This window comes from Sphingomonas sp. CBMAI 2297, assembly GCF_029870595.1.
GTDB lineage: Bacteria > Pseudomonadota > Alphaproteobacteria > Sphingomonadales > Sphingomonadaceae > Sphingomonas.
In genome coordinates this window covers 57,423-112,548 of sequence record NZ_JAPDIR010000013.1, presented here as the reverse complement: position 1 = coordinate 112,548, position 55,126 = coordinate 57,423, and the positions used below count along the sequence as shown (strand labels likewise).

The following is a 55,126-nucleotide window of genomic DNA, read 5'->3' as shown; positions in this document are numbered from 1 at the left end:
TTCGACGTCGACTCGCATAGCCTGATGCTCTCTGGCCGCGGGAAGACACAGGATCTGGTCGATTGTTCGGCGGAATATGAGACGGCCCAGATGATCGATCTGGATGCGCTGGCGATCTCAGAAAAGATCGCGGAGCCCTACGGCGTGCGGGTCAATTTGGCGGACGGCGCAGCCCCAGGCCCGAAGGTGCCACAATGGACGCTGGAGTATTCCGAAACCGGCGCCGCGATAGTGCAGCGCGTGGCCCAGAATGCAGGCCTCGTCGCCTATGAGAGCGCGGAAGGCGAGCTGATGCTGGCCAATGTCGGCGAAACACAGTCGGCCAGCGGAATCAAAGCGGGCCCTGGTGGCAATGTCGAGCGCGGCTCGGTCTCGGTCTCGATGCACCAACGGTTCTCGGAAATCGTCTGCTGCCGCTATCGTGCTGCTGTCTACGGTGACATCCCCGGTTCGGATTTCTTCCACACCGAGAAAGACCCCAACGTTCGCCGCCATCGGCGGCTGAACATCATCTTGGAATCGGTCGGTGGCGAGGAGTTGGCCGAGGACTTCACCAAGCGTCGCGCGCGGTGGGAGGCTACACGCCGCATGGGCCAGTCGATCGTCGTCGAAGTGACGGTGGACAGCTGGCGGGACAAGGACGGCGAGCTATGGCTGCCGAACAGGCTTGTGCCTGTCGACGTGCCAGGGTGCAAAGTCAGCCCGCTCCTGATCGCGAGCGCGCGCTTTCGTCGCGACAAGAGCGGAACTCATGCCGACCTGGTGCTCATGCCGAAGGAGGCCTTCGCGATCGAGCCGATCTCGCTGCTCAATGTCGCAGCGTCGGATGTCAAAGGACCGACCGAGCAATGATGGCCAGGCTTCTGGCGCTGGTCGGTGTTGGCCGGGCCACACTCACCGACGACAGCAAGGAGGTGCAGCTCGTTCAGTTGACGGAGGGGTTCGTCGGCACCGGCGGGGCCAACCGTATCACCGACAAGGTGCCGCGCGTCATGGAGTTCGGCTTCACCTCGACCTTGCCCGAGGGATCGGAGATCGTGGTGATTCGTGGGAACGGGGAGCGCTCGCGCAGCATCGCCATCGCCAGCCAGCACCGCGATTCCCGCCCGACTGACCTGAAGGCCGGCGACACCGCAATCTATGACGTGCGCGGCCGGATCATGAAGTTGACCGCGGACGGGATCGAGATCGACGCCGCCGGCGGACCTGTTACCATCAAGAACGCGAGCAAGGTCCGCTGCGAGTGCGATGTCGAGACGACCGGTGACGTGATCAGCCGCGCCGATGGCACGAAGGTCAGCCTGAACAAGCTCTACGACGCCTACAACGCTCACACGCACCCGCCGGCCGCCAAGGGCGGCCAGTGGGGCTCGGGGCCGCCGGACAAGAAGGCATAGCATGGCCGATATCATGACCATCTGGGACGCCTCCCTGGGACGGGGCGACTGGTCCCTGCCATCCCCTGTCTATCCCTTCGCGGTGGACGGCGCGGGCAAGCCGATCATCGGCCCGGACGGCTTCGCAGTGGCGACCGTCGCCAACGGCGCCCTGCCCGGTTCAGGCCTGATGTCCGGCAACGATATCGAGACGGCGGTGCTGCTCAGCCTCCACACCGATGCGCCCGCTGACGACGACGACGTTATCCCCGACGCAAGCGGGGATCCGCGCGGCTGGTGGGGCGACAGTACCATGGGCTCGAAGCTCTGGCTTCTAAGTCGGGCCAAGAAGACGCCCGCCACCCTTCTGCTCGCCAAGGCATATGCCGAGGCGGCGTGCGCCTGGCTCGTGTCGGATGGCGCCGCGGCGAGCGTGAACGTCACTGCCGAATGGGTGTCGCCCGGCGCGATGCTCGGCCTGCTCGTCGTCGTGGCGCAGCCGGATGGCAATGCCGTGCGCGTCGCCACCCAGTTCGCCTGGAAGGATCTCTGATGGCATTCCCGCGTCCGACCCGCGATCAGCTCAAGGCGCAGGCCGAGGCAGATGTAATATCTTCGCTGCCGGCGACCGAGGCCCTCCTGCGTTTCTCCAACCTGCGCACGATGGCCGTGACCCAGGCTGGCCTCGCCAACGGTCAGTACGGCTATCTCGACTATATGGCGAAGCAGGGCGTGCCCTTCACCGCGGAGGAGGAGGCGCTGGAGGGCTGGTCCGCATTCAAGGGGGTCACGCGCAAGCCGGCCACGCGCGCGGCCGGCATCGTTCGCTTCAACGGCACGAATGGCGCCGTGGTGCCGGAGGGCACGCCGGTTCTTCGGAGCGACGGCTTCGCCTTCGCAGCCTCGCAGGACACCACCGTGGTTGGCGGCGTTGCCGCAGTCCCCGTCACCGCAAGCACGCCCGGCAGCGCGGGCAATAGCGGTGCCGGCACGGGCTTCGCGATCGTTGCCGGCGTCAGCGGTGTAGCTTCGGGCGGTATCGCGATCGGCCCCCTGACTGGCGGCGCGAATGTCGAACTCGACGACTCCCTGCGCGCCCGCATGATGTTCGCCTTCGCGAACCCGCCGCAGGGTGGTTCCAAGAGCGACTATGAGCGCTGGGCTCGGGAGGTGCCGGGCGTGACGCGCGCCTGGGCGGTGCCGAATGGCATGGGCCCGTCCACCGTCGTCGTCTATTTCATGATGGACGATGCCCAGGCGGTCCATGGTGGCTATCCGCAGGGCGGGAACGGCGTGGCTGCCGGCGAGCGACGGGATACCCCCGCAACGGGCGACCAGCTCACCGTTGCGAATGCGCTGTTCGTCAAGCAGCCGGCGACGCCTCTCGTCTATGCTGTCGCGCCCCGCGCGAACACCATCAACATGACGATTGCCGGCCTGGGCACCGCCAGCGACAGCCTCAAGGCCGCTATCGTGATCGCGATCAAGAACGCCCTGTTTCTGGGCGGCATCCCGGGCGGAAAGACGAATGTTTCGGCGATCGAGGCGGCGATCGCCGCGGTGAACGGCTCGGCCGGGTTCGTGATCATCGGCATCACCGCCGGCGCCGGCACCGTCAACCCCGGCGCCGCGGGCAACATCATCTCCAACGCCGGCTTTCTCCCGGCGCTGGGCGCGGTCACCTGGGCGGCATGAGCGCGCGGTTCTCGCAAGAGGATTACGCCGCGGCTGCCCGGGCGCTGATGCCCCGGGGGGCGGTTTGGCCCGAGGATGGGACGTCGGTCCAGGGCAAGCTGCTGCGCGCGCTGGCACTGACCTGGTGGCGGATCGATGCGGCGGCGGTTCAACTGCTCGAGGACACCTTCCCGGCCACGACCGACGCCCTGATCGAAGAATGGGAGGCGACCGTCGGGCTGCACGCCGCGGACGGCGCGAGCATCGAGCAGCGCCGAGCAAAGGTGGTGGCCCGCCTCGTTGGTGCCGGCGGCCAGTCCCGCGAGCGGTTCATTTCCTTCGCCGCCACGCTCGGCTTCACGATCACGATCACCAACTATGCCCCCCTCCGCGTCGGGCATTTCAATGCCGGCGACGCCGCCTATGGGCAGGCCTGGGCGGATGCATGGGGCGTCCACATCACCACGAACACCGGCGGGCTCCCCCCCGCCGCGCTGATAGCCGAGCTCGAGGCGATCAAGCCGGCCGAGACCACCATCCTCCTGATCTGAGGACAAACCAATGCAGCGAATTGATGGGCCGACGGCATCGCCGTCGCTGCCAGACCCTTCGGCCGTCTCCGGCACGCCGGGATACTTCACCGGCGGGGATCCCTCGGTGCCGACCCCGCCGACGATCGTCTCGCCGGACTGGCTGAACATGATCCAGGAGGAGATCGTCGCGGTCATCCTCGCATCCGGCGCCGCGCTGTCGAAGACAAACCGCACGCAGTTGCGCGACGCCATCCAGGCGCTGGTCGCGGCGGGTGGCGTCACCTTCGCGAGCGCCGCCGAGACCATCGCCGGTCTGATCACCAACAAGGTCGTTCATCCGCAGGGGGCGGCCGCGCTGGTGACCTCGCGGATCAGCGGTCTGGTGGACGGTGCTGTGCTCGACACGCTCAGGAAGCTGTCGAGCGCGCTCGGCAACGACCCCAACTATGCGGCCACCGTCACCGCGGCCCTTGGCGCCCGCGCGTTCACCTCGCGCAAGATCACAGCATCCGGCCTCGCCGTGGGCGGTGGCGATCTCACCGCCGATCGGATCATCAATGTACCGGCGGCCACGATGGCCGAATTTATCGCCGGCACCAGTGCAACAACCGTGCTCACCCCGGCAGCGATGGCGGCCGCCTCGGGCGATAATGCGAACGGCTATTGGTACACGGTGGCTGGTGGCAAGATCGAAATGGGCGGGTCGGTCACGCTCCTCCCGAACGGATCCAGCTCGAATACCGGCACGATCACCTTCCCGACCAGCTTCAACGAGGTGTGCTGGGCAATCACCGGCAACGCGGACGATGGGCCGAGTAACACCTTTCGTCCCTGCACCGTGACCTTCCCCGGCGGGCCCTCGTTGAACGGCTGCGGCGTCCGCGTCGACAGCACGAACAAAGATCAGAAATTCACCTCGCCGCGGATCGTGTGGTGGAAGGCCACTGGCCGCTGATGCTTCCGCGCGACACGACCATCGCCACTTTCCAGTCGGGCCAGCCGGTCCTCGCCAGCCTCGCGGATGTCGGCGAGGCGATCGGACTTCCGACGGCTCAGCAGATTCAGTTCATTTCCAGCGCGGCCTCTTCCGCGATCGACCGCATCGAAGCCCTCGGCGATGACGGGATCATCTCGATCGACGAGAAGAAGAAGCGGCTGCCGGCTCTTGAGCGGGAGCTGGAGAGCCTCTGGGCGATGCTTGCCCAGCGTGCGGGCGAGTTGCCGACCGATGGCGATGTCTCCTCCACCCTGGAATTGGCCCGGGCGTCGCGCGCAGCGTGGCTGGACTATCGAGATGAGCTGGTTCCGCCGCTGAACCAGACCGACGTCGACACACCGGTCGATCGCGTCGTCTTTGACGCCCGGCTCGAGGATTATCGCATCGCGCTCGCGCGCCTGTCGGACGCGCTGCGCATCGCGGCTTCACGCACGTCGACCTGGTCCGGCACCGCCGACGACGACGGCAACCGGCCCGAGGATGGCGCTACTGTGGGCGCGCCGACCGGTACGCCTGTCGGCGATCGGCCTGCTGAAATGCTCGTCGCGCAAGTCGACCAGATGCACGTTGACCTCGGCGCACTCGTGGAAATCTACGGTGATACCGTCTCGGCCGCGGCCAGCGCCGATGCGGCCGCAGCCTATGCGGCTGCCGCGCAGACCGCCCGAAACGATGCCCAGGCGGCCGCCACGGCCGCCGGTGGCGCGCGGGACGCTGCGATTGTACAGGCAACCGCGGCGGGCGGAAGCGCTAGCGCGGCGGCTGGCAGCGCTACCATCGCCAGCACCAAGGCGGATCAGGCAGCCGGCTCGGCAACGGCGGCACAAGGGAGCGCCACGGCGGCGAATAGCAGCGCCGGCGCCGCCAGTGTCAGTGCCGGCCAGGCGGCGACCAGCGCCACCAACGCGGCCGGCAGCGCTACCAGCGCGGCGACCAGCGCCAGCACCGCGGCGACGGCGCGGGACGGCGCCCAGACGGCCCAAGGCCTGGCAGCTGGCAGCGCGAGCGCGGCCGCGAGCAGCGCCAGTAGTGCGGCGGCGTCGCAAAGCGCCGCTGCCGGCAGCGCCAGTTCGGCGAGCACCAGCGCAACAACCGCAACGACCAAGGCCGCCGAGGCCGGCACATCGGCTGGACAGGCAAGCACCAGCGCGACGAACGCCGCCGGCAGTGCGAGCAGCGCCGCGACCAACGCAGGTGTGGCCGCCGCTGCCCGCGATAGCGCGCGGTTGGCGTCGCAGGCCACCGTGCCGGGCAACTTCACCGACCCGTACAACTGGGCCCGCGACGGAAGCTGGGGTGGAAACGCTGCGATTAGCGGCGGTCTGATGCGCACCACCAACGGCGGGGCATTCTACGGCACGTTCCTCATGCCTCTTGCCGCCGGGGCCACGCTGCGCCTGACGTGCCGGTTCCGCGTCATCAATCAAGGCGGCGGCTACACCTATCTCGGCGTATACGCGGTCAACTCGGCCGGCGACTTTCTCGGTGTGGTGTGGAGCGCCTATGCCGGAGCGCCGAGTCCCGCGCTCAACACCTGGACAACGCCCAAGGTGGATATGACCGCCGCTTCGATCCTGGCTGCATATCCGACAGCGGCGTTCGTCAGCCCGGTCGGTCTGTTCGGCTACGTGAACACCTCTGACGCCGAGGTGAGCCAGCTTCAGCTGGAAGACGTTACCAGCGAGAATGCGGCGGCAGGCAGTGCCAGTGCGGCAGCATCGAGCGCATCCAGCGCCAGCGCGAGCCAGAGCGCGGCGGGCGCCAGCGCGACCTCGGCAAGCAACAGCGCCAACACCGCCACCGTGCAGGCAGGAAACTCGAGCGCGAATGCCAGCGCAGCCGCCGGTAGTGCCGCCGCCGCGTCCAGCAGCGCGGCATCCGCTCTCCAGAACATGCGCCTGGCCGCATCGGTCGGCGCACGCTCAGCGCTCGACAATTCGACCTTCGCGGACTGGCCGGCGAGCTCGTTTGCCACCTCCTGGGCGAACTGGGGAGGGATCGCAGCCTCGAAGACTACCGGCCTGTGGCCAAACCCGAACGCGGTGTTGTGCGACAGCACCCCCGGAGCGGGCTCATGTGGGGTTTACCAGACGGTGGCGTCGATCAGGCCAGGCCGATACGTCGCCGAAGTCGATATCGAGGTTCTCTCCGGAACGATCAACGGGATTGGCTGCTTGTGGCGCGGGTTCGATGGCGCAACCACCTTCAGCGCACTCGACAACGCGCTATGGCAACTGCCCGACATCGGGGGGATCACCCGCGGAGCAGGTGCCGGCGTGGGCATCTACAGGTGGGCGGTGCCATTTGAACTCATTCCCGGGACAGTTTCCGGGACGATCTACGTCGTGTGCGATGGCCATTGGTCCAACATCGCGAAAAAGGTGAAGATCCATCGCGTCGTGCTCCGGCCGGCGGATTCGATCGACCTTCTCCCCGCAACGGTCAGCACCCTGGCGGGTGTGGTCGCCGATATGCAAGGCCGGCAGTCCGGATTCTTGCAGCTCGAAACCGCCGTCGCCGGATCCGAGGCGGCAACGTTCCTCACGATGCGGTCAGACGTCAGCGTCCCGGCCGCCGCGCCGTTGACCCCGCTGCTCAGCACCGCGCGCATGGTGGTGAGCGGCGGCGGACGTTCCTTCTACAAGACAGCCGACGACGCGAACTGGGGTGACGGTTTCATCTCGAATGAGGCTTACACCGGTGGCGCCTGGGTCCAGGCAAACGCCATGTCGACCCTCGGGCATAAGATGATCGGCCTGACCGATCAGAACAATCTCAATGCGCTCAACTATTACTTTAGCTATCTCAACTACGCGATGTACGGCCAATGGGGTGGCGTACTTGAGATCCGCGAGGGTGGAACGGGATACTGGACGGGTCTCTCCTATGATCCCAACAAGCCGATGGGGGTCCAATACACCCCAGACAATGGCGGGACGATCAGCTACTGGTATGGCGGTGTCGAGCTAACCGACTGGCGGCGCACCAATGTAGGCGCGGCTCGCACCTTCCGTGCAATGGCTTCCTTGCACAATGCCGGCACGACGCAGGGCTTTTCGAACGTCGTCTTCGGCCCGACTGCGCCGAGCGTATCGTCATCCGCCGCGCTTGGGGCGCAAGAGATCATCATGGTGAACCAGTTCGGTTCACTCCGGAAGGTCGCGCTCAAGCTGGCGAACGGAAACGCAGCCTTCGGCGGTGACATCTACGCCGGCGGCAAGATCATCTTGGGCAACGGCAACACCGGCTGGGAAATCGCGGTAAAGCCGAAGGAGTTCCAGGTCACGGACGGCCAGGCGGTAACCTGGTCCAACCTCGGGTACATTCCGGCGTTCGTCTTCAGCCCCATCGGGTTGGCGCCGTTGGCAGCCGGAGAGACGTACAACCTGTATCTCGACAGCCTGTCCGCCACCGGGGCCACCGTGCGCCTGAAGATCAACGTGCCGGGGACCCCGAGCAGCTACAATCTCACCGTCGATGCGGCAGGCGGCGCGGGCGACCCTGCGCGCGTGATGAGCAAGGCTGGCAACCCGGACGCCAACGGCGGACAGTATCGATACCAGGGCACCTTCTCGGCCAGCGCCACAGCTGAACGCGCGGGCCCGGGCCAGTGGTATGCCTATATCGATTGGACCGTGTCGCTCTATGCGAAGGTCGGCGGGACCTGGACGCTGGTCAACTCCTTCGACGGCACCTTCATCTATGGCGATTCTACCGGCGGGGTTAAGACCTACAACGGCAGCTACGACGTGACCATTACGGCCCCAGCCGGGGTCACGGACTTTGGCGCTACGGGGACCGATCTGGCCTCCGTTTCCTGGACCTCGCCCGGCGCAGGCTCGAGCGTTCGCACCGCGACACCTAACGGCCAAACGTGCCCCTTGACCATCAAGCCATAGGTGATCCGATGCTGACGCTATCAGAGCACATCGTTGCGAAGGGCCTGCCGCTTCCGCATTCACGCGCGAAGTGCCCGGGGTGCGGCATGCGGATCGACCTGTTCGCGATCACGCGCGACGCCGACGGGGACGGCAAGGTGCGGTGGCGTTGCGGCCATTGCCGGCAGGCGATCGCCCAAGCGGCGGATGTGGGCTTCGAACTCACCTGGGCAGACATCCGCGGACAGCGGGACCTGTTCCTGCAGCGTACCGATTGGACCCAACTTCCCGATGCGCCGCCCGATAGGCAGGCACAATTCGCACCGCTGCGCCAGGCCGCCCGGGACCTCACTGACCTCGTGGACCCAGCAGCGGCGCAGGCTGCGCTTGTGCTGCTCCTCGAGCAAGCCGGTCTTTGATCAACCACTTCCCACAACGGAGAGAATGATGACTGCCATTTCCGATCTGATCGAACAGCGCGCCGTGATCGAGCGCCAAATCGCCGAGGCCGCCTTGCCCCTGGTGCAGTCCGCCCATGACCTGCTCGTCGCCAAGCCGGTCGCGACCCTGGCGGCGAATCTCCAGCCCATTTTCGACGCCTTGCCGCCAGGTGAGAGCAAGAACCAGATCAGCAACGTGCTGATCGTTCTGTCGGCCGTGCCGAATGTCCTGGCCGTCGAGGCCAAATCGATGTCGGACCTGCTTTCTCCGCCGGTCGCACCGGGCAGCCCCGTCGTTGGGGATGGCGCCGCCGCACAGGCCTGAGCCGCAGCGCTAGATTTTGGCGTCTGGCTCCGCCAGCCAACAGGGGAAGTAATCTATGAACCTGAACCTGCCCCCCTGGGCAATGATGGTGAGCCTCGTGGTCGGCATGATCGGCAGCGCCGGGTTCGGTGGCGTGCTCAAGACCTGGCTCGACCACCAGCGCGGTAAGCGCAAGCAGTCCGACGAGGTGGCCATGGCGATGGCCGCGCGGCTGGAGGAACGGGTTAAGCACCTTGAGGCCTCCCGAGACGACGAGCGCGCGCGCTGTGAGGCGGAACTGCGCGTCCAGGGCCAGCGCATCAACAACCAGCGCCTGATGATCTTCTCGCTCCTTCATCTGTTCGAAGTTCCCGCGGCGCGGCGCAAGCCGATGCTCGATGCTATCCGTACCGAGCTCGCGGGCATGGAGGCAGCCGAAGGCATGCTGATCGCCGCGCCGATCGCGGCCGAGTGATCCCCGGCGCCGCGGCGCCATCCTTGGAGAATTGACATGAACATCCTGTCCGGCGGGCGCCGTGCGTGGCGCCTGCTGACGGCGCGCGTGCGCACGCGCCTAGTCGATCAATGCCGTGCGGTCTGGCGCCGCTGGTCGGTCCAGATCGCAGCGCTCAGTTCGGCGCTATCGGCGTTCGCCTTCATCTCACCCGACACGATCCAGTCGATCTGGAGCGCGCTGCCACCCGAGATCCTCGAACGCCTCCCGCGCGGCATCGCCATGAGCGTGCCGCTGCTCCTTTCGCTCGCGACGATCGCCGTGAGCTTCCTCAAGCAGGAGAAGCCCGTTGCCAAATCCGACGAATAGTGCCTCGCCGCCCGCGCGGCCGGGCAGGAAGACCCTCGCCAGCGTGGTCGGCCTGATCACCGCTGGACTGCTGTTCAACAGCATCCCGCGCGAGGAGAGCGGCCGAAAAGTTGACGCCAAGGTCGAGGCGACCACCGGCACGGCCACGATCAAGCATATCTCGGGCCCGCAGTATCTGCGCGCCTATCTCGATATCGTCGGCGTGGCGACCGCGTGCGACGGCCTCACCGGGCCGGAGATCGACGCGGCGCGGCGCGCGGGCAAGACCTTCACCGAGCAACAGTGCACGGTCATGCTCGAGGACGCGCTCGTCTCCCACGCCGAGGCGGTGCTGGCCTGCACGCCGTCGCTGCGCCTGGCTCGACCCGGCCGCGACTATCAGCGGTTCGCCGCGGTGTCGCTCGCCTACAACGTCGGTGCCGGCCCGAGGGGCTGGTGCGGATCGTCAGCGCGCCGCCTGTTCGAGGCAGGTCAGTGGGCGGTCGGCTGCGATGCGTTCAAGCTTTGGCGTAAGGCGGGCGGCAAGGTGATCCCCGGCCTGGTCCGGCGCCGCGCGCGGGAATGGGAGGGCTGCGTCACCAACATCCTGCCCGGCAAGACGCCGGCGAACTATGCGGCGCGCGTCGCGGGGGCTCGCTGATGGAGCCCGCCACCCTTGCGGCCGCCGGCCGCGCCGCACTCGCGCTCCTCGAGAAGCTCTGGTGGGCAACGCCGATCCTCGCGATCGCGCTGATCGTCGCGCATTTCCAGCTCGGCGCCACGAAGCGCTCCCTGGGCGAGGCGACCCGTTCGCTCGCGGCCGAGCGCGTCGCCCATGCGCAGACCGTCTCGAACTTCCGGCTCGCGACCGAACAGGCGCAGCGCGTCGCAGAGGCCAACGCCAAGCGTGTGCTGGTCGACCAGCAGCGCATCACCGAAGGAGTTTCCCATGATTATCAGGTTCAGCTTGCTGACGTGCGTGCTCGCGCTGACGCTCTCCGGGTGCGGATCGCCAAGGCCGCAGCCGATACCGGCGGCGCCCGTGCAGGTGGTGCATCCCCAGTTCCCGAAGCCGCCGGCCGATCTGATGGCGCCGCCGCGCAAGAAGGACTTCCTGCCGAAGGTGCCGACGGCTGGGCCCTCGAAGACCGGGTAATTGCCACCGAACAGGCGCTGCAGTTGGAAGCCCTTCAGGAGTGGGTCCGGCGGCAGAGCAATATCGACTTCAACGACCATGCTTTCGGGGGAGGCCAGCCGGCACTCCCCCCACCCTAGTCCCCGCGCGGGGCGATCAAGCCTGCGACTTCGCTTGCCGAGCGGACCGATCCGTTCGCGTCTACCGCTGCTGCGTTGCTCGCCGATGCGTCAAGGATCACTGCTGCGTTGCTCGCCGATGCGTCAAGGCTCGACGCTGCCCCGTGCGATGGCCCCGGCCAGATCGTAATAAAGGCGAAGGGGTAGCGCTCGCGCTTCTCAGTTTCGGCGATCTCGATCGCTTCAGCCTGATCGTATACCGCACGGAGAATGAGGTGCATCCGATGTGCGCCGGAGTTCGGCGCAGCAGGGCCGCGCAGGGCCACGGTCCATTTGCCGAGGGCGCCAGAATAACTCACATCGATATGGTGCCGCATAGTGGCGTCGATCAGCTTCTCCGTGCGCGGCTCGATCGGGCCGCCGCGCTCCATCGTACCCAGGCTGATCCGGGTAAGCCCAATCTGCGCGGCGAACTCTTCCTGCGATAGGCCTAGCCACTTGCGGATGGCCTTGATGTCGGGACCTTGCATCGTCTTGCCCTCGATTGTATCTTAGGGGCCGATCCCGTCCCGCTTCTATTGGCGGTTCCGAGATCGGCTCAGCTTAGAAGTGGATCGTGAACTCGATCGTGAACCACTTCAGGATGAACCGGAGGGTGAGAGCTACCATCTCTCTTTCTCCGATTATCGTCGGGGTGAATTCCCCGGCGACAAGATTTTGATAAGCCACTTATCATTTCCGCACAAGGAAAATGATAAGTGGCTTATCTTTTTTCTGCGACCGGCCAAGCAAGTTCGCGCTTGCGCCGACTCGGATGTTCTCACTACGTTCCGCGCCCTTATGGGCCGCGCATATCAGCTCTCCCTGATCAATCTCTCGCTCGAGATCCTCGAAGCTGTGACCCGTGATCCAACAGACGCCATGTGCCGACGCGATCTCCGCCTGGCGTTGCGCGTGCTGCTGCCCTTCATGGAGAATCGCGCGCCGCTTGAGCAATTCTGGCGCGATGCGACCCTGCCGCACCGCCGGGCATGGGAGAGCTGCTTTGATGCCCTTGACCGAGTGAAGGCTGAATTGCGGCGCAGCGGCTGGCATCCGGATGACGGCGACTATCCGCCGGAGGCCGCCGACCTCTGCGCGCAACTCGGCCTGCCCGCCGCCGCGCGCAGGGTCGTAGAGCGTTACCTTGTCGTGGATCTAGATTTCGTCGATCGTACTTCGATTCCTGCGATCGCTAGTCCGGGTGGCCAGTGCTGGGCCGTGACCCTCTCCAACGCCGGCGTCCGGCTGCTGGCGCCGGCCTGGGGATTGCCGCTCGGGCCGCCACTACCGCCGCGTCGACACGCTCGCCGGGTGACGGTGATCAGCGATCCGGCCTCCCGCTTCTGGGCGAAGGGCAGTGTGGTCGCTGGCGCGCACCCTGGGCAGAGATGCATCATCCCTGTCTCCGAGATCGGCTATCGCGATCCCGGTTCAACGACCGGCCCGGCATCGAACTGGTTCACCGTAGGCGATGCGGAAATGTTCTCGGTGGCGGGGCAAGTCTTCCACCATCCCTATCATGCGGTCGCAATGCACGTCAGCGAGGCAAACCCTCTCCTCGCGCCATTCGGAAAGTGCATGCCGCTGATCCTCCAGCGCGAGGATGAGCAAGCGTGGCTCGAGAGCGGCGATCTGGAGCGGCTGGCTTCGCCATTTCCGTCGCAGCTGATGCGGAAGCTTCACAGCAGCTGAGGCTGCGGCCTGGTCCGCGTTGGAAAGACGGGGCCACGCACGGACATGCGATCGGCACGATATGGACGCTGCAGCTGAACAATCTCGTCATAGCTGCCGCGCAGCCAGAGGTCCCAATCCTTCGAATCCAGCACGGTGACCATGGCCTTGGGATGGATCGGCGCGACCAGCTCGTTCGGATCGCACGTCACCATCGTGAACCCATTGCCCACCGCCGTTGCCTGCCAGAAGCCGGCGACGGCAAAGAGAGGCTGGTCCGTGACCGCGAACCACATCTCGCCTTTCACAGGCTTCTTGCCGTCGCCTAGGTCGACCGGCTCCGGCGTCCATTCGCAGAACTCGGTCAGCGGCACGAGACAGCGGTTTTCCGGCGCCGCGGCAAGGCGCTTCCACTGCGCCAGGTGCAACTGCCGGACATTCGTCATCGGCCATTTCGCCTGGCCGCCGAGTACGTCCCAGCTCATCACGTCGACGCCGCGCCCACGATTATTCTCCCGCACGACATAGGCGCGGCTTCGAGGTGTCAGCTCGGCCGGGTTGAACCTATTGTCCATCGGCCTCTCCGCCAGCCAGTCGGCACCGAAGTGCTCGACAAGCGTCTGCGGCTCAGGGGCGTTCTTGCAGCGCGCGCGATTGCACATCAGCTGTCACTCCAGGACTGACGCATCTCCTCGGGGATCTCCTGGCTGCTGACCATGCGCTGGAACGCGGAAACGCCCGTCTCGGATTGCTCTTCGCGGTATCGCCGGAGGTGGCGCACGATGTGGATCGCGACCGATTCCGCGCCCTGGCGCTGCTTGGCCGGCGTGTTGAGGTTGGTGTCGGCAGCAAGGAGGGCCGCGCAGGCACGCGAGAGCGTGTCCAGAAAATCATCGGCGATGGGGGCGCTGGGCCGGTCGCCCAATCGGTCGAGCGCGAACATGGTCTGCGCAACAAGCTGTTCGGCCATCGCTTCTTTGTCGGCGTCGCTGACGAAAAACTGCGGCGTCTGGGTCTGGGACGGACCGGCCACGCGTGCCTCCTTGATTCGATCTGAGGAAGATGTCGGCCCGCCACGGGCAAGAGTCGAGGGTCGATGTCAGAGGATGCCGAGCGCGCGCATGCTGATAACGCCACCGATTGAAACAAAGCGGCAATGTCAGGACAGAGGGGACCAGGGATCCCTTGCGCCGAGCTCGCGCTCGTCGACGTTGAACCGCTGCGCCAGTGCAAGCCGAGCATCCTCGGGAAGCAGCCGCGGCGTGCCGCGCTCTAGAAATTGCTGAAGATAGGCAGAGTTCCGACCAGTCGCGCGGGACAGCTCAGCCAGGCTCTCGCCACTGGCATTGATCAGGATGGCGAGCTTCGCGCGCACCTGGGTCGGGTCGGGCTGAGTCCTCATCTACCAGAGCGAAGCTGGCGATCTCCTACATTGCAAGCGCCGCCGCACCGGTCAGGCGAACAGATCCCCAGTCGCCATCGGCGCACCGTCAGCATCGTAAGCCTGGAACGGGGCGTCATCGTCCTGATCCGACACGATGACGATACCGCAAATACGCTCGACCAGCTTCGGGTCTGCAACCTGCATACCCGCGTTGAATTCGTCGACCGTTGCCTTGGGCGCCTTGATCTGCCCGATGGGTCGCCCGCGCGCCTCCGCGCGCGCCACCGCAACGGCCACCTTCTCAAAGAGGGTCGGTTCGGCTGCCATGTTCCTCTCCATCATCGCGAGCATCGAGTATCAGGCCTGCGCGACCACTCGGCAAGTCTCGCGCCAATTAAGCATCCGCCGTCAAAGCTAGTGGCCCGCAAATGGACAGCAAAACACGTTATGTTTGCCGCTTGTTCTCGCTATGTTCGGTAGATCAAAGACCCGCTGCCGAGCGGGAAAGCGCTAAATCCTCTCGGTGTAAACGAGATGCTCTACCAACTGAGCTAAGCGCCCCGGGCGCGATGCCGGTCCGGGTGCGATGCCAAAGCCGGAGCGCCGGAGCAAGCCCTCAAACGAGGCTCAGTCCCGCGCGGCGCACCGCGCTCACATAGTTGCGCATCCCGTGCTGCGCCTTGTCGCTCAGCACGATATAGGCGCGCCGCCGGTCGCCGGGGTCGGCCTCGCGGCGGAACAGGCCGGCGTCGTGCATCGTCCCGATCCAGCGCAATGCCGTGGTCGGCGGAACGGCGGCCGCGATGCACAGGCTCGAGACCGACACGCGGCGCCGCTCGATCCCCGCGGCGAACAGGTCCAGCAGCATGTCCCAGGCGGGATCGGCGAACAGGTCGGACGCGAAATACTGGGCGCGCAACCGGCGCGCGCGGATGACCGCGCGGATCTCGGCGGCGGCGATGTCCGGCACGGGCTCGTCCGGCCCGCGATATTCCATGTCGGGCGCCCGGATGCCGGTCCGCCGCTCGATCTCGTCCTCCTCCGCGAAATCGCCCCGGGTCAGGCGCGCCAGGACATCGGCAATGCGCGCGACTTCATCGTTGAGCCGGCGCAGGCGCACGACTTCGGAATCACGCGTGACGTCCGCCCAGGAAAGCCGCGGCGACGCCTCTCCCTCGGCCCGTGCCAGCGCCAGCGCGGCGAGCAGCTCCCCGGCGCCGGGATCGCAGAGCAGCTGGGTGCGCGGCGCGCCGAGCAGCCCCGCCGCAAGGTCGATCTGGCCAGCCGGGAAGATGGCGACCAGCGCCGGCCCCTCCGCCGCGTCGCGCATCGCCAGGCGATCGAGCAGCGGCGCCGGCACGGCCTCGCCGCCGGCACGGGCATCGAGCAGGATCAGGTCGAGCCGCGCCGTATCGAGCAACGGCAAGGCTGCCGCGAAACCGGCCTGGTCGCGCAGCCGGGCCCCGATCGCGGCGAACGCTTCCACCACATCCTGGTTCGCCGCCTCCGCGATCAGCAATGCGTTGACCGTCAGGTCATAGGGGGCGCCGGTAAGTTCGGGGGCCGCGGAAAGGTTCGCCATCGCCTTCTCGGAGTCGCTCCATGCCCCGGAGAGGCCCAACCTCCGAAACGGATGCTCGGTCCGCTCCATTCCGGAGCTGGCGGCGCGGCGCGGACGGGCGCAGGATTCATTGCCCGTCCGTTCCAAATCAGTCCATGACTGATCCGTCGGATTCGGCTGCAAATACTGCGGCTTCACTCTCGTCGCCGAGAAGCTCGCGCGTGGCGCTGGCGAGCAGGCCCGGCCCCAGCGCCAGCCCCACCGCGAAGAACACCGCTCCCACCACGCCGAACAGGATCTTGGCGGCGAGCGGCATGGCGAACTGCCTGGCGGCGAACGCCGCCGCCGCCACGCGCATCTGCTCCCGGTCGCCATTGGCCTGGATCAGCGTGGCGAAATAATCGCCCATCGCCGCCCACATCACGATGCCGGTGGCGACGGCGAAGATCAGCCCGATCAGGAAATAGCAGGCGAAGAGCAGCCAGAAACGGCCGCGCGTCAGCTCCCAGGCCGCATCGATGCTCATCCGGCGGCGATGGAAGCTCAGCGGAAAGATCAGCGAGATGCGGACCTCCGCCCAGACTACCGCGCAGAAAAAGGCCAGGAAGAGCAGGGCCGAGATCGCGCCGGCCGCCATTCCGTCGCCCAGCGCGAAACCGATTATCGTGATCAGCAGCAGCAACAGCAATTCGCCGATCAGCACCGCCGCGAAGACGCCGATGCAAACCAGGATCACCAGCCCGAGCATCCGGAACTCGTCCATGCCGAGCCGCATGAAGGCGAAGCCGCCCTCCTGCGGCCGCAGCATCGCACGGAACACCGCGTTCATCAGCACCACGACGAGCAGCAACAGGCAGAGATAGAGGAACAGCATCAGGCTGAACATCGGGCCGGCCCAGACCGAGAGCGCTGCCCCGGCATCGGCGCTGGCCGGCATCATCGTGCCGAACATCAACAGCCCCATGACCAGCGAAATGACGAGCGAGCCGGCACAATAGGTGACCGCCCAGATCGCCACCGCACCCGGCCGCTCGCGCAACAGCCCGAACGCACCGCCCAGAATCGAACCAACGCTCGCCATCACAATCTCCCGGTTCGCCGGCGTCAGTCGAGGCTCTTCACGATCTCTTCGACCATCTTCTTCGCGTCTGCCAGCAGCATCATGGTGTTGTCGCGGTAGAACAGCTCATTGTCCACGCCCGCATAGCCCACGCCGCCCATCGAGCGCTTGATGAACAGCACCGTCTTGGCCTTTTCGACGTCGAGCACCGGCATGCCGTAGATCGGCGAGGACTTGTCGGTCTTCGCCGCCGGGTTGGTCACGTCGTTGGCGCCGATGACGAAGGCGACGTCGGTCTGCGAGAACTCGCTGTTGATGTCCTCCAGCTCGAACACTTCGTCATAGGGCACGTTCGCCTCGGCCAGCAGCACGTTCATATGGCCCGGCATGCGCCCCGCGACCGGATGAATCGCGTACTTCACCCGGACGCCATGCTCCTTCAGCTTGTCGGCCATCTCGCGCAGCGCGTGCTGCGCCTGGGCGACCGCCATGCCATAGCCGGGCACGATGATCACCTGCTCGGCCTGGCTCATCAGGAAGGCGGCGTCCTCGGCCGAGCCGCGCTTCCACGGCCGGTCGATCGCCGCCGCGCCCGCGCCGCCGCCATCGGCGGCACCGAAGCCGCCCGCGATCACGCTGATGAAGCTGCGGTTCATCGCGCGGCACATGATGTAGCTGAGGATCGCGCCCGAGCTGCCGACCAGCGCGCCGGTGATGATCATCGCGCTGTTGTGCAGCGTGAAGCCCATCGCCGCCGCGGCCCAGCCCGAATAGCTGTTGAGCATCGAGACGACCACCGGCATGTCCGCGCCGCCGATCGGCACGATCAGCAGGAAGCCGATGACGAAGCTGAGCGCCGTCACGGTCCAGAACACCCAGGGGCTCTGGTCGGTCACGAAATAGGCGATCAGGCCGAGGATGCCGGCAAGCACGCCCAGGTTGATGACGTGCCGCCCGGGCAGCAGGATCGGCTTGCCCGACATGTTGCCGTTGAGCTTGAGAAAGGCGATCACCGACCCCGAAAAGGTGATCGCGCCGATCGCCACGCCCAGGCCCATCTCGATCCGGCTGACGCTCAGGATCTCGCCGTCCGCGCCCAGGATGCCGAAGGCGCCGGGATTGAGGAACGCCGCCGCGGCGACCAGCACCGCCGCCATGCCGACCAGCGAGTGGAAGGCGGCGACGAGCTGCGGCATCGCGGTCATCGCGATCCGCCGCGCGGTGACGAAGCCGATCACGCCGCCGATCGCGATCGCCGCGCCCAGCTCGATCGGGCTGGCGATCTCGTGGGTGATCAGCGTGGTGACGACGGCGATGGCCATGCCGAGCATGCCCAGCCGGTTGCCTCGCCGGCTGCTCGCCGGGCTGGAAAGCCCGCGCAGCGCCAGGATGAAGCAGACGCCCGCCACCAGATAGGCGAAGGCGACCCAGGGATTGATTGCTGCCCCCTCGTGCATCGACTCAGCCCTTCTTCTTGTACATGGCGAGCATGCGCTCGGTGACGGCGAAACCGCCGAAGATGTTCACGGATGCCAGCGCCACGGCGACGAGGCCGAGCCATTTGGCGATCTCGGCCCCCGATGCGGCCGAGGCGATCAGCGCGCCGACGATGATCACCGAAGAGATGGCGTTGGTCACCGCCATCAGCGGCGTGTGGAGCGCCGGCGTGACCGACCAGACCACGTAATAGCCGACGAAGCACGCCAGCACGAAAATCGACAGGATCGAGATGAAGTCCAACTATTCCTCCCCGGAACGGGGAGGGGGACCATGCGAAGCATGGTGGAGGGGGAGTGCGGCAAGGGCGACGATCGAAGTAACGACCGCGTCCAGATCCCGCAGGACCTCTGCCGCATTCACCCGGGTCACCCTGTACCCGTTCTCTTCCAAAAACCGGTCCCGCAGCGAATCCCGCTGCGGCCGGTCGCCACGTTCATGCGCCTCGCCATCCACTTCAACGACGAGCGAGGCAGTTCGACAATAGAAATCCACCACATAGGAGCCCACCGGATGTTGCCGGCGAAACTTGACTCCTGTCTTCGCGCCACGAAGCGCCTGCCAAAGCAGGCCCTCCGGAAGCGACACCTCCCGCCTCAACCTGCGAGCGGTGGAAACCTCGGGCCTCAGCATTTGCCGCACTCCCCCTCCACCGCCTTCGGCGGTCCCCCTCCCCGTTCCGGGGAGGAATATTATAGCAGCCTCTCGTGCACCACCTTGCCGCCCTGGGTCAGGCGGATGGCGTTGCCGATCTCCTCGTCGAGGATCGGCCTGCCCTGCTCCTTGTCCCAGAAGGCGGAGAGGAAGTTGAACAGGTTGCGCGCGAACAGCGCCGAGGCATCGGCGGCGAGACGCGAGGGCACGTTCCGGTGCCCGACGATCTTCACTCCGTGCCGCTCGACGATCTCGCCGGCGACCGCGCCCTCGACATTGCCGCCCGCCTCGACCGCGAGGTCGACGATCACGCTGCCGGGCTTCATCGTCGCGATCTGCGCGTCGCTGATCAGGCGCGGCGCGGGGCGCCCCGGGATCAGCGCGGTGGTGATCACGATGTCCTGCTTGGCGATGTGCGACGAGACCAGCTCGGCCTGGGCGGCCTTGTATTCGTCGCTCATCTCGGTGGCATAGCCGCCGGTGCCCTCGCCCTCGATGCCCTGCACCGCCTCCACGAAGATCGGCTTGGCGCCGAGCGACAGGATCTGCTCCCTGGTCGCGGCGCGCACGTCGGTCGCCGAGACCTGGGCGCCGAGGCGCCGCGCGGTCGCGATCGCCTGCAGCCCCGCCACGCCCACGCCCATCACGAAGACCTTGGCGGCCGAGACGGTGCCCGCCGCCGTCATCATCATCGGAAAGGCGCGGCCATATTCCGCCGCCGCGTCGAGCACCGCCTTGTAGCCCGACAGGTTCGACTGCGAGGACAGGATGTCCATCGACTGGGCCCGGGTGATGCGCGGCATCAGCTCCATCGCCAGCGCCTCGAACCCGCCGCTGGCATAGGCATCGACTCGCGCGCGCTCGCCAAAGGGATTGAGGCCGGCGACGATCCACGCGCCCGGCTTCGCGCCCGTCAGGCTCGCCGGGTCGGGGCCCTGCACGCCGAGCACGATGTCGGCATCCCTGAGCGTCGCCGCGCGATCGCCGATCGCGGCGCCCATATCGGCATAGGCCTGGTCGGCGATCGAAGCCGTGCCGCCGGCACCCTGCTCCACCGCCACCTGCGCGCCGAGGGCGACGAACTTCTTCACCGTTTCCGGAGTCGCGGAGACGCGCCGCTCGCCGGCGGCGGCCTCCTTCAGGACCGCGATCTTCACTTCGCGGAGATCAGGAAGACGACAAAGGCAGCAATCAGGGCCACGCCGATCGTGCCCCAGAACATCATCGCCTTGAAACCATTCCAGGTCTGCTCGTGCGCCTTGAGCTGTTCGGCGCTGTCGACCGTATCGACCATTCGTCTCTCCCCTTGAAACGTGAATTGGCCTGACCATAGCTCCGGGCCTCCACCCGCTCAACCCTCGTGCCGCTACGGCAGGCTTAAGCCCGCCTTTACCCTTCCTCTCTAAGAGGGACGCCCTGAAACGGGACATTGGGGACAGAAAGAGCGATGACGCGCAACGGCCAGCGCCTCCTGATGCTGATCGACGACGAGCCGGCCCAGCGCCGCCTCGTCGCCGCCATCGCCGCACGCCGCGGCTGGCGCACCATCTTCGCGAGCGAGGCCGAGACCGGCATCGCCACGCTGGGCACGCCCGACGGGATGGCGCTCGACGCGATCCTGCTCGACCACAGCTCGCCCGACGCCGATGCGGCGGGGCTGATCGGCGAGCTGCGCACCCGCCGGCCGCAGCTGCCCATCCTGATGCTCACCGCCAACGGATCGGTGGCCAATGCCGTGAACGCGATGCGCTCGGGCGCGACCGACTTCCTGGTGAAGCCGCTCGCCGCCGAGCGGCTGCTCGCCGCGCTCGAGGCTGCGGTGGGCGGCAAGACCGCGGGCGAGCTGCGCCCGCTCACCGAGAAGCTCTCCGCCCCGCTCGCCTTTGACGAGATCGTGGGCAGCGCCCCGCTGTTCCGCGCCGCGCTGGCGATCGCCGCCAAGGCGGCCCGCGCCCGGGTGCCCGTCCTGATCGAGGGCGAGAGCGGCGTCGGCAAGGAAGTGGTGGCCGAGGCGGTCCACGCCGCTTCCCCGCGCAGCAAGAAGGACATGGTCTGCGTCAATTGCGGCGCGATCCCCGCCAACCTGGTCGAGAGCGAGCTGTTCGGGCACGAGAAGGGCGCCTTCACCGGGGCGTTCGAGCGCAAGATCGGCCGCTTCGCCGACGCCGATGGCGGCACGCTGTTCCTCGACGAAGTGGGCGAGATGCCCCTCGACGCGCAGGTGAAGCTGCTGCGCGTGCTGCAGTCGGGCGAGATCCAGCCGATCGGCGCCCGCCACGCCCGCGAAGTCGATGTCCGCGTGATCGCGGCGACCAACAAGACGTTGCAGGCCGAAGTGGAGGCCGGGCGTTTCCGCGAGGACCTTTATTACCGCCTGAACGTCGTCCAGGTGACGATCCCGCCCCTGCGCGAGCGCATCGGCGACATCCCGGCGCTGGCCCGCCACCTGCTCGCCCGCATCGCCGAGCAGCCGGGCCTGCGCCCGCTCGGCATCACCGACGACGCGCTCCAGCTGCTGGGCAGCTATGACTGGCCGGGCAATGTCCGCCAGCTCCAGAACGCGCTGTTCCGCGCCGCCGTGCTCTGCGACGGCGACGGGCTCGCCCGTGCCGATTTCCCGCAGATCGCCCAGCTCGCCGCCGGACGGCCGGCGGCCAATGGCGCGCAGGTGCAGGGCACGGGCAATGCCGGCGTCACCCTGTTCCGCCCCGACGGCAATCTGCGCGCGCTCGACGAGATCGAGGCCGATGTGATCCGCCTCGCCATCGGCCATTATCGCGGCCGGATGACCGAAGTCGCCCGGCGGCTGGGGATCGGCCGCTCGACCCTCTACCGCAAGCTCGGCGAGCTGGGGATCGACCAGAGCGCCGCCTGAGCCTAGGCTCGCCGCCATGCTGGCCGAGGCGCTCCGACTGCTCGAGCAGGCCGCCGAACCCGGCGTGGCCGACGGGATGTCGCGCTTCGGCATTGCCACGGCGGACCGCGTCATCGGGATCAGGGTCGGCACCGTCCGCGGCATCGCCAAGGCGCTGGGGCGCGACCAGGCGCTTGCCGAGCGGCTATGGGATGCCGGGGTGTACGAAGCGCGGCTGCTCGCCTGCTTCGTCGGCGAGCCCGGAGCGCTGAGCGCCACGGGAATGGACCGCTGGGCCGCCGGGTTCGACAATTGGGCAACCTGCGACACCGCCTGTTTCGACCTGTTCGACAAGAGCCCGCTCGCCTGGGACGCCGTCCCCCGCTGGGCGGAGGACGATCGCGAGTTCGTGCGCCGCGGCGCCTTCGCCCTGCTCGCCGGGCTGGCGCTGCATGCGAAGAAGCTGGGCGACGCGCCCTTCCTGGAAGCGCTGCCGCTGATCGAGGCGCATGCCGATGATCCGCGCAACTTCGTCAAGAAGGGCGTGAGCTGGGCGCTGCGGGGGATCGGCATGCGCAACCCCGCCCTCCACGCCGCCGCCAGCGAAATGGCCGAGCGGCTCGCCGCCTCGCCCCGGCCCGCCGCGCGCTGGATCGGGCGGGACGCGGCACGCGACCTGGCGCGGCCGGCGGCCAGGCGGAAGGCCGGCCTCACCTAGAGCATCAGCCACTGCCAGAGCAGCCGTCCGGGCACGAAGGCGAACATGCCCGGCAGCAGCAGCCCGGCCGAATAGAGCGTCCACATCAGCCGCTTGTGCTGGGCGATCCGGCCCATGCGGGCGGCGCGGATGGCGCGGAACAGGGCGAGGAAGACCAGGGCCACGAACAGATGGATCAGGCTGAACTGGCCATGGTTGATCGTGCGGATGAACACCGCCGAGCCCGCCGCCGTCAGCATCAGCCCCGCCCAGATCCGGCCGAGCAGCCGGTGCGTCGCATCGCCCTTGCGGGCCAGCAGCACCCATAGCCCGAGCGGGATCGCCGGCAGCACGGTGGCGAGATGGACGAGGATCGCCACCTGCTTCATCTCATAGGTCGGCGGCGTCAGCCCGAGCAGCACCCGGCCGACCGCGATCATGGTGGCGCCGGCCAGCGCGGCGGCAGCGACGAGCAGCACGCCCTTGGCGGCGCGCGGCAGATCGATCGCGGCTTCTTCCCGAACATTTGTGGCCATTGCCTGTCTCCCGACGCTATTGACCCGGGCAGATTGGCGACTGGCCGGCCACCCGCAATCGGGGCTACGTGGGCCGGCGAGATGCTTCGCCGACGGGTGGAGGCGCACAGGGCGCCGCCATTTGGCGAAGCGCGAACGGGACGGGAAAGGCACGGTTTGGGCGGCACGCGGCGGATCCTGATCGACTGCGCGATCCTCTTCGGCGTGGGGCTGGTGCTGGCGCTGGTCGGGCCGTTCGGCAGCTTCGCGGCGCCGTTCGGGCTGCGGCTGCTCTACTGGCTGGCGATGAGCTATGCTGGCTATTTCCTCTATTTCCCCGCCATGGCCGCGGCGACCGCGCTCGCCCCCCGGCTGGAGCTGCCCGAGCCCGCGCTCTGGGCCGCCGCCTGCCTGCTCGCCACCCTGCCGATGACGGCGGTCACCTGGCTCGCCAACTTCGTCTGGCACGCCCCGCGCTGGCCGACGATCGAAGAGGCACTCGCCCAGTATCGCAACGTGCTCGTGCTGGGCGCCCTAGTCTGCGCGCTCTTCTGGTTCGCCCGGCAGCGACACCGGCCCGAGACCGCGGCCGAGACGGGAGCCGACCCGGCCGCGGAGCCCGGCCCGGCGGCGCTGCCCCGGCTGGTCGACCGGCTGCCCCCGCACCTGCGCGCCCCGCCGATCGCGCTGGAGATGGAGGACCATTATGTCCGCGTCCATACCCCGCGGGGCTCCACCCTGTTGCTGATGCGCCTGCGCGACGCGGTCGCCGAGCTGGACGGCACTCCCGGCGCGCTGGTCCATCGCAGCTGGTGGGTGGCGCGCGGCGCCGTCCAGGGCGTGCGGCGCGAGGGGCGCAACCTCCGCCTCCAGCTCGCCGGCGGGATCGAGGCGCCGGTCGCCCGCGCCCAGGCACCGGCGCTCGAGGAACAGGGCTGGTTCTAGCGGACCGCCACCAGCTTCGCCTTCGACAGATGCCAGCTGCTGTCGGCGGGATTGTCGCTCACGCCCGCGACCACGCGGTGGAGCGTATAGCTGCCCCGGAAATGCTGGCGCCGGCCGTTCTTGAGCGTGGCACGGACATCGACCGGCACTTCGATCCAGCGCTGGCTCATCCCGGCATCGGCATTGCGCGGCGTGCCCGCCGCCACCCGGCTGTGCGCCGTCGCGGCAAAGCCCTGGCGGAAATCCGCATAGCTCTTGCCGCTCGCCCTGCCGCCATCGTCCCAGGCCGCATAGGCGGCGCGGAAATCGCCGCGCTCGATCGCGGCATAGTAATTCTCCACCGTGCGGCGCGCGGCGGCGGTGGAACCGGCATCCTGGGCGTGCGCCGCCACCGGAGCGGCGAGCGCGGCGAGCGCGGCGAGCGCAAGGGCAGGGGCAGGGGCAATCCGCATGGGCTTCTCTCCTTCTAGCGCGCGATCAGCGCCGCATCGCGCAGGCCGCGCCACACCCGTAACGCTTGAACCGTCTCGACGACGTCATGCACCCGGATCAATTGCGCGCCCGCCTCGGCGCCCTTCAGCGCGAGCGCCAGGCTGCCGCCGAGCCGCTGGTCGGCCGGCGCCTCGTTCGCCAGCGCGCCGATCATCCGCTTGCGGCTGGCCCCCAGGACGATGGCGCAGCCCAGGCCGTGGAACAGCGCAAGCCCGTTGATCAGCGCGAGATTGTCCTGGAGCGACTTGCCGAAGCCGATGCCCGGATCGACCAGGATCCGCGCGCGATCCACGCCCGCGGCGGCAACTTCCTCGACCCGCCGCTCCAGCCAGTCGTACACGTCGAGCAGCACGTCGCCATAGCCCTCGCCGCCATGCGGCCCCTTTTGCGGCTCGGGCGAGTGCATCAGCACCACCGGGCAGCCGGCCGCCGCCACCACGTCGAGCGCGCCGGGATCGTAGAGCAGGGCGGCGACGTCGTTGACGAGATGCGCGCCCGCCTGGAGCGCGGCCGCCATCACCGCCGCCCGGCGCGTATCGACCGAGATCGCCGCGCCGCCGCGCGCGAGCCGGCGGATCACGGGCACGACGCGCTCGATCTCCTCGCCTTCCCACACCTCCGCCGCGCCGGGCCGCGTCGATTCGCCGCCAATGTCGAGGATCGCCGCACCGGCCGCCGCCATGTCGACGCCCGCGCTCGCGGCGGCATCGACGTCCTGCATGTGCGCGCCGGCATCGGAGAAGCTGTCCGGCGTGCGGTTGAGGATCGCCATCACCTGGGGCTGGTCGAGCCGCACCACCCGCTCGCCGAGCGTCAAGGGCGCGCGCGGCGCGGCGATGCGCCGGAGGATCGCGGCGATGCGCGGATCCTCGGGAAGGTCGGCGACGGAGACGGTGCGCTGGAGGACGCGGCTGCCCTTCTCGCGGGCGATCAGCTCGAAGGCCGAGCACCAGCTCAGGCCACCGGCGAGGCGGACGAGCTCGCCGTCGCGGTTCACCGGCGTGTCGGCAAGCTGCACGGGGCGCAGATAGAGCCGGGCGGAGGGAGGCAGATCGAGGATCATGGGGCGCGGAAAGTCACAAGAGTCGCGACATCTGCGCACGCGGCTGTCCCGGCGCTTGCGCGAGATGCAAGAGCGCGCCCGATGCGGCGGGGCATTGCGGAGGAAGGGAGTTGGCTGGCCATGGACCAACCGTCCCAGACGATATCCTATTTTGGAAGGGGCAAAGCGCGGCCGCTACCCGCTCGCCACCCTGAACTTGCCTGGCGATTGCCCGCAAAGGACGGGTACGCCCTGTTCCGTCATCCCCGCGAAGGCGGGGATCCAGGGCCGAGCACGACACAAGCGCTAGGAGATCCCGGCACTTTCGGAAAGCGTTCGCGCGGTGACGCCGATATCCCGCGACTACCCTTGATCCCCGCCTTCGCGGGGATGACGGCTATGGGAACGCCGTGCCTCAAGGGGACAATCGCCAACTTGTTTCAGGGTCCCCCCACGGGGCGATGCCGTCGCTTGTTGCGCGCCGCATGCCAAACCCCGGATCCGGTCCGGGGTTCGGCAGGAGGGCCTGGGGAGGAGCGCTGCCTCCTCCTTTCCAATTACGGCTGGGTCGCCAGCAGATAGGTCTGGCGCAGCGCGTCGATCGGCTTGAGGCCGTCGGCGGCCTCATAGTTCCAGAAGGTCCAGCCATTGCACGACGGCGCGTTCTGCAGCGTCGCGCCGAGCTTGTGGATCGAGCCGCTCTGGCCGTCGCAGCTCAGCGACCCATCGGCGCCGACCACCGCCCGCCAGCGGCGCTTGCCGTCGGTGAGCACGGTGCCGGGCGCGAGATAGCGGTTCTCGACCAGCTGGCCAAAGGCGACGCGCGGCTGGCTCTTGGGCGCCTGCATCGTCTTCAGCGCCGATTCGTCGAGCGGCAGCGCCGCCTCGATGCGCTCCTGCGCCGCCTCGACATAGGCGCTCTCGCGCTCGATGCCGATCCAGCGCCGGCCGAGCCGCTTGGCGACCGCGCCGGTGGTGCCGGTGCCGAAAAAGGGATCGAGCACCACGTCGCCCGGCTTGGTGCTGGCAAGCATGATCCGGTAGAGCAGCGCCTCGGGCTTCTGGGTCGGGTGGACCTTGGTGCCGCCCTTCTTCAGTCGCTCCTGGCCGCCGCAGATCGGGAATTCCCAGTCCGAGCGCATCTGGATCTCGTCGTTGAGCGTCTTCATCGAGCGATAGTTGAAGGTGTATTTCGCCTTCTCGCCGGTGCTCGCCCAGATCAGCGTCTCGTGCGCGTTGGTAAAGCGCGTGCCCTTGAAATTGGGCATCGGGTTGGCCTTGCGCCAGATGATGTCGTTGAGGATCCAGAAGCCCAGGTCCTGGATCGCCGAGCCCACCTTGAAGATGTTGTGATAGCTGCCGATCACCCAGATCGTGCCGTCGTCCTTCAGGATGCGGCGCGCCTCGGCCAGCCATTCGCGGGTGAACGCGTCATAGGCGGCGAGGCTGTCGAACTTGTCCCAGGAATCGGTGACCGCGTCGACATGGCTGCCATCGGGCCGGTTGAGGTCGCCGCCGAGCTGGAGATTGTAGGGCGGATCGGCGAAGATGCAGTCGATCGACTTGGCCGGCAGCGCGCGCATGGCCTCGATGCAGTCCTGCTGCAGGATCGTGTCATAGGGCAATACGTCGACCCAGCTACGCGCCGTTGCCGGCTTGAGTCTGCCCTTTTCGAGAACCCCCATTAACCTCTTTCCCCTTGTTGGAGAGGCGGTTTCTGTCGCGGAACGACCATCCGTCAAGCACAGATTGGTTAACGAAAAAACCTGCGATTCCGTTAACTTGTGGAACGGTTCGGAAACTTATCCACATGCTGAGTCGGGAAGTTATCCACAGCCACTAGATATGGGGTGTGGCGGAAAAGACTCAATCTGCCGCCACCCGGCGCTTTTCATCGTCATCCCCGCGAAGGCGGGGATCCGGGGTAACTTCGCGTGTCGCTTGGGCTCTGGATCCCCGCCTTCGCGGGGATGACGGAGAATCATGTGGCCCGGCTATTCCCCCGCCCGGCTCCCGAAATCGAAATGCGCCTGCGCGACCGGCGCGAAGCTCCTGCGGTGGTGCGGCGTGGGTCCGAGCGACCGCAGCGCTTCCTGATGGACCTTCGCGGCATAGCCCTTGTTGCTCGCCCAGCCATAGCCGGGATGGAGCGCGTCCAGCTCGATCATCATCGCGTCGCGCCGGTGCTTGGCGACGATCGAGGCGGCGGCGATCGACACGCAAAGCGCGTCGCCGCCCACGACGGCATGGCTCCGATGCGTCCAGTCGGGGCAGCGATTGCCGTCGACCAGCACGAAGGCCGGGGCCGGCCCGAGCGCCTCGACCGCGCGGGTCATCGCCAGCATCGTCGCCCAGAAGATGTTGAGGCTGTCGATCTCCTCGACCGTGGCGATGCCCAGGCCCACCCGGGCGCAGGCGAGGATCTCGGCGCAGAGCCGCTCGCGCTTGCCGGCCGTCAATGCCTTGGAATCGTCGATGCCCTCGGGGATGCATCCGGGATCCAGCACCACGGCGGCGGCGACCACCGGGCCGGCGAGCGGGCCGCGACCGGCCTCGTCCACCCCCGCGACCGGGCCGCCGTGCAGCTTGCCGTATTTCCGCTCGAACTTCAGGTCAGGTCCGGAATTCCTAGGCATCGCCGACTCGCCATGGCGGATAGCGGCGCATCTCGCCGGCCTGGTAGAGGCGCACCGAATTGCCCGCCGGGTCGCGCAGCCGCGCCTCGCGCCAGCCCCAGGTCTCGTCCTTGGGCTCCTGCTCGAACGCGATGCCCTGCTGCTGGAGATAAGCGACGGTGACGTCGAGGTCGCCGCATTCGAAATAGACGACCGGCGCGGTATATCCCGGATCGGTGGCGATGCTGAACGTCGCGCCGCCCTCGGTCTCGAACCGGGCATAGCGGGGGCTGGCGCGGACGACCTGGGTGAGGCCGAGCAGCCGGTAGAAGCGCTCGCTGGCGGCGAGATCGGTGGCGGGGACGGTCACCTGGTTCAGCATCGGCTCGAAGAAGCTCAGATTGAGGTCGAGCCGCACCGCCTGATGCCCCATCGGGCCATGGCCGCGGCCCAGCCCCGGCGCCTCGCGCATCGCGATGCGCACGAAGCGGCGGGCGCGGCGGACGGCCTCGGGCAGGTCCCATTCCTCGGCCAGCCCGCAGGCGATGGCGGTGGATAGGGTGCAGCCCGTGCCATGGGTATTGTCGGTCTCGATGCGCGGATTGCTCCACTCGATCTCGGGCGGATCCTCGGGATCGGCGGAATAGAGCCGGTCGGTGATGATCGGGCCCTCGACATGGCCGCCCTTGACCAGCACCGCGCAGCGATGCGCCGCGACCAGCGCGCGGGCGTCGCCGCCCAGCGCCGCGAGCTCCGGGATATTGGGAGTGACGACGCTGGCACGGTCCATCAGCCGCTCGAACGCCGCTATCGTCGCGTCGTCGGCAAGCGTGGCGCCGCTGGTCGCGACCATGACGGGATCGAACACCACCGGCACGCCGGGCAGCTCGGCGAGCTTCTCGGCCAGCGCCAGCGCGGTGCGCGCCGAGCCGATCATGCCGATCTTGATCGCGTCGACGCCGATATCGGTGACGCAGGCGTCGATCTGGGCGAGCACCATCTCGGTGGGGACCGGGTGGACGCCGGTGATGCCCAGGGTGTTCTGCGCGGTGATCGCGGTGATCGCGGTCATCGCATGGCCGCCGAGCATGGTGACGGTCTTGATGTCGGCCTGGATGCCGGCGCCGCCGCCGGAGTCCGACCCGGCGATGATCAGGATGCGAGGCGTCATGGTCTTCAGCCCTTGAACCGGTGCTCCGTGCTGCCCGGGTTGTTCGCCAGTGCCATACCCACGCGCGCCGGCCGATCCAACAGCTCGCCGCCGCAATTCGGGCAGCGTTCGTCGAGCGCATCGGCGCAGGCGGCGCAGAAGGTGCACTCGAACGAGCAGATGAAGGCACCGCCCTCGTCGGCGGGAAGATCGGCGCCGCAGCGCTCGCAATCGGGGCGCATCTCAAGCATCGGCACGGCTCCGCATATGGTCATGGACGAACCAGGGGTCAGCGGCGATCGCCGGCGCGCCCACCAACTCCACCGGCAGCGCCGATTTCAGCCGCGGGCTCATGCCGCCGCCGCGCGCACGACGTCGCAGATCCGGTCGACCACCGCCTCGACCTGGGCCTTGTCGTCGCCCTCGGCCATCACGCGGATCACCGGCTCGGTGCCTGAGGCGCGGATGACGAGGCGGCCCTTGCCGTCGAGCTCGGTCTCGGCCGCGGCGATCGCATCCCGAACGCGCGGATCCTCGAGCGGCTTGCCGCCCTTGAAGCGGACATTCTTGAGCAGCTGGGGCAGCGGATCGAAGCGGTGGAGCACCTCGCTGGCCGGCGCGCCGGCGCGGACCAGCTCGGCGAGCACCTGGAGCGAGGCGACCAGGCCGTCGCCGGTGGTGGCATAGTCGGACAGGATGATGTGGCCCGACTGCTCGCCACCGACATTGTAGCCGGAGCCGCGCATCTTCTCGAGCACATAGCGGTCGCCCACCTTGGTGCGGATCAGGCCGAGGCCCTGCGCCGCGAGATGGCGCTCGAGCCCGAGGTTCGACATCACGGTGGCGACGAGGCCGCCGCCCGCGAGCCGGCCCTGGCGTGCCCAGCCGCCGGCGATCGTCGCCATCAGCTGGTCGCCGTCGACCACCTTGCCATGCTCGTCGACCACGATCAGCCGGTCGGCGTCGCCGTCGAGCGCGATGCCGATATGCGCGCCCGAACCGACCACCGTCTCGCACAGCGTATCGGGCGCAGTCGAGCCGACGCCGTCGTTGATGTTCTTGCCGTTGGGCGTGACGCCGATCGCGATCACATCGGCCCCCAGCTCCCACAAGGCCGAGGGCGCGACCTGATAGGCGGCGCCATTGGCGCAATCGACGACGATCCTGAGCCCGTCGAGCGTGAGCTCGGACGGGAAGGTCGACTTGGCGAAGTGGATATAGCGGCCGCGGGCGTCCTCGACCCGGCGGGCCCGGCCGATATCGGCCGAGGCGGCGAGCGGCACCTCGCCGTCGATCAGCGCCTCGATCGCCAGCTCGTCGGCGTCGGACAGCTTGTAGCCGTCGGGCCCGAACAGCTTGATGCCGTTATCGGCATAGGGATTGTGGCTGGCGGAGATCATCACGCCCATGTCGGCGCGCATCGAATGGGTGAGCATCGCCACCGCCGGCGTCGGCATCGGCCCGACCAGCACCACGTCCATGCCCACCGAAGTGAAGCCGGCGACCAGCGCGTTCTCGAGCATATAGCCCGAGAGCCGCGTGTCCTTGCCGATCACCACCCGGTGCCGGTGATCGCCGCGCCGGAAATGCGCGCCGGCCGCCATGCCGACCTTCATCGCCATCGCCGCCGTCATCGGCGACAGGTTCGTCGCGCCCCGGATTCCGTCGGTACCGAAATATTTTCTTGCCATGTGCCGTTTTCTCGCGACCTTGCGGGCCCTCAACCGCCACCGGATTAGCGCGGAATTTCTCAAAGGGCGAGCATGTCGCAACCAACCCGTATCCTGTTGTCCCTGATCGCGGGACTGATTCTCGGCGCCGTGCTCGCCGCCTGGGCGCCCGCCGCGGCGCTGACCGCCGCCGAATTCGCCCAGCCGATCGGCCAGGCCTGGCTCAACGGCCTGCAGATGACGATCGTGCCGCTGGTCGTCGCGCTGCTGATCACCGGCGTCGCCGCCACCGCCGAGGCCGCGCAGGCCGGCCGCCTGGCGGGCCGCGCGATCGCGCTCTACGTGATCGTGCTGTTCCTCTCGGCCACGGCCGCGGCGATCCTCACCCCGCTGTTCCTCCACTTCGCGCCGCTGCCGCATGAATCGGCCCAGGCGCTGCGCGGCGCGCTGGCCGGCGCCGAGAAGATCGGGCCGGTCCCGCCGATCGGCGAGTTCCTGGCCGCGATCGTGCCCGCCAACATCGTCAAGGCGGCGGCGGAGAACGCCTTCCTCTCGCTGATCATCTTCTCGCTGATCTTCGCCTTCGCGATGACCCGGGTGGGCGGCGAGGTCCAGACGCTGCTGACCAACTTCTTCAAGGCGCTGCGCGACGTGATGCTGGTGGTGATCGACTGGGTGCTGTGGGTGGGGCCGCTCGGCGTGTTCGCCCTTGCCCTGGTCGTCGGCGCCAAGGCCGGCACCGGCGCGTTCGGCGCGCTGATCCACTATATCCTCACCGTCGCCGGCGTCGGCCTGGCGGTGACGATCTTCGCCTATCCCGTGGCGGTGTTCGGCGGGCGCGTCCGCCTCGGCCGCTATGTCCGCGCCGCGCTGCCGAGCCAGGCGGTGGCGCTCAGCACCCAGTCCTCGCTCGCCACCCTGCCGGTGATGATCGAGGGCTCGGGCAAGCTCGGCGTGCCGGTGGCCGTGTCGGGCGTGACCCTGCCGCTGGCGGTGGCGATCTTCCGGGCGACCGGCCCGGCGATGAACTTCGCCGTCGCCATCTATGTCGCCGAATGGTTCGGCGTGCCGCTGAGCCCGGCGACGCTGGCGGTGGGCGTGGTGGTGGCGACGCTGACCTCGCTCGGCTCGGTGAGCCTGCCCGGCACGGTGAGCTATGTCAGCGCGATCGCCCCGGTCGCCGCGACGATCGGCGCGCCGGTGAGCCCATTGGGCCTGCTCGTCGCGGTCGAGACCATCCCCGACATCATGCGCACCGTCGGCAACGTCACCTGGGACATCGCCGCGACCAGCTGGCTGTCGCGCCGCGCCGGCAAGGTGCCGCTGGACGAGGCGGACGCGATCCTCGCCCATGATACGTGAGCGCGCATAGGGCCGGAGCGTGGCTGGCCCTGCTCGTCGCCTCGGCGGCGGGCACCGCCCTCCTCGAATGGATCGGGCTGTCGGCCGGGCTGCTGCTCGGCCCGATGCTCGCCGCGATCCTCTTCTCGGCGCGCGGCGCGCGGCTGAGCCTGCCCAGGCCGCTGTTCGTCGGCGCCCAGGCGGTGATCGGCTGCCTTATCGCCGGCACGCTCGACATCGGCGCCTTCTCGCGCGTGGCGACGCAGTGGCCGCTGTTCGTGGGAGTAACCGCCGCGACTCTGGGCGCGAGCAGCCTGCTCGGCTATCTGCTCAGCCGCTGGCGGGTGCTGCCCGGCAGCACGGCGATCTGGGGATCGATGCCCGGCGCGGCTTCCGCCATGGTGGTGATGGCCGACGCATTCGGCGCCGACGCCCGGCTGGTGGCGTTCATGACCTATACCCGCGTCGTCTGCGTCGCGGCGGTCGCCTCGATCCTCGCCGCGACGCTTGGCGCGCACCGGGGCGGCGACTGGCTGGCGACGATGCTCGCACCCGCCCCGCTGCTCCCTTCGCTCGCCACGCTGGCGGTGGCAGGGATCGGCGCGTTCGCCGGGCTTCGCCTGCGCATTCCCGCCGGCGCGCTGCTGGTGCCGATGGCGGCGGGGATCGCCCTCCATGCGCTCGACATCCTGCGGATGACCCTGCCCGAGCCGGTGCTGGCGGCGAGCTATGCGCTGGTCGGCTGGCGGATCGGCCTGGCCTTCACCCGCGAGACGCTGGCGGTCGCCGGCCGGGCGCTGCCGCGGGTGCTGCTCGCCACCTTCGCGCTGATCGGCTTCTCCGCCGCGCTCTCGCTGCTGCTGTCGAAGCTCACCGGCATCGATCCGGTGAGCGCCTATCTGGCGGTGAGCCCGGGCGGGCTCGATTCGGTGGCGATCATCGCCACCTCGGTGCCGGTGGACCAGCCCTTCGTGATGGCGATGCAGGCGCTGCGGTTCCTCGCGGTGCTGGCGCTGGGGCCGATGCTGGCAAGGGCGGCGGCGACACGATTTGCCGGGCGCATCGCGGCATGACGGGCTGAGCCGAGGACATATCCATCATGCCCGTCCTGCCGCTCCTGCTGCTGGTCACGACCACGCCATTGCCCCAGGCCATCGAGCTGCGCGGCGCGACGATCCGCGAATGGGGCGCGACGCCCGCCTTCGGCTCCGGCGTGATCCGGACGGTGCGCAAGCTGCTAGTCGTTACTGCGAACGGCGTGACGCTGACACTCTACCGCACCCATTTCTCCGCAAGCGATGAAACGCCGGCACCCGGAAGCCGCTGCGACATCATCTACAGGCATCAGGCGGAGGTCAGCGCGCTTTCCGATCATTTCATCAGCACCAGCTCTTCCGACATGGTCGGGTGCAGCGCCACCGTCTGGTCGAACGCGTCCTTCGTCAGCCCCGCCTTCACCGCCACCGCCGCGGCCTGGAGGATCTCCGGCGCGTCGGGGCCGATCATGTGGAGGCCGACCACGCGGCCGGTCGTCCCTTCGCAGATCATCTTGTAGAGCGCGCGCTCGTTGCGATCGGCGAGCACGTTCTTCATCGCGCGAAAATCGGACTGGTAGACCGCGATCGAACCCAGCTTGTTGCGCGCCTCGCTCTCGGTCATGCCGACGCCGGCCATCGGCGGGTGGCTGAACACGGCGCTGGGGATGCAGCCATAATCGACCTGGTGCGGCTTGTTGCCGAAGATCGTGTCGGCGAACGCCTGCCCCTCGCGGATCGCCACGGGCGTGAGCTGCACCCGGTTGGTCACGTCGCCCACGGCATAGATCGAATCGACCGACGACTTGTTGTCCGCATCGACCTTCACCGCGCCCTTTTCGTCGAGCTCGACGCCGACATCCGCCAGGCCCAGCCCCTCGGTATTGGGCACGCGGCCGGTCGCGAACAGCACGCAATCGACTTCGATCGGCTCATGCTTGGTCAGCGTGACCTTGAGCGCGCCGCTCTCGAGCTTCTCGATCGACTTGAACTCGGTGTGGAAGCGGAAATCGATGCCCTTCATCAGCGAGATCTGGAGCAGCCGGTCGCGCATCGAATGGTCATAGCCGCGCAGGATCACGTCGGTGCGGTTGACCAGCGTGACATGGCTGCCGAACTCGTTGAAGATGCCGGCGAACTCGTTGGCGATATAGCCGCCGCCCGCGATCAGCACGCGCCTGGGCAGCTTCTCCAGGTGGAACACTTCGTTCGACGTGATGCCGAGGTCGCTGCCCGGGAAATCGGGCACGTGCGGGTGCGCGCCGGTGGCGATGAGGATATATTTCGCGGTGATCCTGCGGCCGCTCGCCAGCGTGACTTCGTGCGGGCCGGTGGCGGTGGCGCGCTCGAGAAAGGTCTCGACCTGGTTGTTGTGCAGCGTCTGGGTGTAGAGGCCGTTGAGCCGGTCGACATCCGCCAGCACATTGTCGCGCAGCACCGCCCAGTCGAAATCACATTCGGGCACGTTCCAGCCGAAGCGGCGCGCGTCCTTCAGATCCTCGGCGAAATGCGCGCCATAGACGAGCAGCTTCTTGGGCACGCAGCCGCGGATCACGCAGGTGCCGCCGATGCGATATTCCTCGGCCACCGCGACCCTGGCGCCATGGGCGGCCGAGACGCGCGAGGCGCGGACGCCGCCGGAGCCGGCACCGATGACGAAAAGGTCATAGTCATATTCGGCCACCGGCAATCCTCCGCTCGTTTCGAGGCCGGGAGATAGGGCGCATGCGCCCCGATGCCAATGTCAGCCCCGGCGCAGGTCGATCCGGCGCGAGAGGAAATGGAGGATCCAGGCGATCCCCACCGCCGCCAGCGCGACCGGGACGATAACGGCCGGCACGTCCTGCGGCGCCACGAAATGCTGTGCGCCGATGCCGAGCGCGGCGAGGCCCCAGACCCAGGCATGGAGCGCGATCCGCCATGGATTGCGGCGGCGGAAGCGCGCGGCCAGCTCGCGCGGGATCGGCACGCGCGTCGCCAGCTCGCCGCGGATGCGCTCGCGCAGGCGGCGCAGGTCGCGGCGGAAGCGGTAGAGCTGCCAGATCGGCCAGCCGTGCAGCAGCGCCCCGCCCGCCGCGCCGCCGATCACCAGGGTCGGGCCGATCGGCAGGCCCGCCGCCATGGCGATGGCGAGCAGGCCGGCGATGAACAGCCCGAACAGCCAGCCATGGACCTGGGCGGCGACATGCTCGTGCTCGACATAATGATCGATCCGCGCGAACGCCTCGGCCTGCCAGCCGGGGATCGCCACGGCGGGGGCGGGAAGCAGGTCTCCGGTACCGGGATCGAAGAGCGGGCCGAGCGGACTCGCCGGAAACCAGCGCTCGATCGCCGCCCGCTCGCTCTCCCGCACGATTCGCCTGCGATCCATCGGCTGCCCCCTTGCCGTGACGGGGCGAGTCTAGCGGGGGAGAGTTGCCGAATGCTTGACCGCCACCCCCCGCGAAAACAGGGGGTGACGGTGCGGGATTGGGGATGACGAGCGGGCGCTCAGCGCTTCCGCACGAACTCCGCCCGCAGCACCAGGCCCTTGATGCCGTCGAACTTGCAGTCGATCTCCTGGCTGTCGCCGGTGAGGCGGATCGACTTGATCAGCGTGCCGCGCTTCAGCGTCTGCCCGGCGCCCTTCACGGTCAGGTCCTTGATCAGCGTGACCTGGTCGCCGTCCCGGAGGAGGTTGCCGACCGAGTCGCGCACCTCGACCACATCCGCCGCGCCGGCCTTCGCCGCGGCTTCGGCGGCGGGGATCCATTCCCCGCTCGCCTCGTCATAGACATAGTCTTCGTCGCCGCTCATCCGAATGCCCGGGCGATCAGGTCGTTGGTCGAGGCGTCGAAGCTCTGGTCGCCCGCGCCCGCCGCCTTGGCCATTTCCTTGCCGAGCTCGACGCCGAACTGGTCGAACGCGTTGATGCCGAGCAGCACCGCGTTCACGAAGGTGCGCTGCTCGTAGAACGCCAGGATGGCGCCCAGCGTGCGCGGATCGACGCGATCGAGCAGCAGGGTAGCCGAGGGCCGGTCGCCCGGATAATCGCGCGCCAGATCGTCATTCTTGCGGCCGGCCATCAGCGCCGCGCCCTGGGCGAACATGTTGAGCAGCAGCTGGCGGTGGTGCTCCTCCGCCAGCCCGTCGCCCGGCTCGATCGAGCCGACGAACTCGAGCGGCACCAGGCGGGTGCCCTGGTGGAGCAGCTGGAACACCGCATGCTGGGCATCGGTGCCGACGCCGCCCCAGGTGATCGGCGCGGTCGGCCAGGCAACCGGCTGGCCCTCGGCGGTGACGCGCTTGCCGTTCGATTCCATCTCGAGCTGCTGGAGATAGCTGGGCAGCAGGCGGAGCCGCTCGTCATAGGCGAAGGTGGCGCGCGTCTCGCAGCCGCGGACCTGAGTGTAATAAAGGTCGGCGAAGGCGGCGAGGACGGGCGCGTTCGCCTCGAACGGGGCGAGGCGGAAATGGCGGTCCATCTCGGCGGCGCCTTCGAGCAGTTCCTCGAACGCGTCCCAGCCCAGCGCCAGCGCCGCGGGGAAGCCGATCGACGACCAGAGCGAATAGCGGCCGCCCACCGATTCGGCGAAGGGCAGCACGCGCGTCTCGTCGATGCCGAACGCGACTGCCCTTTCCGGCGCGGCGGTGAGCGCGACGAGCTTGCCATAGGGATCGGCGACGCCGCCCTGCATCAGCCAGGAGATCGCGCTCTCGGCATTGAGCATGGTCTCGGTGGTGGTGAAGGTCTTGGAGGCGATGGCGACCAGGGTGGTCTGCGGATCGAAGCGGTCGAGCGCGGTCTCCAGCGCGACGCCGTCGACATTGGAGACCACCGCGACTTCGTAGCGCCCGGCTTCGCGGCCGAGCGCGTCGACGAGCAGGTCCGGCCCCAGCGCCGAGCCGCCGATGCCGATATGGAGGATGCTGCGCACCGGGCCGAACGCCTCGGCCTCGATCGCGTCGATCAGCGCGCGCATGCGGGCATGATAGGCCTGGGCGCGGGCGACGCTGTCGGGCGAGCCCTCGCCGCGCTCGGCCGTGTGCTCGGCGGCGCGGCCTTCGGTGACGTTGATCTTCTCGCCGGCGAACAGCGCGTCGCGCTTGGCGACCAGGCCCATCTCCGCCGCGATCCGGGTGAAGGCAGCGACGAGCTCGGGCGTGAGGTGCGTCTTCGACCAGTCGAAATGAATGCCGGCGACATCGGCGGAGAGCGTGGCGACCCGGCGCGAATCGCGCGCGAACAGTTCGGCGAGCGTCGGGACTTCGAGCGACTTGACGGCGGACCAGTCGGGCAATGCCATGTTCATCTCCTTTGGGGACAAGTGCGCCCCTATCGTCCCGGGATCGCCACCGCCACTCCATTCATCGGCTTGACCTCATCGCGCGCCCCAAGCAGAGCAGGTACCCATGGAAAACACGCCCGCCGATTCCCTGAACGAGAAGCCCGCCACGCCCGCCGCGGCGGCCGCGGAGGAGAAGCCCAAGAACGAGTGGAAGGACCTTGGAGTCTTCCTCGTCAAGCTGGCGCTGATCGTCTTCGTGGTGCGCAGCTTCATCTTCTCGCCCTTCTCGATCCCTTCCGAATCGATGATGCCGCGGCTGCTGATCGGCGACTATCTGTTCATCACCAAGTGGAACTACGGCTATTCCAGGCACTCGCTGCCCTGGAGCCTGCCGCTGATCCCGGGCCGGATCTTCCCCGGCACGCCCGATCGCGGCGACGTGGTGGTGTTCAAGGCGCCGGGCCATGACGGCGAGGACTGGATCAAGCGCGTGATCGGCCTGCCGGGCGACAGCGTCCAGGTGGTGAACGGCCAGGTGGTGCTGAACGGCAAGGCCGTACCCAAGCAGAAGATCGCCGATCTCGAGCTGCCGATCACGCCCAACTTCACCAACTGCCCCACCTTGTTCCAGGCCGTGAGCGCCAAGGGCGATCCGGTGTGCAAGCTGCCGCGCTTCCGCGAGACGCTGCCGGGCGGCAGGACCTATGACGTGCTCGACCAGGGGCTGACGCCCCAGGACAATACCGAAGTGTTCCACGTGCCCGCCGGCCATGTCTTCCTGATGGGCGACAATCGCGACAACTCGACCGACAGCCGCTTCGCCCAGCCGCCCGAGGGCCAGGGCATCGCCTATGTCCCGCTCGAGAATCTCGAGGGCAAGGCCGTGCTGAGCTTCTGGTCGACCGACGGCAGCGCCAACTGGTTCCTGCCCTGGACCTGGTTCACCGCGGCGCGCTGGGGCCGGATCGGGGAAGGCTTTTGAGCGCTCCCGATCTGGGGGAGTGGATCGTCAGGACCTTCGGCCAGCGCCCCGCGGACCTGGCCCCGTATCAGCGCGCGCTGACCCATGGCAGCCAGGCGGCCGAGAATTACGAGCGGCTCGAATTCCTGGGTGACCGGGTGCTGGGCCTTGCCATCGCCGAATGGCTGTACGAGCGCTTCTCCGGCGAGCCCGAGGGCGCGCTGTCCCGCCGCCTCAACGCGCTGGTGACCGGCGCGATGTGCGCCGACGTGGCGCGCGAGGCCGGCGTGCCGCCGTTGCTCCGCCTGGGCAAGCAGGCGCGGGGCGACGGCGCGGCGGACAGCGACAATGTGCTGGGCGACGCGATGGAGGCACTGATCGGCGCGCTCTATCTCGAGTTCGGCTTCGCGCCGGCGCGCGACTTCGTCCGCAAGGCCTGGGCGAAGCATATCGACGCGCATGCCAGCGCCCCCCGGCACCCCAAATCGGCGCTGCAGGAATGGGCGGCCGCGAACAATCGCCGCCCGCCCGAATATGTGGTGACCGACCGCTCGGGTCCCAACCATGCGCCGCGCTTCACCGTGAAAGTGGCGATCGGCAGCTTCGCCGAGGCCGAGGCCCAGGGCACCAGCAAGCAGGATGCCGAGACCGCGGCGGCAGCGGCGCTCCTGGCGAAGCTGAAGCAGTGAGTTTTCTCACGCGAGGACGCGAAGGCACGCAGAAGGAAGGATTGTTCACGCGGAGACGCGGAGACGCGGAGACGGTTACGTGTCGCGTCAGCGACACGCTTCATCGCGACCGCGCAAGATGTCCTGCCGCTGACGCGGCATACGCCCAAGCCGCGAGCGATTTCTCCGCGCCTCCGCGTCTCCGCGTGAACTCTCTTCTTTCTCTTCGTCGCGCCGTTGCGTCGCCGCGCGAACAAATCATCGGAATCCAAGCATGACTGAACAACGCTGCGGCCTGATCGCGATCGTCGGCGCCCCCAATGCCGGCAAGTCGACGCTCGTCAACGCGCTGGTCGGCCAGAAGGTCGCGATCGTCAGCCCCAAGGCGCAGACCACGCGCACCCGCGTGATGGGCATCGCGATCGACGGCGACGCGCAGCTGATTCTGGTCGACACGCCCGGCATCTTCACGCCCGAGCGCCGGCTGGACCGCGCGATGGTCGCCGCGGCCTGGGAAGGCGCGGAGGGCGCGGACCTGGTCGCCCTGGTGGTCGACGGCAAGGGCGGGATCGGCCCCAAGGTGCACACCGTGATCGAGAGCCTGAAGGGCCGGCCCGAGCGCAAGATCCTGATCCTCAACAAGGTCGACCTGGCCGACAAGCCGCGGCTCCTCGGGCATGCGGCCAAGCTCAACGAGCTGCTGCCCTTCGACGAGACCTGGTTCGTCTCCGCCCAGACCGGCGACGGCGTGGCCGAGCTCAAGGCCGCACTCGCCGGGGCGATGCCCGAAGGGCCGTGGCACTTCCCCGAGGACCAGGTGAGCGACGCGACCGACCGCATGCTCGCCGCCGAAGTGACGCGCGAGCAGCTCTATCTCCAGCTCCACAAGGAACTGCCCTATTCGAGCGCGATCGAGACCGAGCAATATAAGGAGCGCGAGGACGGATCGGTCGAGATCCACCAGCAGATCCTGGTCGAGCGCGAGACGCAGCGCGCGATCGTGCTCGGCAAGGGCGGTGCCCGCATCAAGGAAATCGGTGCCCGCGCCCGCGCCGAACTCTCCCGTCTCATGGGCGTAAAGGTCCATCTCTATCTTCACGTCAAAGTAAGGCCCGAATGGCAGGAAGACCGTTCGCTTTACCGTGAGATAGGGTTGGACTGGGTCGAGTGACGCACAAGCTCAAGGTTGCCATCGTACAGGATTCGCCGGTTCCGCTCGCAATCGGGGCGGGCCTGGACAAGGCCGTGGCCAAGGCGCGCGAGGCGATCGAGAAGGGCGCGCGCGTCGTCGCCTTCGGCGAAGGCTTTCTGGGCGGCTATCCGGCCTGGCTCGAGCATGTCGCCCCGGCGCGGCTATGGGACCATCCGGGCACGCGCGAGCTGCACGCGCTGCTGCTCGACCAGGCGATAAGCGGCGAGGACCCGCGCTTCCAGCCGCTGCAATGGACGGTGGACATCGCCGATGTCGCCGTCTCCATCGGCGGCTATGAACGCGTGCGCCAGAGCCTTTACGCCACCCAGTTCCTGTTCCGGCCCAAGGCGCCGGTGCTGCGCCACCGCAAGCTGATCCTCTCCCCCGCCGAGAAGCTGATGCTGGGCCAGGGCGACGGATCGACCTTGGGGCTGCACGCCGCGCCCTGGGGCAGGATCGGCCAGCTCGCCTCGACCGAGCATTGGATGCCGCTCGCCCGCGCGGCGATGCATCACGAAGGCGAGACGGTGCACGTCGCCGCCTGGCCTTCGCTCACCGACATCGCGATGCTCGCCTCGGCGCATTATGCCTATGAGGGGCGCGCCTTCGTGCTCGCGGCGGGGACGGTGCAGCACAGGCAGGAGCTCATCGCCGGCTATGAGAAGGCCGGCGGCGACGGCTCGGCGCGCAAGCTGCTCGACCGGCTGCCCGAGGGCCAGATCCAGCATGGCCACAGCGCGATCCTGGCACCCGACGGTGCCGTGATCGCCCAGGCCGGCACGGCGCCCGAGCTGCTGATGGCGGAGATCGACCTCGACGAAGTCGGCCGCGGCCTCGCCACGATGGACGTGGACGGCGCCCAGGCGCGGCACGACGTGTTCGAGCTCTCGGTCGATCGGCGGGCGCGGGCCGGGATCGTCGAGAAAGCGGCCTGAGGCGCGCTATTTCTCCAGCGTGAAGGCGACCCGGTAGAGCCCGGGATGCGCCTCGCCATGGCGCCTGTTGCCGTCGATCAGCCCCTTTGCGTTCAGATGCTCGAACACCCGGCGCGCGGCATCGGCATCGGCGCTTTGCGCATAATTGACCACGCGGGTGCCATCGAGGCTGCGGTGCAGGCTGGCGGAGAGCCAGCCCTCGACTTCGCGCGCGGCGCGCGCGGCCTCGGCGAGATAGGCGATCATCGCCTCCTGCCCGCCCTCGGGCACGGTGAAGACGTTGATCTGGGTGACGATATCGCGATTGGCAGTGATGATCGGCATGGACCTGCTCCTTCCGGGGCACGGCCAGCGGGGATCGGTTCGGGCAGGATCGCGCGCGCCAAGCCCCGGCGGCACGCGCCGGTTGCTTGTCGCGGGTTCGCCCGGGGGCGACACGGAGCCTCGCGCGCGAGGGAGCGGGCTTACCGATGCCGCTCGGGTCCTTTTCGACGGGCCGATCCTAGCAGGTCGCGGGCGCCTGGCCCAGCACCTGCTCCACCCACTCCGGCACCAGCGCCCCCGCCGGGCCCAGCCGGCTCTCGCCGAACCAATGGCTGCCCGCGCTGGGATCGAGGTTCAGCTCCAGCGTCCGCGCGCCATGATAGCGCGCCGTCTGGACGAAGCCCGCCGCCGGATAGACCGCGCCCGAGGTGCCGATCGAGACGAACAGATCGGCGTCCGCCAGCGCCCGCTCGATCGTTTCCATGTGATAGGGCATCTCGCCGAAGAACACGATGTCGGGCCGCAGCGCCGGGCTGCCGCAATCGGGGCACTCGCTCTCCGGCGGCAGCGCGCCTTCCCATTCCACGCTGTCGCCGCACGCCGCGCACAGGGCGGACTTCAGCTCGCCATGCATGTGCAGCAGCCGCCGGGCGCCGGCGCGCTCGTGCAGGTCGTCGACATTCTGGGTGACGATCAGCAGCTGCCCCGGCCATTCGGCATCGAGCCGGGCGAGCGCCCGGTGCGCGGCATTGGGCTCGACTTCGCCCAGCTTCGCCCGGCGCGCGTCATAGAAGCGGTGGACCAGCTCGGGATCATGCGCGAGCGCCTGGGGCGTGCAGACATCTTCCACCCGATGCCCCTCCCACAGCCCGCCCGGGCCGCGAAAGGTGGCGATGCCGCTCTCCGCCGAAAGGCCGGCACCGGTGAGGATGACGATGTTGTGGATGTCGTGGATCACGCCGACAACTCCTCGAATATTGCCTTCGCGGCGGCAGGATCGGGAAGCCCGGAAACCTGCCCATCGCCGACTTCATCCGCGAAATCGGGCTCGACCCTGCTGGTGTCGAGCGGGTTGGCGCAGAAAAGGACGTAGCGGGCGGACATTGGGCGCTCATCGCATCCCCACCTCTCACGCGCAACGCGGCGGCTCGCCATCCCCTTGCCGCAAATCGGGCGTTCACTCCCGCGCATGCTCGCCGCAATCCTCCTCGTCGCCCTTGCCGCGCAGGATCGCGCGCCGATCTTCCCCAGCCCGGACGAGGCGGGCGATGCCGCGATGGTGCCGAAGCGCCCCTGCCGGCCGGGCGGGGACACGATCACCGTGTGCGGCAACCGCCTCGGCCACCGCCTGCCGACGCTCGACGAGGCACGCTGGGCGGAGAAACCGCTGCGCCCCGATTTCCGCCTGCCTGGTGGCGGCAGCGGCACGGTGGCGGCAGTGCAGCGCGAATTGCCCGGTGCCAAGGGCGTCGGCCTGATGGCCACCGCGACCATCCCGCTCGGCAGGAAGCCCGGGAAGCAGGAAGACGACGCGAAATAACCCTGTCGCGCAGCCCCCCGGCTGTGCCAGAGGAGCGCCTATGACCAGCATCGGCATCTATGGCAGCCTCGGCCGGATGGGGCAGGCGATCGCGGCAGCCGCGCCCGAGATGAACGCGCAGGTCGCGGGCGGGGCGGACGTGCGGGACGACCCCTTGGCGATCGCGGCGGCGGCCGATGTGCTGATCGACTTCTCCGCCCCCCAGGCGCTCGAGGCGCATCTCGCGGCCGCCCGCGCGGCGGGCAGGCCGATCGTGATCGGCACCACCGGCCTCTCGCCCCAGCATCATGCGCTGATCGATGCCGCCGCGCGGGAGATCGCGGTGCTGCAGACCGGCAACACCTCGCTCGGCATCGGCCTGCTCCAGCGGCTGGTGCGCGAGGCGGCGGCGCGGCTCGGCGCCGACTGGGACATCGAGATCGTCGAGATGCACCACCGCCACAAGGCCGACGCCCCCTCCGGCACCGCGCTGATGCTGGGCAATGCCGCGGCGGCGGGCATGGGCACCACGCTTGCGGAAGCGGAAGTGACCGACCGCGCCGGCACGGTCGGCCCGCGCTCCTCGGGCACGATCGGACTGGCGAGCCTGCGCGGCGGCTCGGTGGTCGGCGATCACAGCGTGGTGTTCGCCACTCAGGGCGAGCGGATCGAACTGATCCACCGCGCCGACGACCGCGCGATCTTCGCCCGCGGCGCGGTGAAGGCGGCGCTGTGGCTCGCGGGCAAGCCGGCCGGCCGCTACACGATGGACCAGGTGCTGGGAGAGTGAAGAAGCAGGACGTCTTCGAGTTCTTCTCCAGGCTCGCGGCAGACAATCCCCATCCCGAGACCGAACTGGAATATGTCAACGACTATACGCTGCTGGTAGCGGTGGTGCTTTCGGCCCAGGCCACCGATGCCGGCGTGAACAAGGCGACGCGCGCGCTGTTCCGCGAAGTCGATACGCCGGAGAAGATGGTCGCGCTGGGCGAAGCGGAGCTGAAGCGGCACATCAAGACGATCGGGCTGTTCAACACCAAGGCGAAGAACGTGATCGCGCTTTCCGAAGCGCTGATCCGCGACCATGGCGGCCAGGTTCCCGCCGATCGCGACGCGCTCGAGCAGCTGCCGGGCGTCGGGCGCAAGACCGCCAACGTCGTGATGAACACGGCGTTCGGCGCGGAAACCTTCGCGGTCGACACGCATATCTTCCGCGTCGGTAACCGGACCGGGCTGGCACCGGGCAAGACGCCGCTGGCGGTGGAGAAGAAGCTGGAGAAAGCGGTGCCGCAGCCTTTCCGGCTGCACGCGCATCACTGGCTCATCCTGCATGGCCGCTACACCTGCAAGGCCCGCACGCCGGAATGCTGGCGCTGCGCCGTCGCCGACCTGTGCCCCTACCGGCCCAAGACTCCCGCGCCGAAACGAGCCGGGGCAACCGCAGGGCAGTGATCCCCCCGGCATGCCAAGGCTTTACCAGGCCCGCCGAAACCCGTAGCTGAGTGCGAGGGGGCGAGGCGGGCCCACCGGTTCGGATACGGCCGGAGGCGCTGCTTTTCCGGCTTGCGCCATCGTCGCTGGATCCGGGTTTGGGGGGAACGCGTGGATCGTAGGCAGATCTTCCTGATAACCTTGGGCCTCTGGCTCGGGACGATGGCGGCGTTCGCCTCGATCGGCGCGGCCTCGGCGAGCGGCCTGCCGCATCTCTGGTACCTGTGCTACGTCGCCGGGGTACCGGTCAGCGGCGTCCTGCTTTCGCTGGTCCTGCAGGCGGGGATAAGACAGCTGGAGACGCGGTCGCTGACCGGCCGCTGGATCCGGCTGGTCCCGCTGCTCCTCGTCATCGTCGTCATCCAGGCCGCCATCGACCAATGGTTCTACGAACTGATGCGGGAGGTCTTTGGCCGCAAGCCGACCGGGGAGTTCCTGCGGGCCCTGGCGCTCAACGTCGCCGTCTATGTCTGGATATTCATCATCCAGGCGCTGATCTTCGAGCTGATCGCCGCGATGAACCGGGCAGCGCGCAACGCCCGCACCGCCGAGGAAGCCCGCGAGGCCGCGCGCGCGGCCCAGATCGAGGCGCTGCGCAACGAGCTCAACCCGCACATGCTGTTCAACACCTTCAACGGCCTGTCCTCGCTGGTGCTCTCCGGGCGCAACGCGGAAGCGGAAATGCTGCTGGAGCGCCTTTCGGCCTATATGCGGGCCTGCCTGGACGGCGCGGATGCCGCCCTGGTCCCACTCGCGGAGGAAATCGAGCTCGTCGAAGCCTATCTGGCCATCGAATCGGTGCGCTTCGCCAGCACGCCGGACGTGCGCATCGATTGCCCAGACGACCTGGCGGAGGCGGCGGTGCCGCGGCTCATCCTCCAGCCCCTGGTCGAGAATGCGCTGAAATATGCGGTGCACCCGTCCCGCGGCGCCGCTTCGGTGACCGTGCGCGCGGCGCGCGATTCCGGGCGGCTGCTACTGACGGTGGCGGATACGGGGATGGGGGCCGGCGCAGCCGGCGCGGTCCCTCCCGGCACGGGGCGCGGCCTCTCCATCGTGAGCCGGCGCCTGGAGACGCTGTTCGGCGCCGATGCGTCGGTGAAGGCGGGCCGCGACGAGGGCGGCTTCCGCGTCGAGATGCTGCTGCCGCTGAGCGGCGCGGCGCTCGGGCCCGCCATCCGCCTGCGCTAGCATCGGAGCGATGCCCGGTCACGCTTTCGGGATTGAGGCCCGCGCCATCCTGCTGTAGAGGCCCTGTCTCCGGCGTTTCGCCGGCACGCACCCGTAGCTCAGCTGGATAGAGCGCTGCCCTCCGAAGGCAGAGGCCACAGGTTCGAATCCTGTCGGGTGCGCCATTATTTGATTTAGAACCTCGCATAAGCTCGGGCGCGCGTTCGCGCTTGCGAACCCTGTCGGGTTCAATGTCGCTCCCTTCGGGTGCGCCATTCTTTCCGCCACCGCTCAATAGGAGCATTTAGCCTTATTGATCGTGGAATATACGAACCTGTCCCTCACCTTATTTGAATCGACAACATATATTACGGATACGTCATCCACTCCATCTATTCGGAAGAAGAGAAAGAATATCCCTTTCCCATCATCCCTATGTGCCGACCTGTACGGCATCAATGGATAGATGTAGTTGTTATATGGTTGCGCGTAATAGTCTCGATAGGATTCGAGAATCGCCTCACGATCCACCTCGACATTTCGGAGGCTCTGGCCGCCGCCATCGATGCAATCCGTCCTCCAGACTCGGGCATGATCCTGGATATGCCGGGCGCTTGCCGTCGTGCTTGCCGTCATCGCCAGCATAATGCCCAGTATCGCCAGGCTAGAAATGCTGAACCTGATCCGGGGGAACGTACCAGGGGCGGCGAAGCTCGCGAACCGTCGGGCTTTCGCGGTAGATATTCTCTGTCTTGGTCGCATTCTGCTCTTCAACCGAATTGCCATCCTTGTCGACCTCTATACTTCTGGTGCCGCTATCCTTGGCCCAGGCATGGTACAGAATCTCGTGCGCGGCCACCGCGCCCGGAGAGAAGGGAAAGTCCTTCAGCCCGCCGCCAATGTCCATCGTGGTATTTTCGGTAGTTATATAGTTCAGGCTGCCCGATCCCTTGCCGTTCCTGGAATCGGTTGCCTTGGACAAGTCGAACTTGTTGATGTCGTTCGGCATGGAGCTCGAGGGTCTGGAGCCGGGGAAATCCTCGACGGCCCGTATGACATGGACATTCCGTGAGTCCTGAAGCTGCTTGTATCGTTGCGCCAGGATCGGATCCGCGCTCGCGGCCTTTTCGAGGATCCCCTTGAGTTCCGCCTGGCGGGCAGCGCTGCCCTCATAGACGATTTGCCACATGCCGGTGGGATCGGTCATGTTGACCGGATCGCTCGAAGCATAGGCATAGAGATTCATCTGGTCCTTGTACCCGACCGGATCCGTCTGCATGAACCGCCCCAGCATGGGCGAGTAGATGCGGGCCTTGTAATAATACATCCCGATCTCCGGGAGCCAGGCTTGGCCGGTATATTGGAAGCGGCTCGCATAATTTCCGCCCGGAATGCCATATTCGTCATAGGAATAGGCGGCGATGCCATTGCCGCCCGCATCGGCGACGGACACGACCGAACCCCGGTAATCGGCCTGCAGGCTCGCACGATCGCCAAGGGCGGCGCCATTATACCATAGCAGAGGATCATCGTTGCCGGCGCCGTGAACATAGCGGGCAAGCACGCTGCCCCAGCTGGCATATTCCAGCGTCAGCCGGTCGCCGTCATAGAGGAACTGGACCGCGCCATTGCCCTGCTTGTAAGTCTGGTACAGGCGCCCGGCCGGATCATAGGTGAGCGTCACGTTGGCCGACGTCACCACCAGGCGGTTCTCCGCGTCATAGGTGTAGCTGTTGACGCCGTCCCACGTCAGATTGCCGTTGGAATCATAGCCATATGCATTGCCGCCGACGCTCGAATATTGGTTGAGGCCGTTGGGCGCATAGGCGCGATTGGCGTTGGTATAGCCGAAGTCGTACAAAGCGTTCGAGCGCGTCCGGCTGGTGATCTGCCCCGGCGCATTGCGGCCCAGGGTCGTCGTCAGGTCATAGCCGCTCCCGGCCAGATCGTCGCTGAGACTGTTCAACCGCGAGATCGCGTCATAACCATAGGTCGAGGTCACGCCGCCGCGCACTTCGCTCCCGCGGCGCCCCTGGATGTCCCAGTTCATCGTCACGACAGCGCCCGAGCCGTTCTCGAGAATCGAGACCAGCCGGTCGGCACCGTTATAGGCATAGACGAAGTATCTGCCGTCCGGATGGGTGATCCGCGTGCGGTTGCCGTCGCCGTCGTACAGGAAGCTCATGGTGCGGCTGACGCCACTCATCGACGTGGTCGTCGAGCTGATCCGCCCGAAGCCGTCATAGCTGTTGAGCACCGCATCGGCGCCGGAGGCGCTGTCGAAGCGCGCAGCGGTCTGCAGGCCGCGCAAGTCGTAGCTGAAATAGACGTCGCGCGTCATCGCGGCGGGGACGTTGGTGCAGGCATAGCCCGATACGCAGGCGTCCGGCACGATCTTCGACGTCATCCGGTTCAATGCATCATAAACATAGGTGAAGGCGCGACCGTCGCGCTTGCGCATCATGGTGCGGTTGCCATTGGCGTCGTAGCCATAGGCTTCGTAATCATAGCTGTTGACCGCGCCCGCGCTGGTCAGGGCGCTGGCCGGCGTTGCCGGGTTGAAGCCGATGGGCACGCTTGCCGCGGGGAATTGCCACTGCGCCTGACGATCGAAGCCGTCATAGGTCAGCCGTGCCCTGTTGCCATTGGCATCGACGACATATTCCTGCTTGCCGTTCGGCGTGTAGCCATAGGTGGCATAAGCTTGGTCGAGGCTCGTCCCCACGCCCTTGCGCACCTGCACCAGCTGCCCGGCCGCATCATAGAGGTTGCGCGCGATCCGATCGGGCCCGTCGCTGCCCTGGGTTCCCTGGACGCACGCGCCGGGCAGGCTGCCGAACGCCGCGGGATTCATCCGGACCGCGGTACATTCCAGCCGGCTTTCCGCGTCATAGCTGAACTGGGTGAGCGCAAGGACATTCCCGGCCGCGTCGGCCCTCTTCTCCCAGATCTTGCGCCCTTCCGAATCATAGCCGGTGAGCGCTTGGCGAAAGAGCGTGAAGCCGCTCCAGCTGCTCGGGAGCACATTCTCCGATTGCCAGGCGGACAGGTCGCCGGTCTCGACCTTCACCACCTTGCCGTCCTGGTTGTAGGTCGTCCGCACCGCGGGATAGTGCGGTGAGCCGGCACCGCCCGGGTCCGGCGAGATCATGCCAACGAGCTGGCCCGCGACATCGTAGCGCAAGCCCGTGGTGAAGGCCGAGGGGCTCGATTGGGCCCAGGCGATCGCAGGCAGGAACGACAGCGGAACTGCCATGATATGAGCGAGCTTCATCGCGCTTCCCCTTTCGATCGCGGTCAGTTGCAGCTGGCGAGGCCGGCGCGCGGCTTCGTCTCGCTGATGCGGTTGCCGAAATTGTCGTAGGAATAGCAGGTGCGGGCGGGCGTGCCGGTCGCATCCTGGACGACGCCGCGCAGCCACAGGCTGTTGGCAGTGCCCGGCACGCCATATTCATATTGAGTCACCAGCTCGTCGGCGGGGCTGGCACAACCATCCTGGGTGGCGTTGATCGTCTCCTTGCAGACGATCTCGCGGCTGGGGCGCCAGATCGGCGGGCCGGCAGCCACCAGCGCGCCGGAGGCGTTCTTCACATAGGCGTAGAGCTGGACATATTCCCAGCGCTTGAGCGGGCGCACGCCGTTGACGCTCGGCCCCAGCTCAGACTTGATGCCGCCCCAGGCATAATAGCCATAGTCGGTCCGATTGCCGTTCGCGTCGACGATATAGTCGGGCTGGTTGCAGCTGCTGGCGCTCGCACAGACCGACGGGAAGGACGCGATCTGGGTCGTCGCGGCCTGCCCCGAGCCGGGCTTGGGCGTGGTGACGACCTGGGTGATGTTGCCGCGGCCGTCATAGGTGTAGGCGACCTTGTTGCCCTCGGGGAGCGTGCCTTCCTTGATCCGGCCGGCATAGTTGAAGTCCTGATCGAGGACCCAGCTGCTTTCCCGGCCGAGCTCGTCCTTGCGATAGCTCAGGCCGCCGGAATAGGTGGCGACCTCGAATATCCTGCCGTTGGGATCGGTGCGCTTCGCCCAGTTCACGCGGGTGCTGCCGACGGGCGCGTTCAGGTCCGACTTGTAGGTATAGCTCCAGGTGCCGCTCGGCGTCTGGATGGAAGTGACCTTGCCGCCATCGGCGTTGCCATACACCGTGTTCGGCCAGCCGGGGCTGCTCTGGCCATATGTGACGTTGGTCGTGCCGACGCCGGTGGCCACTTGCTCCGGCGACTTGATCTGCGCGGAGGCCCAGCCGGCATAGACATACATCTGCCGGCCGAGATTGTCGGTCAGCGTGCCGTTGAAACCCGTCATCGAGGGCCAGTTGGTCGAATGCGAACAGGCGACCGTGGAGGGCGCCGGACAATAATCGACCGCCATGTTGTAGGCGGTGACGCTGTTGCCATAGGCGCTATAGGCGATGTTGAGCGCGAAGCCGGCGTTGCTGGTCACCCGGCGCAGCATGGGTATGCCCGACGGGCTCGTGTCATAGGTGAAGATCAGCTGCTCGCCATTGGGCTTGGTGATCGACGAGACATACCAGCGATTGGGATTGGTCGCCGCGACCGAGAAGACCGCGATCGTCCCGTCATAGTCGGTGAAGACATTGCCGGAGAGCGTTTCGCCACCATGGATCTTGTACGGCAGGATATTGCCGTTGGTCGTCTTCAGGAACACCACCGTGCGCCGGCCGAGCGTGATGGTATAGGGGCTGGGGCCCATCTGGCTGATCGGGTTGCCTTGCTCCATCACCCCCGTGAAATTGGTCCGGGACGGTGATTCGAGCAGGTAGAGGTAGGTCAGGCTGAGATTCAGGTCCTTGGGCCCGATCGCGGGCCCCGGATAGTCATAGGCCAGCCTTCCCGAGCCCAGATCGACATGGTTCGAGTCGATGGCCTCGTTCATCGGCGCGGGCAGCCCGCGCGGGTCGGCCGGCTGGGCCAGGGCCATTTGCGGGACCGCCAGGGCCGCGCCACCGCATAGCAGAATTCGACGGATCACTTGCATTCTCCTCGGAGAAGAAGCCGGAAGGTTGGGGGGAACGGGCGGGAAGCCGCTAATCGGCGTTAAGCCAGATCGTCGCCTGGGGCTTGGTGAGCGTCGCCGCGCCCGAGACGACGGTGAAGTTCACATAGAATTCAAGCGATTCCGCGCCGTAGATCGACAGGCTGTTAAGCGGATAACGGATGATCGTCGAGCCCGGCGGGATGGTGATCGTGCCGCTGGCCGGCGCATAATTGCCGGCCGTGGCGGTGCCATCCTGGGTGCTGTAGCCGAGCGTCACCGCGCCGGTGCAGCCCGCGCCCGGCAGGACCTGGGACAAGCCGTTGTACGGCGCGCCATATTTCACGAGCGTGAAGCTATAGTCGGGAATGGTGATGACGCAGCTCGCGCCCGGTGTGGGCGTGGTGCTCGCGATGACCGTGACATTGGTGCGGTTGCCGGCCGCATCCAGCGTGTAGCTCGAGGTCGCGTTGCTCGAACCACGGGAAGCGATGGCCTGCACCAGCCGGCCCAGGGCGTCATATTGATAGATGGTGGTTTCCTGCGCATGCGCGGCTCCTGCCGCCGCCGTCAGGACAAGGATGCTCGAACCGATCAACCGGTGAAACCGCATACGAACCTCTCCCCCGCTCAGGGCATCCGGACGCAGCCATCAAACGTCGCCGTGACGTTTTCGCGTGGCCGGGGCCTGAATAAAATGAAGGCTGTCAGAACTGGCGAAGTCGAAGGAAGAGGCGTTTCATGTCAGTTTTATGACAAAAAGTTCATCAACGGCGGCTCTGGTGCGGGTATGCGGAGGCATACCCTGAGAGCGTTCACAACGCTTCCCTCCGGAGAGAAAAATTTGTTCCGTTTCGGTGTATTCGGCCGATTGCGCGGGTCGAGCTGGGAGCGACAAGGTTCCGGCCTGTGCGGCGGTGGCGGCTAGGCCGGGCGGATCCCCTATCCGGATGCCGGTCCGGATCGGCGCCAGGTCATCACCAACACATCGCGATAGGCGGCCCGGGCCGGATCCAGTGCCCGGATCGCGGTGACGCCGTGCCGGATGCGCCGGTCATCCAGCAGGACCGCCTCGCCCGGCTCGGACAGGACGAAACTGTCGCGGCGGCCGGTTTCGTCGAGGATCTCGGTCATGCCCGCCTCGACATTGGCGCGGGCGACCAGCATGACCAGCACCCAGTCGACGCCGTCGCGATGCATGCCTTCCGGCGTCGGCAATCCGAGCTCGGCTCCCAACGCCTCGATCCGGAACTGATGAAGCTCGCCATCCCATTCAAGATCGGCGCCGCCGCCCTCGAGCGTGGAGAAGAGCGGCGTGCAAAGCGCGAACAGGTTTCGCAGGATCGGATGGCGGACCAGGGCCTTAGTGGCGGGGGCGAACCATCGCTCCACATCGCCGTTCAGCGGGTTATAGGCGCTGCTCTGGAAATGGGGCTGGTCGGGCTTGCGGAGCGCGGCCGTGTCGCGCAGCGCGAACGCCGCGTGCCGGCGGCGGCGATAGCGCCCGCCATCGGCCATGAACCTGTCGGGCTCGAGGTCGCCCCAATAGTCGGCGAAGCTCCCGAACGCGCCGGCCTCGGTCGCGCCGGCCATTTCCCGGAAGCTGGCGGCATCGACATGCACATAGCCCGTCCCGGCCAGGGCCGAACGCAGTTGCGCAATCCGCTGGGTGAGATCGACGATATCAAGGCCCTCGACGTTCGAACCATGCCTCCTTCGCGTCAACCGCCGCCCACCGCAAGCGAGTTCGCTCCCCACCCTGCATGGAACCGGCGCCTAGCCGGGCAGCAGCTCGCTCCTGAGCCGGGCGCCCAGCGCCTCGGCACCGGGGCCGGTGATCAGGTGGAGGCGGTTGCCGGAGCCCATCGCCGCGCGCACGCCCGCACCGGCCAGCGCGGCAATGTCGACCGCACCGGGATCCGCGACGTCGATCAGCACGCGAGTTGCATTTGCGGCCACGGCACGAACCTGCGTCCCGGCGAGCGCGGCGCGGATGCCGCCGGTATCGGCCTGCGCCGCCGCCAGCATCGCAGGCGCAGGCGCAGGCGCGGGCGCCGCCGCCACGCCGCCGCCGATCGCCGCGCGCACCTCGGCGGCAACCTGGTCGGCGATCGGCCCGAGCACCACCTGCAGCCCGCCGTCGCGCAGCTTGACCACGCCCCGAGCGCCCAGCGCCTTGAGGCGCGGCTCGTCGGCGATGCCATTGTCGGCCAGCACCAGGCGAAGCCGCGTGGTGCAGGCATCGACCGAGCGGATATTTGCCGCCCCGCCCAGCGCGATTGCAATCGCCGTGCCGCGATCGGCGACGGCCGCGCCCGGATCCGCCGCCGCCTCGACCGGCTCGCGGCCGGGAATCTTGAGGTCGAATTTCCGGATGCACCAGCTGAAGGCGAAGTAATAGATGGCGGCATAGGCGATCCCGACCGGGATCAGCAGCAGCGGCCGGGTGGAAAGGCCATAGTTCAGCACATAGTCGAACAGCCCGGCCGAGAAGCCAAAGCCCAGCTTCACGCCGAGCAGGTCCATCACCACCATCGCGATGCCGGTGAGCACCGCATGGATCAGGTAGAGCACCGGCGCCAGGAAAATGAAGCTGAACTCGATCGGCTCGGTCACCCCGGTGAGCAGCGAGGTCAGCGCGAGGCTGAGCAGCAGCCCGCCGACCGCCTTGCGCCGCTCCGGCAGCGCGTTGCGATACATGGCGAGGCAGGCGGCGGGCAGGCCGAACATCATCACCGGGAAGAAGCCGGCCATGAACGACCCCGCCGTCGGATCGCCCGCGAAGAACCGCTTGATGTCGCCGGTCGCGCCGTGGAAGTCGCCCAGCAGGAACCAGGCGATGTTGTTGATGATATGGTGCAGGCCGGTGATCAGCAGCAGCCGGTTGAGCAGCCCGTAGAGAAACAGCCCGAGCGAGCCGGCGCCGAGCACCCAGCGGCTGAGCGCATCGATCCCCGCCTCGAACCAGGGAAAACCGAGCCCGAAGGCGGCGGCGAAGACCAGCCCGGCCAGGCCCGAGACGATCGGCACGAAGCGCCGGCCGCCAAAGAAGGACAGATAGTCGGGCAGCCGGATCGCGTGGAAGCGATTGTAGAGCAGCCCCGCGACGATGCCCGAGCAGATGCCCACCGGAACGCTGAGCTTGGAGATCTCCTTCGCGCGCCACGCCGCCTGTTCCAGCGCGGCGGCGCCGGCAATATCGGGCGGCAGATGGAGCAGCACCTTGGCCCCCTCGGTCGCGACCAGATAGGTGACCACGCCGGCCAGCGAAGCCGCGCCGTGATTCTCCCTGGCCAGGCCCACGGCCACGCCCGCCGCGAAGAGCAGGCCGAGATTCGAGAAGATCGCATCGCCCGCCGCCGCGATGAAGGGGACGTTCAGCATGTCCGCCTGGCCGAGCCGCAGCAGCAGCGCGGCGATCGGCAGCACCGCGATCGGCAGCATCAGCGCGCGGCCGAGCGGCTGGGCCTTGGCGAGCAGAGTCGAGGGGCTGAAGCTCATGCGGACGCTTCCATGGCTAGGGCGCGGACCTCGTCCGCGGATTGGGCATCGCAGACACGCGCGGCGAGCGCGGTGCAGGCGGCCATGTCGAACCGGGCGACCGCGGCCTTGACCGCGGGCACCTGGGCGGGCGTCGCCGAAAGCTCGGTGATGCCGAGCCCGATCAGGATCGGCGCGGCGAGCGGATCGGACGCGAGGCCGCCGCACATGCCGGCCCAGCGGCCCGCCGCAGCAGCGCCCCTGCCCACTTCGCGCACCAGGCGCAGCACCGCCGGGTGCATCGCGTCGATCCGCTGCGAGACCGCCGCGTTCCCGCGATCGGCGGCGAGCGTATATTGGGTGAGGTCGTTGGTGCCGATCGAGAGGAAATCGGCCTCGCCGGCGATCTGCCCGGCGAGCAGCGCCGCGGCGGGCGTCTCGATCATCACGCCGAGCGGCACCGCCGCCGCCACGCCGAGTTCGGCGCGAACCTCGTCCAGCAGCGCGCGGACCGGGCGATAGTCTCCCAGGTCCGCCACCATCGGCAGCATGATCCGGCATTGGGCCACCGGCACCGCGCGCAGGATGGCGCGCAGCTGGACGCGCATCAGGTCCGGCCGGGCGAGCGTCAGCCGCACGCCGCGCAGGCCGAGCGCCGGATTCTCCTCGCCGTCCATCGGCAGATAGGGCACCGG

General features: G+C 67.8%; 60 protein-coding genes and 1 tRNA gene (2 of these 61 only partly in view). 28 read left to right on the top strand and 33 right to left on the bottom strand.

Annotation, left to right across the window (positions count from 1 at the left end; all coding sequences use genetic code 11):
• From OMP43_RS17450 to OMP43_RS17390, 13 genes are all read left to right on the top strand, one after another.
• A protein-coding gene (locus OMP43_RS17450; protein WP_280280805.1) for a phage baseplate assembly protein crosses the window boundary here: on the top strand, window positions 1-852 show its 3' portion. It extends 276 nt beyond the left edge of the window; only the last 852 of its 1,128 coding nucleotides appear in the window; its start codon lies off the left edge, out of view; its stop codon occupies window positions 850-852.
• Complete coding sequence (locus tag OMP43_RS17445; RefSeq protein ID WP_280280804.1) at window positions 852-1,397, top strand: phage baseplate assembly protein; 546 nt, start codon at window positions 852-854, stop codon at window positions 1,395-1,397. The genes OMP43_RS17450 and OMP43_RS17445 overlap by 1 nt, the downstream gene beginning before the upstream one ends.
• Before the next feature lies 1 nt (window position 1,398).
• Window positions 1,399-1,929, top strand: a complete 531-nt coding sequence (locus OMP43_RS17440) for a phage GP46 family protein (RefSeq protein WP_280280803.1) — start codon at window positions 1,399-1,401, stop codon at window positions 1,927-1,929.
• Complete coding sequence (locus OMP43_RS17435; RefSeq protein WP_280280802.1) at window positions 1,929-3,071, top strand: baseplate J/gp47 family protein; 1,143 nt, start codon at window positions 1,929-1,931, stop codon at window positions 3,069-3,071. Before OMP43_RS17440 ends, OMP43_RS17435 begins: the two co-directional genes overlap by 1 nt.
• Entirely contained in the window at window positions 3,068-3,601 is a 534-nt protein-coding gene (locus OMP43_RS17430) for a putative phage tail protein (protein ID WP_280280801.1), read from the top strand. The genes OMP43_RS17435 and OMP43_RS17430 overlap by 4 nt, the downstream gene beginning before the upstream one ends.
• A 10-nt stretch (window positions 3,602-3,611) precedes the next feature.
• Window positions 3,612-4,538, top strand: a complete 927-nt coding sequence (locus OMP43_RS17425; RefSeq protein WP_280280800.1) for a hypothetical protein — start codon at window positions 3,612-3,614, stop codon at window positions 4,536-4,538.
• Entirely contained in the window at window positions 4,517-8,479 is a 3,963-nt protein-coding gene (locus tag OMP43_RS17420; RefSeq protein ID WP_280280799.1) for a hypothetical protein, read from the top strand. Before OMP43_RS17425 ends, OMP43_RS17420 begins: the two co-directional genes overlap by 22 nt.
• 86 nt (window positions 8,480-8,565) lie before the next feature.
• Window positions 8,566-8,877 (top strand): phage tail assembly chaperone, encoded by a 312-nt coding sequence (locus OMP43_RS17415; protein ID WP_280280798.1) that lies wholly within the window; start codon window positions 8,566-8,568, stop codon window positions 8,875-8,877.
• Window positions 8,878-8,905: 28 nt separating this feature from the next.
• A complete protein-coding gene (locus OMP43_RS17410) occupies window positions 8,906-9,223 on the top strand; it encodes a hypothetical protein (protein ID WP_280280797.1) in 318 nt (105 codons plus the stop codon).
• A gap of 55 nt (window positions 9,224-9,278) precedes the next feature.
• The gene (locus tag OMP43_RS17405) at window positions 9,279-9,677 is read left to right on the top strand and encodes a hypothetical protein (protein ID WP_280280796.1); all 399 of its coding nucleotides are present in this window, start codon (window positions 9,279-9,281) and stop codon (window positions 9,675-9,677) included.
• Between the two features lie 36 nt (window positions 9,678-9,713).
• A complete protein-coding gene (locus OMP43_RS17400; protein WP_280280795.1) occupies window positions 9,714-10,025 on the top strand; it encodes a hypothetical protein in 312 nt (103 codons plus the stop codon).
• Entirely contained in the window at window positions 10,006-10,665 is a 660-nt protein-coding gene (locus tag OMP43_RS17395; RefSeq protein WP_280280794.1) for a lysozyme, read from the top strand. Before OMP43_RS17400 ends, OMP43_RS17395 begins: the two co-directional genes overlap by 20 nt.
• The gene (locus tag OMP43_RS17390) at window positions 10,665-11,279 is read left to right on the top strand and encodes a hypothetical protein (protein ID WP_280280793.1); all 615 of its coding nucleotides are present in this window, start codon (window positions 10,665-10,667) and stop codon (window positions 11,277-11,279) included. Before OMP43_RS17395 ends, OMP43_RS17390 begins: the two co-directional genes overlap by 1 nt.
• Here the strand turns inward: OMP43_RS17390 and OMP43_RS17385 are convergent.
• Complete coding sequence (locus OMP43_RS17385; protein WP_280280792.1) at window positions 11,276-11,788, bottom strand: helix-turn-helix transcriptional regulator; 513 nt, start codon at window positions 11,786-11,788, stop codon at window positions 11,276-11,278. The genes OMP43_RS17390 and OMP43_RS17385 overlap by 4 nt on opposite strands.
• Window positions 11,789-11,867: 79 nt before the next feature.
• Here OMP43_RS17385 and OMP43_RS17380 point away from each other — a divergent pair, with 79 nt between their 5' ends.
• Window positions 11,868-12,992, top strand: a complete 1,125-nt coding sequence (locus OMP43_RS17380) for a hypothetical protein (RefSeq protein ID WP_280280791.1) — start codon at window positions 11,868-11,870, stop codon at window positions 12,990-12,992.
• Here OMP43_RS17380 and OMP43_RS17375 read toward each other — a convergent pair.
• The 11 genes from OMP43_RS17375 to OMP43_RS17325 form a co-directional block, all read right to left on the bottom strand.
• Window positions 12,980-13,633, bottom strand: coding sequence for an SOS response-associated peptidase family protein (locus OMP43_RS17375; RefSeq protein WP_280280790.1), 654 nt, complete (start codon window positions 13,631-13,633; stop codon window positions 12,980-12,982). The genes OMP43_RS17380 and OMP43_RS17375 overlap by 13 nt on opposite strands.
• Window positions 13,633-14,004, bottom strand: a complete 372-nt coding sequence (locus OMP43_RS17370) for a hypothetical protein (RefSeq protein WP_280280789.1) — start codon at window positions 14,002-14,004, stop codon at window positions 13,633-13,635. The genes OMP43_RS17375 and OMP43_RS17370 overlap by 1 nt, the downstream gene beginning before the upstream one ends.
• 126 nt (window positions 14,005-14,130) lie before the next feature.
• Window positions 14,131-14,373 (bottom strand): hypothetical protein, encoded by a 243-nt coding sequence (locus tag OMP43_RS17365; protein ID WP_280280788.1) that lies wholly within the window; start codon window positions 14,371-14,373, stop codon window positions 14,131-14,133.
• Between the two features lie 51 nt (window positions 14,374-14,424).
• On the bottom strand, window positions 14,425-14,682 hold the full coding sequence (locus tag OMP43_RS17360) for a hypothetical protein (RefSeq protein WP_280280786.1): 258 nt from the start codon (window positions 14,680-14,682) through the stop codon (window positions 14,425-14,427).
• Window positions 14,683-14,971: 289 nt separating this feature from the next.
• On the bottom strand, window positions 14,972-15,937 hold the full coding sequence (locus OMP43_RS17355) for a hypothetical protein (RefSeq protein ID WP_280280785.1): 966 nt from the start codon (window positions 15,935-15,937) through the stop codon (window positions 14,972-14,974).
• Window positions 15,938-16,064: 127 nt separating this feature from the next.
• Window positions 16,065-16,997 carry a hypothetical protein gene (locus OMP43_RS17350; RefSeq protein WP_280280784.1) on the bottom strand — a complete coding sequence of 311 codons (933 nt, stop codon included), beginning with the start codon at window positions 16,995-16,997 and terminating at the stop codon, window positions 16,065-16,067.
• A gap of 23 nt (window positions 16,998-17,020) precedes the next feature.
• Window positions 17,021-18,433: an NAD(P)(+) transhydrogenase (Re/Si-specific) subunit beta gene (locus OMP43_RS17345; RefSeq protein WP_280280783.1), complete on the bottom strand. Its 1,413-nt coding sequence runs from the start codon at window positions 18,431-18,433 to the stop codon at window positions 17,021-17,023.
• A 4-nt stretch (window positions 18,434-18,437) separates the two neighbouring features.
• Entirely contained in the window at window positions 18,438-18,716 is a 279-nt protein-coding gene (locus tag OMP43_RS17340) for an NAD(P) transhydrogenase subunit alpha (protein WP_086127554.1), read from the bottom strand.
• Window positions 18,717-19,061 carry an endonuclease domain-containing protein gene (locus OMP43_RS17335; RefSeq protein ID WP_348538609.1) on the bottom strand — a complete coding sequence of 115 codons (345 nt, stop codon included), beginning with the start codon at window positions 19,059-19,061 and terminating at the stop codon, window positions 18,717-18,719. It lies immediately after the preceding gene.
• 104 nt (window positions 19,062-19,165) lie between these two features.
• Window positions 19,166-20,284, bottom strand: coding sequence for an NAD(P) transhydrogenase subunit alpha (locus OMP43_RS17330; RefSeq protein ID WP_280280781.1), 1,119 nt, complete (start codon window positions 20,282-20,284; stop codon window positions 19,166-19,168).
• On the bottom strand, window positions 20,281-20,421 hold the full coding sequence (locus tag OMP43_RS17325; protein ID WP_280280780.1) for an aa3-type cytochrome c oxidase subunit IV: 141 nt from the start codon (window positions 20,419-20,421) through the stop codon (window positions 20,281-20,283). Before OMP43_RS17325 ends, OMP43_RS17330 begins: the two co-directional genes overlap by 4 nt.
• 153 nt (window positions 20,422-20,574) lie before the next feature.
• On the opposite strand from OMP43_RS17325, the gene OMP43_RS17320 reads away from it, so the two are divergent.
• Entirely contained in the window at window positions 20,575-22,002 is a 1,428-nt protein-coding gene (locus OMP43_RS17320) for a sigma-54 dependent transcriptional regulator (RefSeq protein WP_280280779.1), read from the top strand.
• A gap of 16 nt (window positions 22,003-22,018) precedes the next feature.
• Window positions 22,019-22,699 carry a DNA alkylation repair protein gene (locus tag OMP43_RS17315; protein WP_280280778.1) on the top strand — a complete coding sequence of 227 codons (681 nt, stop codon included), beginning with the start codon at window positions 22,019-22,021 and terminating at the stop codon, window positions 22,697-22,699.
• On the opposite strand, the gene OMP43_RS17310 is transcribed toward OMP43_RS17315, so the two are convergent.
• A complete protein-coding gene (locus OMP43_RS17310; protein ID WP_280280777.1) occupies window positions 22,696-23,214 on the bottom strand; it encodes a DUF2306 domain-containing protein in 519 nt (172 codons plus the stop codon). The two genes, OMP43_RS17315 and OMP43_RS17310, sit on opposite strands and share 4 nt — an antisense overlap.
• A 156-nt stretch (window positions 23,215-23,370) precedes the next feature.
• Between OMP43_RS17310 and OMP43_RS17305 the strand changes: the two genes are divergently transcribed.
• Window positions 23,371-24,138 carry a LytTR family DNA-binding domain-containing protein gene (locus OMP43_RS17305; RefSeq protein ID WP_280280776.1) on the top strand — a complete coding sequence of 256 codons (768 nt, stop codon included), beginning with the start codon at window positions 23,371-23,373 and terminating at the stop codon, window positions 24,136-24,138.
• Here the strand turns inward: OMP43_RS17305 and OMP43_RS17300 are convergent.
• The 7 genes from OMP43_RS17300 to glmM all read right to left on the bottom strand — a co-directional run bounded on the left by OMP43_RS17300 (window position 24,135) and on the right by glmM (window position 31,128).
• A complete protein-coding gene (locus OMP43_RS17300) occupies window positions 24,135-24,590 on the bottom strand; it encodes a hypothetical protein (protein ID WP_280280775.1) in 456 nt (151 codons plus the stop codon). The two genes, OMP43_RS17305 and OMP43_RS17300, sit on opposite strands and share 4 nt — an antisense overlap.
• Window positions 24,591-24,604: 14 nt before the next feature.
• Complete coding sequence (folP, locus tag OMP43_RS17295) at window positions 24,605-25,693, bottom strand: dihydropteroate synthase (RefSeq protein ID WP_280280774.1); 1,089 nt, start codon at window positions 25,691-25,693, stop codon at window positions 24,605-24,607.
• Between the two features lie 536 nt (window positions 25,694-26,229).
• Entirely contained in the window at window positions 26,230-27,357 is a 1,128-nt protein-coding gene (locus tag OMP43_RS17290; protein WP_280280773.1) for a site-specific DNA-methyltransferase, read from the bottom strand.
• A gap of 309 nt (window positions 27,358-27,666) precedes the next feature.
• Window positions 27,667-28,308, bottom strand: coding sequence for a ribonuclease HII (locus OMP43_RS17285; protein ID WP_280280772.1), 642 nt, complete (start codon window positions 28,306-28,308; stop codon window positions 27,667-27,669).
• The gene (thiD, locus tag OMP43_RS17280; RefSeq protein ID WP_280280771.1) at window positions 28,301-29,458 is read right to left on the bottom strand and encodes a bifunctional hydroxymethylpyrimidine kinase/phosphomethylpyrimidine kinase; all 1,158 of its coding nucleotides are present in this window, start codon (window positions 29,456-29,458) and stop codon (window positions 28,301-28,303) included. Before thiD ends, OMP43_RS17285 begins: the two co-directional genes overlap by 8 nt.
• A 5-nt stretch (window positions 29,459-29,463) precedes the next feature.
• On the bottom strand, window positions 29,464-29,688 hold the full coding sequence (locus tag OMP43_RS17275; RefSeq protein ID WP_280280770.1) for a DUF1272 domain-containing protein: 225 nt from the start codon (window positions 29,686-29,688) through the stop codon (window positions 29,464-29,466).
• Window positions 29,689-29,787: 99 nt separating this feature from the next.
• Window positions 29,788-31,128 (bottom strand): phosphoglucosamine mutase, encoded by a 1,341-nt coding sequence (gene glmM, locus OMP43_RS17270; protein WP_280280768.1) that lies wholly within the window; start codon window positions 31,126-31,128, stop codon window positions 29,788-29,790.
• 72 nt (window positions 31,129-31,200) lie between these two features.
• Between glmM and OMP43_RS17265 the strand changes: the two genes are divergently transcribed.
• Both OMP43_RS17265 and OMP43_RS17260 read left to right on the top strand, forming a co-directional pair.
• Complete coding sequence (locus OMP43_RS17265; protein ID WP_280280767.1) at window positions 31,201-32,469, top strand: dicarboxylate/amino acid:cation symporter; 1,269 nt, start codon at window positions 31,201-31,203, stop codon at window positions 32,467-32,469.
• Window positions 32,466-33,521: an AbrB family transcriptional regulator gene (locus tag OMP43_RS17260; protein ID WP_280280766.1), complete on the top strand. Its 1,056-nt coding sequence runs from the start codon at window positions 32,466-32,468 to the stop codon at window positions 33,519-33,521. The genes OMP43_RS17265 and OMP43_RS17260 overlap by 4 nt, the downstream gene beginning before the upstream one ends.
• A gap of 298 nt (window positions 33,522-33,819) precedes the next feature.
• Here the strand turns inward: OMP43_RS17260 and gorA are convergent, their stop codons facing one another.
• The 4 genes from gorA to pgi form a co-directional block, all read right to left on the bottom strand.
• Window positions 33,820-35,166: a glutathione-disulfide reductase gene (gene gorA, locus OMP43_RS17255; RefSeq protein WP_280280765.1), complete on the bottom strand. Its 1,347-nt coding sequence runs from the start codon at window positions 35,164-35,166 to the stop codon at window positions 33,820-33,822.
• Between the two features lie 60 nt (window positions 35,167-35,226).
• Window positions 35,227-35,853, bottom strand: a complete 627-nt coding sequence (locus OMP43_RS17250; RefSeq protein WP_280280764.1) for a hypothetical protein — start codon at window positions 35,851-35,853, stop codon at window positions 35,227-35,229.
• 119 nt (window positions 35,854-35,972) lie between these two features.
• Window positions 35,973-36,278 (bottom strand): alkylphosphonate utilization protein, encoded by a 306-nt coding sequence (locus OMP43_RS17245; RefSeq protein WP_280280763.1) that lies wholly within the window; start codon window positions 36,276-36,278, stop codon window positions 35,973-35,975.
• On the bottom strand, window positions 36,275-37,768 hold the full coding sequence (gene pgi, locus OMP43_RS17240; protein WP_280280762.1) for a glucose-6-phosphate isomerase: 1,494 nt from the start codon (window positions 37,766-37,768) through the stop codon (window positions 36,275-36,277). Before pgi ends, OMP43_RS17245 begins: the two co-directional genes overlap by 4 nt.
• Before the next feature lie 106 nt (window positions 37,769-37,874).
• Here pgi and lepB point away from each other — a divergent pair, with 106 nt between their 5' ends.
• From lepB to OMP43_RS17220, 4 genes are all read left to right on the top strand, one after another.
• The gene (lepB, locus tag OMP43_RS17235; protein ID WP_280280760.1) at window positions 37,875-38,732 is read left to right on the top strand and encodes a signal peptidase I; all 858 of its coding nucleotides are present in this window, start codon (window positions 37,875-37,877) and stop codon (window positions 38,730-38,732) included.
• Window positions 38,729-39,400, top strand: a complete 672-nt coding sequence (gene rnc, locus OMP43_RS17230) for a ribonuclease III (protein ID WP_280280759.1) — start codon at window positions 38,729-38,731, stop codon at window positions 39,398-39,400. Before lepB ends, rnc begins: the two co-directional genes overlap by 4 nt.
• Window positions 39,401-39,653: 253 nt before the next feature.
• The gene (gene era / locus OMP43_RS17225) at window positions 39,654-40,550 is read left to right on the top strand and encodes a GTPase Era (protein WP_280280758.1); all 897 of its coding nucleotides are present in this window, start codon (window positions 39,654-39,656) and stop codon (window positions 40,548-40,550) included.
• A complete protein-coding gene (locus OMP43_RS17220) occupies window positions 40,547-41,506 on the top strand; it encodes a nitrilase-related carbon-nitrogen hydrolase (protein WP_280280757.1) in 960 nt (319 codons plus the stop codon). Before era ends, OMP43_RS17220 begins: the two co-directional genes overlap by 4 nt.
• Window positions 41,507-41,512: 6 nt before the next feature.
• On the opposite strand, the gene OMP43_RS17215 is transcribed toward OMP43_RS17220, so the two are convergent.
• The 3 genes from OMP43_RS17215 to OMP43_RS17205 all read right to left on the bottom strand — a co-directional run bounded on the left by OMP43_RS17215 (window position 41,513) and on the right by OMP43_RS17205 (window position 42,874).
• Window positions 41,513-41,830, bottom strand: a complete 318-nt coding sequence (locus tag OMP43_RS17215; protein WP_280280756.1) for an antibiotic biosynthesis monooxygenase — start codon at window positions 41,828-41,830, stop codon at window positions 41,513-41,515.
• A 178-nt stretch (window positions 41,831-42,008) separates the two neighbouring features.
• Window positions 42,009-42,725 carry an NAD-dependent deacylase gene (locus OMP43_RS17210; protein WP_280280825.1) on the bottom strand — a complete coding sequence of 239 codons (717 nt, stop codon included), beginning with the start codon at window positions 42,723-42,725 and terminating at the stop codon, window positions 42,009-42,011.
• Window positions 42,725-42,874 carry a hypothetical protein gene (locus OMP43_RS17205; protein ID WP_280280755.1) on the bottom strand — a complete coding sequence of 50 codons (150 nt, stop codon included), beginning with the start codon at window positions 42,872-42,874 and terminating at the stop codon, window positions 42,725-42,727. The genes OMP43_RS17210 and OMP43_RS17205 overlap by 1 nt, the downstream gene beginning before the upstream one ends.
• An 85-nt stretch (window positions 42,875-42,959) precedes the next feature.
• On the opposite strand from OMP43_RS17205, the gene OMP43_RS17200 reads away from it, so the two are divergent.
• The 5 genes from OMP43_RS17200 to OMP43_RS17180 all read left to right on the top strand — a co-directional run bounded on the left by OMP43_RS17200 (window position 42,960) and on the right by OMP43_RS17180 (window position 46,135).
• Window positions 42,960-43,310 (top strand): hypothetical protein, encoded by a 351-nt coding sequence (locus tag OMP43_RS17200; protein WP_280280754.1) that lies wholly within the window; start codon window positions 42,960-42,962, stop codon window positions 43,308-43,310.
• 40 nt (window positions 43,311-43,350) lie between these two features.
• On the top strand, window positions 43,351-44,079 hold the full coding sequence (gene dapB / locus OMP43_RS17195) for a 4-hydroxy-tetrahydrodipicolinate reductase (protein ID WP_280280753.1): 729 nt from the start codon (window positions 43,351-43,353) through the stop codon (window positions 44,077-44,079).
• Complete coding sequence (nth, locus tag OMP43_RS17190) at window positions 44,076-44,741, top strand: endonuclease III (RefSeq protein WP_280280752.1); 666 nt, start codon at window positions 44,076-44,078, stop codon at window positions 44,739-44,741. The genes dapB and nth overlap by 4 nt, the downstream gene beginning before the upstream one ends.
• Window positions 44,742-44,891: 150 nt before the next feature.
• The gene (locus OMP43_RS17185) at window positions 44,892-45,971 is read left to right on the top strand and encodes a histidine kinase (protein ID WP_280280751.1); all 1,080 of its coding nucleotides are present in this window, start codon (window positions 44,892-44,894) and stop codon (window positions 45,969-45,971) included.
• An 87-nt stretch (window positions 45,972-46,058) separates the two neighbouring features.
• Window positions 46,059-46,135: transfer RNA gene (locus OMP43_RS17180), tRNA-Arg, on the top strand.
• A gap of 479 nt (window positions 46,136-46,614) precedes the next feature.
• On the opposite strand, the gene OMP43_RS17175 is transcribed toward OMP43_RS17180, so the two are convergent.
• The 6 genes from OMP43_RS17175 to ptsP all read right to left on the bottom strand — a co-directional run.
• On the bottom strand, window positions 46,615-49,224 hold the full coding sequence (locus OMP43_RS17175; RefSeq protein WP_280280750.1) for an RHS repeat-associated core domain-containing protein: 2,610 nt from the start codon (window positions 49,222-49,224) through the stop codon (window positions 46,615-46,617).
• A gap of 23 nt (window positions 49,225-49,247) precedes the next feature.
• A complete protein-coding gene (locus OMP43_RS17170) occupies window positions 49,248-50,948 on the bottom strand; it encodes an RHS repeat protein (protein ID WP_280280749.1) in 1,701 nt (566 codons plus the stop codon).
• Window positions 50,949-51,003: 55 nt separating this feature from the next.
• Window positions 51,004-51,564, bottom strand: a complete 561-nt coding sequence (locus OMP43_RS17165; RefSeq protein ID WP_280280748.1) for a hypothetical protein — start codon at window positions 51,562-51,564, stop codon at window positions 51,004-51,006.
• A gap of 329 nt (window positions 51,565-51,893) precedes the next feature.
• Window positions 51,894-52,676, bottom strand: coding sequence for a 2OG-Fe dioxygenase family protein (locus OMP43_RS17160; RefSeq protein ID WP_280280747.1), 783 nt, complete (start codon window positions 52,674-52,676; stop codon window positions 51,894-51,896).
• Between the two features lie 51 nt (window positions 52,677-52,727).
• Window positions 52,728-54,452: an N-acetylglucosamine-specific PTS transporter subunit IIBC gene (gene nagE / locus OMP43_RS17155; protein ID WP_280280746.1), complete on the bottom strand. Its 1,725-nt coding sequence runs from the start codon at window positions 54,450-54,452 to the stop codon at window positions 52,728-52,730.
• Window positions 54,449-55,126, bottom strand: partial view of a phosphoenolpyruvate--protein phosphotransferase gene (gene ptsP, locus OMP43_RS17150; RefSeq protein WP_280280745.1) — the 3' end only. Its footprint extends 1,779 nt past the window's final position; only the last 678 of its 2,457 coding nucleotides appear in the window; its start codon lies off the right edge, out of view; it ends in the stop codon at window positions 54,449-54,451. Before ptsP ends, nagE begins: the two co-directional genes overlap by 4 nt.

What these genes read in the sequence shown, in the direction of transcription:
- OMP43_RS17320 (WP_280280779.1), top strand. Translation starts at nt 20,575, where the DNA reads ATGACGCGCAACGGCCAGCGCCTCCTGATGCTGATCGACGACGAGCCG.
- OMP43_RS17290 (WP_280280773.1), bottom strand. Translation starts at nt 27,357, where the DNA reads ATGGGGGTTCTCGAAAAGGGCAGACTCAAGCCGGCAACGGCGCGTAGC.
- era (WP_280280758.1), top strand. Translation starts at nt 39,654, where the DNA reads ATGACTGAACAACGCTGCGGCCTGATCGCGATCGTCGGCGCCCCCAAT.
- OMP43_RS17390 (WP_280280793.1), top strand. Translation starts at nt 10,665, where the DNA reads ATGGAGCCCGCCACCCTTGCGGCCGCCGGCCGCGCCGCACTCGCGCTC.
- nagE (WP_280280746.1), bottom strand. Translation starts at nt 54,452, where the DNA reads ATGAGCTTCAGCCCCTCGACTCTGCTCGCCAAGGCCCAGCCGCTCGGC.
- OMP43_RS17365 (WP_280280788.1), bottom strand. Translation starts at nt 14,373, where the DNA reads ATGAGGACTCAGCCCGACCCGACCCAGGTGCGCGCGAAGCTCGCCATC.
- OMP43_RS17300 (WP_280280775.1), bottom strand. Translation starts at nt 24,590, where the DNA reads ATGCGGATTGCCCCTGCCCCTGCCCTTGCGCTCGCCGCGCTCGCCGCG.
- OMP43_RS17435 (WP_280280802.1), top strand. Translation starts at nt 1,929, where the DNA reads ATGGCATTCCCGCGTCCGACCCGCGATCAGCTCAAGGCGCAGGCCGAG.
- OMP43_RS17315 (WP_280280778.1), top strand. Translation starts at nt 22,019, where the DNA reads ATGCTGGCCGAGGCGCTCCGACTGCTCGAGCAGGCCGCCGAACCCGGC.
- OMP43_RS17405 (WP_280280796.1), top strand. Translation starts at nt 9,279, where the DNA reads ATGAACCTGAACCTGCCCCCCTGGGCAATGATGGTGAGCCTCGTGGTC.
- OMP43_RS17275 (WP_280280770.1), bottom strand. Translation starts at nt 29,688, where the DNA reads ATGCTTGAGATGCGCCCCGATTGCGAGCGCTGCGGCGCCGATCTTCCC.
- folP (WP_280280774.1), bottom strand. Translation starts at nt 25,693, where the DNA reads ATGATCCTCGATCTGCCTCCCTCCGCCCGGCTCTATCTGCGCCCCGTG.
- OMP43_RS17360 (WP_280280786.1), bottom strand. Translation starts at nt 14,682, where the DNA reads ATGGCAGCCGAACCGACCCTCTTTGAGAAGGTGGCCGTTGCGGTGGCG.
- OMP43_RS17385 (WP_280280792.1), bottom strand. Translation starts at nt 11,788, where the DNA reads ATGCAAGGTCCCGACATCAAGGCCATCCGCAAGTGGCTAGGCCTATCG.
- lepB (WP_280280760.1), top strand. Translation starts at nt 37,875, where the DNA reads ATGGAAAACACGCCCGCCGATTCCCTGAACGAGAAGCCCGCCACGCCC.
- OMP43_RS17200 (WP_280280754.1), top strand. Translation starts at nt 42,960, where the DNA reads ATGCTCGCCGCAATCCTCCTCGTCGCCCTTGCCGCGCAGGATCGCGCG.
- OMP43_RS17205 (WP_280280755.1), bottom strand. Translation starts at nt 42,874, where the DNA reads ATGTCCGCCCGCTACGTCCTTTTCTGCGCCAACCCGCTCGACACCAGC.
- OMP43_RS17355 (WP_280280785.1), bottom strand. Translation starts at nt 15,937, where the DNA reads ATGGCGAACCTTTCCGCGGCCCCCGAACTTACCGGCGCCCCCTATGAC.
- OMP43_RS17350 (WP_280280784.1), bottom strand. Translation starts at nt 16,997, where the DNA reads ATGGCGAGCGTTGGTTCGATTCTGGGCGGTGCGTTCGGGCTGTTGCGC.
- OMP43_RS17285 (WP_280280772.1), bottom strand. Translation starts at nt 28,308, where the DNA reads ATGCCTAGGAATTCCGGACCTGACCTGAAGTTCGAGCGGAAATACGGC.
- dapB (WP_280280753.1), top strand. Translation starts at nt 43,351, where the DNA reads ATGACCAGCATCGGCATCTATGGCAGCCTCGGCCGGATGGGGCAGGCG.
- OMP43_RS17250 (WP_280280764.1), bottom strand. Translation starts at nt 35,853, where the DNA reads ATGGATCGCAGGCGAATCGTGCGGGAGAGCGAGCGGGCGGCGATCGAG.
- OMP43_RS17445 (WP_280280804.1), top strand. Translation starts at nt 852, where the DNA reads ATGGCCAGGCTTCTGGCGCTGGTCGGTGTTGGCCGGGCCACACTCACC.
- OMP43_RS17345 (WP_280280783.1), bottom strand. Translation starts at nt 18,433, where the DNA reads ATGCACGAGGGGGCAGCAATCAATCCCTGGGTCGCCTTCGCCTATCTG.
- OMP43_RS17215 (WP_280280756.1), bottom strand. Translation starts at nt 41,830, where the DNA reads ATGCCGATCATCACTGCCAATCGCGATATCGTCACCCAGATCAACGTC.
- OMP43_RS17175 (WP_280280750.1), bottom strand. Translation starts at nt 49,224, where the DNA reads ATGAAGCTCGCTCATATCATGGCAGTTCCGCTGTCGTTCCTGCCTGCG.
- OMP43_RS17400 (WP_280280795.1), top strand. Translation starts at nt 9,714, where the DNA reads ATGAACATCCTGTCCGGCGGGCGCCGTGCGTGGCGCCTGCTGACGGCG.
- thiD (WP_280280771.1), bottom strand. Translation starts at nt 29,458, where the DNA reads ATGACGCCTCGCATCCTGATCATCGCCGGGTCGGACTCCGGCGGCGGC.
- OMP43_RS17425 (WP_280280800.1), top strand. Translation starts at nt 3,612, where the DNA reads ATGCAGCGAATTGATGGGCCGACGGCATCGCCGTCGCTGCCAGACCCT.
- OMP43_RS17375 (WP_280280790.1), bottom strand. Translation starts at nt 13,633, where the DNA reads ATGTGCAATCGCGCGCGCTGCAAGAACGCCCCTGAGCCGCAGACGCTT.
- OMP43_RS17165 (WP_280280748.1), bottom strand. Translation starts at nt 51,564, where the DNA reads ATGCGGTTTCACCGGTTGATCGGTTCGAGCATCCTTGTCCTGACGGCG.
- OMP43_RS17430 (WP_280280801.1), top strand. Translation starts at nt 3,068, where the DNA reads ATGAGCGCGCGGTTCTCGCAAGAGGATTACGCCGCGGCTGCCCGGGCG.
- OMP43_RS17415 (WP_280280798.1), top strand. Translation starts at nt 8,566, where the DNA reads ATGCGGATCGACCTGTTCGCGATCACGCGCGACGCCGACGGGGACGGC.
- OMP43_RS17310 (WP_280280777.1), bottom strand. Translation starts at nt 23,214, where the DNA reads ATGGCCACAAATGTTCGGGAAGAAGCCGCGATCGATCTGCCGCGCGCC.
- OMP43_RS17410 (WP_280280797.1), top strand. Translation starts at nt 8,906, where the DNA reads ATGACTGCCATTTCCGATCTGATCGAACAGCGCGCCGTGATCGAGCGC.
- OMP43_RS17245 (WP_280280763.1), bottom strand. Translation starts at nt 36,278, where the DNA reads ATGAGCGGCGACGAAGACTATGTCTATGACGAGGCGAGCGGGGAATGG.
- OMP43_RS17325 (WP_280280780.1), bottom strand. Translation starts at nt 20,421, where the DNA reads ATGGTCGATACGGTCGACAGCGCCGAACAGCTCAAGGCGCACGAGCAG.
- OMP43_RS17440 (WP_280280803.1), top strand. Translation starts at nt 1,399, where the DNA reads ATGGCCGATATCATGACCATCTGGGACGCCTCCCTGGGACGGGGCGAC.
- OMP43_RS17265 (WP_280280767.1), top strand. Translation starts at nt 31,201, where the DNA reads ATGTCGCAACCAACCCGTATCCTGTTGTCCCTGATCGCGGGACTGATT.
- pgi (WP_280280762.1), bottom strand. Translation starts at nt 37,768, where the DNA reads ATGGCATTGCCCGACTGGTCCGCCGTCAAGTCGCTCGAAGTCCCGACG.
- glmM (WP_280280768.1), bottom strand. Translation starts at nt 31,128, where the DNA reads ATGGCAAGAAAATATTTCGGTACCGACGGAATCCGGGGCGCGACGAAC.